The sequence below is a fragment of the Pseudomonas sp. NPDC087612 genome (genome assembly GCF_044743505.1).
Classification (GTDB): domain Bacteria; phylum Pseudomonadota; class Gammaproteobacteria; order Pseudomonadales; family Pseudomonadaceae; genus Aquipseudomonas.
In genome coordinates this window covers 51,504-104,714 of sequence record NZ_JBIUWO010000013.1, presented here as the reverse complement: position 1 = coordinate 104,714, position 53,211 = coordinate 51,504, and the positions used below count along the sequence as shown (strand labels likewise).

The following is a 53,211-nucleotide window of genomic DNA, read 5'->3' as shown; positions in this document are numbered from 1 at the left end:
AAGAACTCCGGGTACCAACGACCGTCTTCTGTTTCGGCTTTCTGCAGCGAGATGCAACCGACCGGGCAAGCCACGGCACACAGGTTGCACGCTACACAGCGCTCTTCGCCATCCGGGTCGCGGGTCAGGACGATGCGGCCACGGTAGCGTGGCGGCAGGTAGACCGGCTCTTCGGGGTACTGCAGGGTGTCACGTTTGCGAAAACCGTGAGAGAACACCATCACCAGGCTGCGCAGCTGGGTGCCAGTGCCCTTAACGATGTCGCCAATATATTTGAACATGGGTCAAATCCTCACTGGGCCGCAACAGCTGGCGTGTTGAGCAACACGAGCGCAGCGGTCACCAGCAAATTGATCAGGGTCAGCGGCAGGCAGAACTTCCAGCTGAAGTCCATCACCTGGTCATAGCGCGGGCGCGGAATAGAGGCGCGCAGCAGGATGAACAGCATGATGAAGAACGCGGTCTTCAGGGCGAACCAGACGAACGACAGTTGCGGCAGGATGCCGAACGGTCCGTGCCAGCCACCGAAGAACAGGGTTACCAGCAGCGCCGAGATCAGGATGATGCCGATGTACTCACCGACGAAGAACATGCCCCATTTCATGCCGGCATATTCAATGTGGTAACCGTCGGCCAGTTCCTGTTCCGCTTCCGGCTGGTCGAACGGGTGACGGTGAGTCACGGCGACGCCAGCGATGAAGAAGGTGCAGAAGCCGAAGAACTGCGGAATGATGAACCACAGGTTCTGGGCCTGGTAGTCAACGATATCGCGCATGTTGAACGAGCCGACCTGGGCAACGATGCCCATCAGCGCCAGGCCCATGAACACTTCGTACGACACGGTCTGGGCCGAGGCCCGCAGGCTGCCGAGCAGGGCGTACTTGTTGTTCGATGACCAGCCGGCGAACAGTACCGCGTATACCGAAAGGCCGGCCATGGCGAAGAAGAACAGCAGGCCGATGTTCAGGTCCGCAACACCCCAGGTCGGGGTGATCGGGATGATCGCGAAGGCGATAAGCAAGGCGCTCATGGCCACCACCGGCGCCAGGGTGAAGATCACCTTGTCGACGAAGGGCGGGTTCCAGTCTTCCTTGAAGAACATCTTGAGCATGTCGGCAGCGATCTGGAACATGCCGAACGGGCCGACGCGGTTCGGACCGTAGCGGTCCTGCCACCAGCCCAGCAGGCGCCGCTCGACGAAGCTGAGCAGCGCACCGCAGACCACCACGGCCAGCAAGACCACGATGGCCTTGATGACGGTGATGATCACATCGATCACTTCAGGGGTGAACCAGGTCATTGTGCTGCCTCCTGCAGGCCTTCGACGGATGCACCGAAGATGGCTGGCGGAATGCCGGCCAGGCCTTTCGGCAGGGCAACCAGGCCTGCGCCCAGTTCTTCATTGATGCGCAGCGGCAGACGCAGGGCAACGCCGGCGACGTTGAGGCTGAGCAGGGCGCCGTCGTTGACACCCAGGCGGTCGGCTTCGGACTTGGCCAGGGCCACGTAGGCTTCTGGGATGCGCTCTTGCACCGGGGCGGCGCGCGAGGAGTTCTCTTCGCTGCCGAACAGGTGGTAGAACGGCACCGCTTGCCAGGTGCCACGGGCCGGAGCGAAAGCTGCCGGAACGCTGGCGAACCAGTTGAGCTTGTCGCCCTGGGTTTCGATCAGGCGGGTGCCCGGGTCGCCTGCGCGCAGGTGACCACCGACCTCGTCCTGGAACTTGTTCCAGGCTTGCGGCGAGTTCCAGCCCGGCGACCAGGCGAACGGCACTTGCGAGCGCGGCTCGGCCGAACCCGAGTAACCTTCCATGGAGAAGGCGAACGCGGTGTCCTTGTCTTGCGGGGTACGCGGCTCGTGCACGCTGATGTTGGCGCGCATGGCGGTACGGCCGGAGTAGCGCAGCGGCTCACGCGCAAGCTTCATGCCCTTGATGCGGAACGACGCGGACGGTGCGGCGTTGACGATGCCGGACAGTTGCGGCGCGACCGCGGCGCAGGCGCTGGTGACGTGGTCCAGCTGGGTCCAGTCGACCGGCTTGTTGAGCAGGGTGGCACGCAGGGCGTGCATCCAGCGCCAGCCTTCGTGAACCAGGATGCTGCTGTCCAGGTAGGTTGGGTCGAACACCTGGAAGAAACGCTGGGCGCGGCCTTCCAGGCTGACCAGGGTGCCGTCGCCTTCGGCGAAGGTCGCCGCCGGCAGCACCAGGTGGGCGCGGTCGGTGGTGGCGGTCTTCTGGTGATCGGCAACGATGACCACCTTGGCGGCGGCCAGGGCAGCGTCGACCTTGGCCGCGGCAACGCGGCTGTACAGGTCATTTTCGAGCACGACAATGGCGTCGGCCTTGCCTTCGATCACCGCATCCAGCGCGGCATCGATCGACTCGCCACCGAGCATGGCCAGGCCCAGGCTGTTGGCCTCGGGCACCACCAGGCTCAGCGAGCCGTTCTTCTCGCGCAGCTTGAGGGCCTTGGCGATGTTGGCCGCGGCTTCGATCAGGGCGTTGGAGGCCAGCGAGGTACCGGCAACCACCAGCGGACGGTTGGCGGCCACCAGGGCGTCGGCGATGCGCTTGGCCAGGGCCAGGGCTTCGGCGTCCAGGCCGTCAACGGCTGGCGCGCTCGGGTCGATGGCGTGAGCCACGGCGAAACCGATGCGGGCGAGGTCGTCCGGCGCGGCGTGCACGCACTCTTCGGCGACGTCATCGAGCTTGGTTTCGGCCAGGCTTGCGATAAACAGCGGGTACATGGCGTGCTGGCCGATGTTCTTCACCGCGGCATCGAGCCACGGCTGAACGCGCATGGCATCGGCCATGGCTTCGGCCTTGCCCTTGACCGACTGGCGCAGGGCCAGGGCCACGCGGGCAGCGGTCTGGGTCAGGTCTTCGCCGAGGACGAACACCGCGTCATGGTCTTCCATGTCGCGCAGGGTCGGCACTGGCAGCGGGCTGTCGTTGAGCACTTGCAGGGCCAGGCGTACGCGGGCCAGCTCAGCGGCTTCCATACCCGAGTAGAAGTGCTCGGCGCCGACCAGCTCACGCAGGCCGTAGTTGCTTTCAAGGCTGGCACGCGGCGAACCGATACCGACGATATTGCGCCCACGCAGCATGTCCGCGGCCTTGTCCAGGGCGGCATCCAGGCTCAGCTTGGTGCCGTCGGCCAGCAGTGGCTGACGTGGACGGTCTTCACGGTTGACGTAGCCATAGCCGAAACGGCCACGGTCGCAGAGGAAGTACTGGTTGACCGAACCGTTGAAGCGGTTTTCGATCCGGCGCAGTTCGCCGTAGCGCTCACCCGGGCTGATGTTGCAACCGCTGGAGCAGCCATGGCAGATGCTCGGGGCGAACTGCATGTCCCATTTGCGGTTGTAGCGCTCGGAGTGGGTCTTGTCGGTGAACACACCGGTCGGGCAGACCTCGGTGAGGTTGCCGGAGAACTCGCTCTCGAGGGTGCCATCTTCAACGCGACCGAAGTAGACGTTGTCGTGGGCACCGAATACGCCCAGGTCGGTACCGCCGGCGTAGTCCTTGTAGTAACGCACGCAACGGTAGCAGGCGATGCAGCGGTTCATCTCGTGGGCGATGAACGGGCCGAGCTCCTGGTTCTGGTGGGTACGCTTGGTGAAACGGTAGCGGCGCTCGTTGTGGCCGGTCATTACCGTCATGTCTTGCAGGTGGCAGTGACCGCCTTCCTCACAGACCGGGCAGTCGTGCGGGTGGTTGGTCATCAGCCATTCGACGACGCTGGCACGGAATACCTTGGCTTCTTCGTCTTCGATGGAAATCCAGCTGCCATCGGTGGCAGGGGTCATGCAGGACATGACGATGCGACCACGGGTGTCGTTCTCGTCGGTGTACTGCTTGACCGCGCACTGGCGGCAGGCACCGACGCTACCGAGCGCCGGGTGCCAGCAGAAATAGGGGATGTCGAGGCCGAGCGACAGACACGCCTGTAACAGGTTGTCTGCGCCGTTGACTTCGAGCTCTTTGCCGTCTACGTGGATAGTGGCCATGGTTCAAAGTTCTTCGTTGGCCCGCGTCTGCGGGCGTGGCTAATGGAAATCTGTGTGCCTGCAGCCCGCGACAGGTGTCCCCGGGCGAGCTGGGCAGGCAGCGGGCGGCACGGACCGCCCGCGTTGTTATTCGTTATGCGCCGACGACGATCGGCTTCGCCAGGTCCGGGCGCAGGCCGGCAGCGGCAGCAGCCGGTGCCTGGGCGGCAATGCCAGCCTCGAACTCAGGGCGGAAGTACTTGATCGCGCTACCCAGCGGCTCAACGGCGCCCGGTGCGTGGGCACAGAAGGTCTTGCCTGGGCCGAGGAAACCGACCAGACCCAGCAGGGTCTCGATGTCGCCCTGCTGGCCCTGGCCTTTCTCGAGGGCGCGCAGGAGCTTGACGCTCCACGGCAGGCCGTCGCGGCACGGGGTGCAGAAGCCACAGGATTCACGGGCGAAGAACTCTTCCATGTTGCGCAGCAGCGAGACCATGTTGACGCTGTCGTCCACGGCCATGGCCAGGCCGGTACCCATGCGGGTGCCGACCTTGGCGATGCCACCGGCGTACATTTGCGCGTCCAGGTGCTCGGGCAGCAGGAAACCGGTACCGGCGCCGCCTGGCTGCCAGCACTTGAGCTTGAAGCCATCGCGCATGCCGCCGGCGTAGTCTTCGAACAGCTCGCGGGCCGGGACGCCGAACGGCAGCTCCCACAGGCCCGGGTTCTTGACCTTGCCGGAGAAGCCCATCAGCTTGGTGCCGTGGTCTTCGCTGCCTTCGCGGGCCAGCGACTTGTACCAGTCGATGCCGTTGCCGACGATGGCCGGCACGTTGCACAGGGTCTCGACGTTGTTCACGCAGGTCGGCTTGCCCCACACGCCAACGGCGGCAGGGAAGGGCGGCTTGGAGCGCGGGTTGGCGCGGCGGCCTTCGAGGGAGTTGATCAGAGCGGTTTCTTCACCGCAGATGTAGCGCCCGGCACCGGTGTGGACGAACAGCTCGAAGTCGAAGCCGCTGCCGAGGATGTTCTTGCCCAAAAGGCCGGCAGCCTTGGCTTCCTCGACCGCACGGGTGAGGTTGCGCGCTGCGGTGGTGTATTCGCCACGCAGGAAGATGTAGCCGCGGTAGGCCTTCAGCGCGCGGGCGCTGATCAGCATGCCTTCGATCAGCAGATGGGGCTGTTGCTCCATCAGCATGCGGTCTTTCCAGGTGTTGGGCTCCATTTCGTCCGCGTTGCACAGCAGGTAGCGGATGTTCATGGATTCGTCTTTGGGCATCAGGCCCCATTTGACGCCGGTGGGGAAGCCCGCACCGCCACGGCCCTTGAGGCCGGAATCTTTTACGGTCTGGACGATATCGTCCTGGGACATTTGCGCCAGGGCCTTGCGGGCGGCGGCGTAGCCGTCCTTGGCCTGGTACTCGTCGAGCCACAGCGGCTCGCCGTCGTCACGCAGGCGCCAGGTCAGCGGATGGGTTTCAGCCGAACGCGCAATGCGGTTGGCCGGGCCGAAGGAAGTGATGGTCATACGTAACCCTCCAGCAGTTTGGAGACGCCAGCAGGCTGCACGTCGCCAAAGGTGTCGTCGTCGATCATCAGCGCCGGGGCCTTGTCGCAGTTACCCAGGCAGCATACCGGCAGCAGGGTGAAGCGCCCGTCTGCGGTGGTCTGGCCGAGGCCAATGCCCAGCTCGCTCTGGATCTGGCTGACCACCGACTCGTGACCGCCGATGTAGCAGACCATGCTGTCGCAGACGCGGATGATGTGCCGGCCAACCGGTTGACGGAAGATCTGGCTATAGAAAGTAGCCACACCTTCGACGTCGCTGGCAGGAATGCCGAGCACTTCGCCGATGGCGTAGATGGCGCCGTCCGGCACCCAGCCGCGTTCCTTCTGGACGATCTTCAGGGCTTCGATGGACGCCGCGCGCGGGTCCTCGTAGTGATGCATCTCGTGCTCGATGGCCGAGCGCTCGGTTTCGCTCAGGGCGAAACGGTCGGTTTGGATAAGCGTGCTGTTCATGCTTAGCGGTCCACGTCAGCCATAACGAAGTCGATACTGCCCAGGTACGCAATGAGGTCCGCGACCATGCTGCCGCGGATCACCGAAGGGATCTGCTGCAGGTGCGGGTAGCTCGGGGTACGGATCCGGGTGCGGTAGCTCATGGTGCCGCCGTCGCTCGTCAGGTAGTAACTGTTGATGCCCTTGGTCGCCTCGATCATCTGGAAGGACTCGTTGGCCGGCATCACCGGGCCCCACGAAACCTGCAGGAAGTGAGTGATCAGGGTTTCGATGTGCTGCAGGGTGCGCTCTTTCGGTGGCGGCGTGGTCAGCGGGTGATCCGCCTTGTACGGGCCTTCCGGCATGTTGCGCAGGCACTGGTCGATGATGCGGATACTCTGGCGCATCTCCTCGACACGGACCATGCAGCGATCGTAGGCATCGCCGTTGTGGGCCAGCGGCACTTCGAACTCGAAGTTCTCATAGCCGGAGTAAGGGCGGGCCTTGCGCAGGTCGAAGTCCAGACCGGTGGAGCGCAGGCCGGCACCGGTGACGCCCCATTCCAGGGCCTCTTTGGTGTTGTACTGGGCAACGCCGATGGTCCGGCCCTTGAGGATGCTGTTCTGCAGGGCGGCCTTGGTGTATTCGTCGAGGCGCTTGGGCAGCCAGTCGACGAAGTCTTTCACCAGCTTTTCCCAGCCGCGCGGCAGGTCGTGGGCAACGCCGCCGATGCGGTACCAGGCCGGGTGCAGACGGAAGCCGGTGATGGCTTCGATCACGGTGTAGGCGCGCTGACGGTCGGTGAAGGTGAAGAACACCGGGGTCATGGCGCCGACGTCCTGGATGTAGGTACCCAGGAACAGCAGGTGGCTGGTGATGCGGAAGAACTCGGCGAGCATGATGCGGATCACGTCGACCTTCTGCGGCACCTGGATACCGGCCAGCTTCTCTACCGCCAGCACGTACGGCAGGTTGTTCATCACCCCGCCGAGGTAGTCGATACGGTCGGTGTAGGGGATGAAGCTGTGCCAGGACTGGCGCTCGGCCATCTTCTCGGCGCCACGGTGGTGGTAGCCGATGTCCGGGACGCAGTCGACGATCTCTTCGCCGTCCAGCTGCAGGACGATACGGAAGGCACCGTGGGCCGAAGGGTGGTTCGGGCCGAGGTTGAGGAACATGTAGTCCTCGTTGGCGCCGGAACGCTTCATGCCCCAGGCCTCAGGATTGAAGCGCGCGGCTTCTTCCTCAAGCTGCTGCTTGGCCAGGGTCAGGCTGTACGGATCGAACTCGGTGGCGCGCGCAGGGTAGTCCTTGCGCAGCGGGTGACCTTCCCAGGTCGGCGGCATCATGATCCGGGTCAGGTGCGGGTGGCCGGCAAAGTCGATGCCGAACATGTCCCAGACTTCACGCTCGTACCAGTTGGCGTTGGGCCAGATGCCGGTGACGGTGGGCAGGTTCAGGTCGCCTTCGCGCAAGGCCACCTTGATCATCACGTCGCTGTTCCGCTCCACCGACAGCAGGTGGTAGAACACACTGAAGTCGGCGCCCGGCAGGCCGCGGCGCTGGGTGCGCAGGCGCTCGTCGACGCCGTGCAGGTCGTAGAGCATGCTGTACGGCTTGGCGACGTGGCGCAGGAAACTCAGCACGTCCTTGAGTTTTTCGCGGGTAACCCAAAGCACCGGCATGCCGGTGCGGGTTTCCTGGGCGACGAACGCTTCGGGGCCGAATTTGTTGTTCAGTTCGACGACCACATCCTGGTCGTCAGCCTTGTAAGGCGGGATATAAATAGCGGTGTCCGCTGTCATGGTCTCGGTCGCTTTCGGTCAACGTAGAGAATGAAGCCAGGCTGCCTGTCGCGCATGCGCAGGCAACAGGTCGCTGGATCAGACTTCGTCGGGGCTGCGCAGGTTGGTGACCTGGATGCGCTGTTCACGGCGTTGCTCTTTCTGCGACGGCATCTCGGCACGGTAAATGCCTTGATCACCGACAACCCAGGAAAGAGGACGACGCTCCTGGCCAATCGACTCCTGCAACAGCATCAGGCCTTGCAGGAAGGCTTCAGGGCGAGGCGGGCAGCCAGGCACGTAGACATCCACGGGGAGGAACTTGTCGACCCCCTGAACGACCGAGTAAATGTCGTACATGCCACCGGAGTTGGCGCACGAACCCATGGAGATGACCCATTTGGGTTCGAGCATCTGCTCGTACAGGCGCTGAATGATCGGCGCCATCTTGATGAAGCAGGTGCCGGCGATGACCATGAAGTCGGCCTGACGCGGCGATGCCCGGATGACTTCGGCGCCGAAGCGGGCGATGTCGTGGGGCGCCGTGAAGGCCGTGGTCATTTCCACGTAGCAGCAGGAGAGGCCGAAGTTGTACGGCCACAGGGAGTTCTTACGCCCCCAGTTGACCGCGCCACTGAGCACATCTTCAAGTTTGCCCATGAAGATGTTCTTGTGGACCTGGTCCTCTAGCAGCGAATCGGAGACGGTTTCCCGCTCTCCGATTGGATATTGCTCGTTGGGAGCATCCGGGTCGATTCTGGTGAGATTGTATTGCATTGCCAAAGCCTCATTGTTTCAGCTTCGCTTGCCGCTTGCGACGACCTTCGGGAGCCCAATCAAGTGCCCCGACGCGCCATAGGTAGACAAGACCTGCCAACAGAATTGCTATGAAAACGAGTGCTTCGACGAATCCGGTCCAGCCGCTTTCGCGGACGGACACAGACCATGCAAAGAGAAAGAGGGCTTCGATATCGAAGATCACGAACAGCATCGCGACCAGATAGAATTTGGCTGACAGGCGCAAGCGGGCGCCGCCAGTGGGCAGCATGCCGGACTCGAAGGGTTCGTTCTTGCTGCGGCCCCAGGCCTTGCTGCCGAGCAGGGCGGACAGACCGAGCATGAAGGCACACAGGCCTACGACACCCAAAAGGAAAATGGCAAAGCCCCAGTTGTGGGCGATGAGTCCTGTCGAATCGGGCATGCTGAAAATCCTTATACAGAGACCAGTCTCTGCGGCTTGAAAAGAAGTAGAGCAGTGACGATATGTCGCAGCGGAATCTATCGCGCTGATTTTATGGGTAAACCCGGTGCAAGTAAAATTTCTGCAGCAAATTTATTCGTAAGATTAAGAACAAAAATCTTTCGTAACAGGCTGCAGGCCACGCAGGCCGGGCATTGCCCCGGGTTCTGTTAATTATGTTTCTTGCAAAACGTAATGAACCAGCAACTTCGTAATGATAATAAATATCATTTGAAGCGGTGCGATTAGTCCTACTGTTCGAGTCAACTACAAAGTTGTGCAACATGGTCGTCACCCGCAAGTTTCCACACCCTGTGTTTTAACCTGTTTTTTCTTGCCCCGCCGCGCTCTGGGTCAAGGCTTTTGCCGATTGCCTGGTGTAGGCCGAGGCGGCAATCGCCCATTGTCCCAGCCAGTAGGCAATGATGATCAGGTACTGGGCGGCGCCGAACGGGCTGACGAAGCTGTCGATACCGATCAGGCTGTCGGAAAACACGAAAGACACCGCGCCCAGCGCTGCCAGGCCGCCACAGGCCAGGGCGCGCCAGAGCATGGCGCTGATGGCCAGGGCGTACACGGTGACCGGTATCAGCAGTTCACCCAGGCCTGAGCTGATCAGCAGCCCCAGCAGTAACGCGCCGACAATCGCCGAACCGAGCAGGGCTGCGGGCGCCAGCTGGCGGTTCTCACCCAGGTAGCCGCGCAGGTAGGCCAGGTGCGCGCAGAGAAAGGCCGCCAGGCCAAACACAAACAGGTCGCCCGGTACGGCCAGAAGGATGTCGCCGAGCAAGGAAAAGCCCAGGCCGATGATGATCCAGCGCCGGTAGGGGGTGGGTTCTGCGGTGCTGAGCCAGTAGATCAGCGCCAGCACCGGGATCGGCTTGACCGCCAGCCCCAGCAGCGCATTGGCGCTGGCCAGTGCATATATATAGAAGGCTGCGCCGAGCAGGGCCAGGCAGAGCAGGGTGACAGGGCGGGACATGGCCGATCCTTGGTGTTGTTGTGCACCTAGCATAGCCTGTAGGAGCGGGCTTGACCCGCGATAGCGGTCAATCAGCAACATCGCTATCGCGGGGCAAGCCCGCTCCCACAAAAAACAAAACCCGGGGCCCCATCACAGGCCCCGGGTCTTGCGTGTTACCCGAATGTCAGCAACCGATCAGCGATCAGTGGAACTGCTCTTCTTCAGTCGAACCGGTCAGTGCGGTTACCGAAGACTTGCCACCCTGGATCACGGTGGTCATGTCGTCGAAGTAGCCGGTGCCGACTTCCTGCTGGTGGGCGACGAAGGTGTAGCCTTTCGAGGCGTCAGCGAACTCTTGCTCTTGCAGCTTGACGTAGGCGGTCATGTCGTTGCGGGCGTAGTCGTGCGCCAGGTTGAACATGCCGTGCCACATGTTGTGGATACCGGCCAGGGTGATGAACTGGTGCTTGTAGCCCATGGCCGACAGTTCGCGCTGGAACTTGGCGATGGTGGCGTCGTCCAGGTTCTTCTTCCAGTTGAAGGAAGGCGAGCAGTTGTACGACAGGATCTGGTCCGGGTATTCCTTCTTGATCGCTTCGGCGAAGCGGCGGGCTTCGTCCAGGTCCGGCTTGGCGGTTTCACACCAGATCAGGTCGGCGTATGGCGCGTAGGCCAGGCCGCGGGCGATGGCTTGATCGAGGCCGGCACGAACTTTGTAGAAGCCTTCCTGGGTACGCTCGCCAACCACGAACGGCTGGTCGTACGGGTCGCAGTCGCTGGTCAAGAGGTCAGCGGCGTTGGCGTCGGTACGGGCCAGGATGATGGTCGGTACGCCGGCAACGTCGGCCGCCAGACGGGCAGCGCTCAGCTTCTGTACGGCTTCCTGGGTAGGAACCAGTACCTTGCCGCCCATGTGGCCGCATTTTTTCACCGAGGCCAGCTGGTCTTCGAAGTGCACGCCGGCGGCGCCTGCTTCGATCATGTTCTTCATCAGCTCGTAGGCGTTCAGTACGCCACCGAAACCGGCTTCGGCGTCAGCCACGATCGGCGCGAAGTAGTCGATGTAGCCTTCGTCGCCCGGGTTCTTGCCGGCTTTCCACTGGATCTGGTCAGCGCGACGGAACGAGTTGTTGATGCGCTTGACCACGGTTGGCACCGAGTCCACCGGGTACAGCGACTGGTCCGGGTACATGGATTCGGCCGAGTTGTTGTCGGCAGCCACTTGCCAGCCGGACAGGTAGATGGCCTGGATACCGGCTTTGACCTGTTGTACCGCCTGGCCGCCGGTCAGGGCGCCCATGCAGTTGACGAAATCTTTTTCTGGACGGAAGGACGGGTGTGCGCCCTGGGTGACCAGCTTCCACAGCTTCTCGGCACCCAGACGGGCCAGGGTGTGCTCAGGCTGGATCGAGCCACGCAGACGAACGACATCAGCGGCGGTGTAGGTACGGGTCACGCCTTTCCAGCGCGGGTTCTCGGCCCAGTCTTTTTCGAGGGCTGCAATTTGCTGTTCGCGTGTCAGTGCCATGGAAATAAACCTCGTCGCATCGGTCTTGGGTAAAAATTCTCGCTCTCTACTGCGCAGATCAGAAGCCTGGCAAAGGTCAGTATGGGCGAAATATGCGACGGTCGAACGATGGGGCTCGAAGGGGGAAGTGAGCAGGTGGGCGAGGTTTTCGCTGCAGGGTGGCTCGTGGTTGCCGAACTGCAGTGAACAGTGCTGCCGGGTACCTTTTGATGCGCTTCCGTCCCTCGGGACAACTTCGTTCCAGTCGCAATCTCGTCAAACTGCCTTGTGGGCGGTACAGACACGAGTCGGCTCAGGTGGGTAGGTTAGAGCGCGGCTCGAAAGCCCTTGCCAGGGCCTCTGATTAGCGGGAGCGGGGCCATCATGCCTCGGCGGTTCGGGGTCGTCAAATGTTTTGTAGTGGTTTTTTATCACCACTACATCTTTCGTCTAATGCGACTCCTCAGTCAGTTTCGAGGCCTTTGGTCGAGGCCTTGATTTGTCTGGGTTCAGTCCAAAGCGTCGACTTTTACCCGCAATGTCATGTTTTCACCGCGCTGGGTGCTGTAACTGAGCGCTGAAGCACTGCGTTCGGACTGACTCTGCTGGTTGACCCCGGCCAAGGTGATCCACTCACCGAGCTTGCCGCTGACTTTTGTGTCGGTACTTTGCACCTTCACTACATCAGGACGTTCCTGGCTCATCCGGTCATTGTTGGTACTGATGTTCAGGTGCACGGTGTCGCCAGTAACGCTGGCGGTGACGTAGAAGCCCTGGGTGACGTTGCGGTATTCGGTGTCGCTCTGCACCCGGCCGTAGCCATCGGTACTGGTGCTGGTGATCGGGATGCTCTGGCCGACCTGGATCAGCGCCGGGCTGCCTTCGCTGGCTTGCACCTGTTGCAGGCCGCCTTCGCGGTTGGCGGTGCCGTAGCGGATGACCCGGGCATTGCCGCGGTTGTCCTGGAAGTTGCTGTCGTTGTTGTCGACGCTGATCAGAAGCCTGCGCGGCGCGGTGTCCAGTTGCTGCAGCAGGGTGCGCAGGTCGTCGATGCGTTCGGGTTCGGCGTTGACGATCAGTTTGTTTTCAAAGGCGCTGACGCTGCCGTCCTTGCCGATGAAGGCTTGCGCGGTGGGGAGGATTTCAGCGCTGGTGCGGTGACTCAGCGGCAGGACTTCGGTGGCGGCCAGCGCACTCAGGCTGAACGACAGAAGCAGGGAGGCGAGAAGGGGGCGTAGCGGCATGTCCATGATCTCCGCGGGTGGAACGGACATGATGGCAAATTTGTTGGGGTTTTGCCGCCCTCATCGCGGGTCAAGCCCGCTCCCACTGTGGGAGCGGGCTTGACCCGCGATGCTTTTAGGCCAGCTCGCGCGACTCGCGCACCATGTCCACGTGCGGAATGCCCGCCTCGAGGAACTCTTCGCTGACCACCTTGAAGCCAAGGCGCTCGTAGAACGGCGTGGCATGCACCTGGGCGCTGAGCATCTGCTGTTTGAGGTCGCGGTTCTGTGCTTCGACGATGACCGCCTGCATCAGCGCGTCACCGACCTTCAGCCCGCGCCAGTCCTTGAGCACCGAAACCCGGCCGATCTGGCCGTCAGGCAGCAGGCGCGCGGTGCCGATGGCGTAGTCACCTTCCATGGCGAGGAAATGCACGGCGGTGTTGTCGTCGGCATCCCACTCCAACTCCGGCGGCACGTTCTGTTCGGCGATGAACACGGCTTCACGAATACGGCGGATGTCAGCGTTGTCTTTTTGCCAGTCGGCGAGACGGACGCGAATCTTATTCATTGGCGAACCCCAGGCTTCCTTGTTTGACCAGTTCGCAGATCAAGGTAATGCCTTGATCGTTTTCAAGCCACTGCTCAAGGTTTTCAATGTGCAACGCGTCGGCGGCGCAGATCAGCTTCAGCAGCTCGCGCAGCTCGCCCGGCAGCAGGCGGCTCTGGCCGCTGGCGAACAGCAGCAGGTTGTCATCGACTTCCGACCAGGCCAGGCGCGCGCTCGGGTTGCGGATCAGGATCGCGCCTTCGGCCAGGCTCTCGATCAGGTCGGCTTCGTCCAGCGGCTCGCCGCTGACCAGCTCCGGATAACGCGGCTCGGTCATGAACTGGCCGAACCAGGTCAGCAGCAGGCGCTCGTCACCCATGTGTTCGGTGAGCAGCTTCTTCAGGCGGTCGAGGGCATCGTGCTGGATCTGGTGCGGGTCGCTGACCGGCTCGGCATCGGCGTCGGTGTAGCGCTCTTCGTCAGGCAGGAACTGGCTGAGGAAGTCGGTGAAGTGGGTCAGCACTTCAGCGGCGCCCGGGGCGCGGAAACCTACCGAGTAGGTCAGGCAGTCATCTTCGGCAATGCCGTAGTGGGCCAGGCGCGGTGGCAGGTAGAGCATGTCGCCGGGCTCCAGGGACCACTCCTCGCTCTGCTCGAATTCAGCCAGGATGCGCAGGTCGGCGTGCTCCAGCAGCGGGCTGTCGCTGTCGCACATCTGGCCGATCTTCCAGTTGCGCTTGCCCTGGCCTTGCAGCAGGAACACGTCGTAGTTGTCGAAGTGCGGGCCGACGCTGCCGCCGGGCGCGGCGTAGCTGATCATCACATCGTCGATGCGCCAGCTTGGCAGGAAGCGAAAGTGCTCGAGCAGCTCGCCGACTTCCGGCACGAACTGATCGACCGCTTGCACCAGCAGGGTCCAGTCGCGCTCGGGCAGGGTGCTGAAGGCGTCTTCTTCGAACGGGCCGCGGCGCAGCTCCCAAGGGCGCTCGCCATGCTCGATGACCAGGCGCGATTCGACTTCTTCTTCCAGGGCCAGGCCGGCCAGTTCGTCGGCATCGATCGGGCTTTCGAAGTCCGGGAAGGCCTGGCGCACCAGCAGGGGTTTCTTCTGCCAGTAGTCGCGCATGAATTCGCGGGCAGTGAGGCCGCCCAGAAGCTGCAGAGGAGTATCAGGATTCATGTGTAACCTATTGAAAAAAAGTAATTTTCTTTCGGTAATAAAAACGCCCGGCTGAGCCGGGCGTTTACGCGCAGGGCGCAGATCAGACGCGTTTGGCTTGAGCCGCGGCATTACCGATGTAGGAGGCTGGCGTCAGCTTCTTCAGCTCGCTGCGAGCCTCTGCAGGCATGTCCAGGCCATCGATGAAGGTCAGCAGCGCTTCGGGGCTGATGCCTTTGCCACGGGTCAGCTCCTTGAGCTTCTCGTAGGGGTTCTCGATGTTGTAGCGGCGCATGACGGTCTGGATCGGCTCGGCGAGCACTTCCCAGCAGGCGTCGAGGTCTTCGGCGATACGCGCTTGGTTGATTTCCAGCTTGCTGATGCCTTTGAGGCTGGCCTCGTAGGCGATCACGCTGTGGGCGAAACCGACGCCCAGGTTGCGCAGCACGGTGGAGTCGGTCAGGTCACGCTGCCAGCGCGACACCGGCAGCTTGCTGGCCAGGTGCTGGAACAGGGCGTTGGCGATACCCAGGTTGCCTTCGGAGTTTTCGAAGTCGATCGGGTTGACCTTGTGCGGCATGGTCGAGGAGCCGATTTCGCCAGCGATGGTGCGCTGCTTGAAGTAGCCCAGGGAGATGTAGCCCCAGACGTCGCGGTCGAAGTCGATCAGGATGGTGTTGAAGCGGGCGATCGCGTCGAACAGCTCGGCGATGTAGTCGTGCGGCTCGATCTGCGTGGTGTAGGGGTTGAACACCAGGCCCAGCTCGTCTTCGATGAAAGCGCGGGCGTTGGCTTCCCAGTCGATTTGCGGGTAGGCCGACAGGTGGGCGTTGTAGTTGCCCACGGCGCCGTTGATCTTGCCCAGCAGCGGCACGGCGGCAACCTGAGCGATCTGGCGCTCCAGACGGTAGACGACGTTGGCCAGCTCTTTACCCAGGGTGGTCGGCGAAGCCGGTTGGCCGTGGGTGCGCGACAGCATCGGCACGTCGGCGAAGCGGTGGGCCAGCTCGCGGATGGCCTGGGCGATCTGGCGCATCAGCGGCAGCAGCACGCTGTCGCGGCCTTCGCGCAGCATCAGGGCGTGGGACAGGTTGTTGATGTCCTCGCTGGTGCAGGCGAAGTGGATGAATTCACTGACCTTGGCCAGCTCCGGCAGCTTGGCAGCCTGCTCCTTGAGCAGGTACTCGATGGCCTTGACGTCGTGGTTGGTGGTGCGCTCGATCTCTTTGACGCGCTCGGCGTGCTCGAGGGCGAACTCATCGGCCAGGCCGTTGAGCAGGGCGTTGGCTTCGGCGGAAAAAGCCGGAACCTCGGCGATTTGCGGGTGGGCGGCCAGGCGCTGGAGCCAGCGAACCTCGACCAGGGCGCGGAAACGGATCAGGCCGTATTCGCTGAAAATAGGGCGCAGGGCCTGGGTTTTGCCGGCGTAGCGGCCGTCAACAGGGGAAACCGCAGTGAGCGAGGAAAGCTGCATGGGGTGTTCTCGGACAGTCAGGCTTTGAAAAGGGCGCATATCATACATGAAAAACGCGCCCGGGTCGGGTGGCTGACAAATGGTCTGCCGGTAATTCTTTGGCTTTTTCGCGGGTCAAGCCCGCTCCCACAGCAACCTTCGTTCAACTGTGGGAGCGGGCTTGACCCGCGATGGCTTTATCAGCCACGCAACATCGGATACAGCTCTTTGAGCAGTTTGCGCCGGCTGATCACCAGCTGCCAGCGATGCCCGCCGAGCTGCCGCCACAGGCGCGCGGCGCGGATGCCGGCAAGCAGCAGGGCGCGAATCTTCGAGGCGTTGCTGGGCTGCTGCAGGTGGCGCATGTCGCCGTGCACCTGGATGCGCTGGCGCAGGGTGCTCAGGGTGTCCTGGTACAGGGCGCCGCTGGAAGCGATGACATTTTCATGCACCAGGCCGAAATGCTCGGCCTGGGACTGGATTTGCGGCAGGCGGTTGCCAATCACGTCAAGCATGTCGCCGCGCTTGGCCAGCTGGCGCTCAAGGCCCAGCATCGACAGGGCATAGCGCAGCGGCTCGCGCTGCAGGCTGCCGGGGTCGCGCTCCAGGGCGCTGGCCAGGGCGCGGTAGCCGTCGCGCAGGTTCAGGTCGTCACCGCCGAACACCTCCAGGGTGTCCTTGGGGTCGCGTACCAGCAGGCTGCCCAGCATGCAGCCAAGGTTGGCCTCGCTGGCCTGGCCGGTGCGGGCGATACGGTCGACCAGTACCGCAGCCTGGAACACGCCGCCCAGGGCGATCAACTGCTCTTGCATGGCATTCATGCGCGCGCGCTCCACGGCTCGGCGGTTTCGATCACGCCGCCGCCGAGGCAGATTTCGCCGTCATAGAACACCACCGACTGGCCTGGGGTCACGGCCCGCTGCGGCTCGTCGAACACCGCGCGGTAGCCGCCCGGGGTTTGCTCCAGGGTGCAGTGCTGGTCGCTCTGGCGGTAGCGCACCTTGGCGGTCAGGCGCCGTGGGCTGGAAAGGTCAATCGGGTTGACCCAGAAAATTTCTGAAGCGAGCAGGGCGCGGGAGAACAGCCAGGGGTGTTCGTTGCCCTGGCCGACCACCAGCACGTTGCGGGTCAGGTCTTTTTCCAGTACGTACCACGGCTCGTCGCCGGCGTCTTTCAGGCCGCCGATGCCCAGGCCCTGGCGCTGGCCAATGGTGTGGTACATCAGGCCATGGTGACGACCGATGACTTCGCCGTCGGTGGTCTGGATCTCGCCCGGCTGCGCGGGTAGGTACTGCTTGAGGAAGTCGCTGAAGCGCCGCTCGCCGATAAAGCAGATGCCGGTGGAGTCTTTCTTCTTGGCCGTGGCCAGGCCGTGTTTCTCGGCGATGGCACGCACTTCGGGTTTTTCCAGCTCGCCGACCGGGAACAGCGTGCGGGCGATTTCCTTGCCGCCGACGGCGTGCAGGAAGTAGCTCTGGTCCTTGTTCGGGTCCAGGCCCTTGAGCAGTTCGGTACGGCCATCGGTGTCGCGGCGGCGCACGTAGTGACCGGTGGCGATCAGGTCGGCACCGAGCATCAGCGCGTAGTCGAGGAAGGCCTTGAACTTGATTTCGCGGTTGCAGAGGATGTCCGGGTTTGGCGTGCGTCCGGCCTTGTATTCGGCCAGGAAGTGCTCGAAGACGTTATCCCAGTATTCGGCGGCGAAGTTGGCGGTATGCAGCTTGATGCCGATGCGGTCGCACACGGCCTGGGCATCGGCCAGGTCTTCGCGGGCGGTGCAGTATTCGGTGCCGTCGTCCTCTTCCCAGTTCTTCATGAACAGGCCTTCCACCTGGTAGCCCTGCTCCATCAGCAGGAGGGCGGAGACGGAAGAGTCCACGCCGCCGGACATGCCGACGATAACGCGTGTCTTTTCGGGTTCGTAAAGTGCTGGACTGGTCATAGGTACCGGCTGTGTATCTGGAAAAAGACAACGATTCTATCAGGCTGCGGCCTTCAAGGCATCGTTGCTGTCAGTCGCGAATCAGCGCCAGGCTGTGCAGCGGGCCGGCCAGGTAATCGTCGATGCAACGGGGCACCAGTTCGCTGCGCCAGCGCTCGGGGTCGGCCAGCAGCTCCTCGCGGCTCAGCCACACGGCGCGCACGATGTCGCTGTCCAGGGCCCGCTCGGGGTGGTGCTTGAGCGCCCGGGCGGCGAAGCAGATGCGCTGGTAGGTCACGCCGTTGCTGGGGGCGGTGTACAGGTAGATGCCGACCACGCCGGTCAGCTCGACCTCCCAGGCGGTTTCTTCGAGGGTTTCGCGGCGGGCGGCGTCGAGCAGGCTCTCGTTGGCCTCCAGGTGGCCGGCGGGTTGGTTGAAGACGTGCTTGCCGGCCTTGAATTCCTCGACCATGAGGAAGCGGCCCTGGTCTTCGATAATGGTGGCGACGGTGATGTGGGGGCGCACGGTCGATTCTCTCCCTAAGTTGGAAGTTTCAAGCTGCAAGCTACAAGTAAAAGCCGAGCGCGCAAGGCACTTTCTTGTAGCTTGTAGCTTGATACTTAAAGCTAAAAAACCCCGGTGCGTGGCCGGGGTTTTTTCATTCCTTCAAGCTTACAGCGCGGCAATCGCGCTGTTGAAGGTCTGGCTCGGGCGCATCACCTTGCTGGTCAGCTCGGCATCCGGGTAGTAGTAACCACCGATGTCAGCCGGCTTGCCCTGGACGGCGTTGAGCTCGGCGACGATGGTCGCTTCGTTCTCGGCCAGGGCTTTTGCCAGTGGGGCGAAGCGCGCTTGCAGGGCGGCGTCGTCGCTCTGGGCGGCCAGGGCCTGGGCCCAGTACAGGGTCAGGTAGAAGTGGCTGCCGCGGTTGTCGATACCACCAACCTTGCGCGCCGGGGACTTGTTGGTGTCCAGGAACTGGCCGGTGGCCTGGTCCAGGGTCGCCGCCAGTACCTTGGCTTTCGGGTTGGCGTAGGCGTTGCCCAGGTGCTCCAGGGAGGCGGCCAGGGCCAGGAACTCACCCAGCGAATCCCAGCGCAGGAAGTTTTCTTCAACCAGTTGCTGTACGTGCTTTGGAGCCGAGCCGCCGGCGCCGGTTTCGAACAGGCCGCCGTTGTTCATCAGCGGTACGATCGACAGCATCTTGGCGCTGGTGCCCAGCTCCATGATCGGGAACAGGTCGGTCAGGTAGTCGCGCAGCACGTTGCCGGTGACCGAGATGGTGTCCTGGCCAGCACGGATGCGCTGCAGGGAAACCTTCATGGCCTCGACAGGCGACAGGACACGGATGTCCAGGCCTGCGGTGTCGTGGTCTTTCAGGTACTGCTGGACCTTCTCGATCAGCACGCCGTCGTGGGCACGCTGCGGGTCAAGCCAGAACAGCGCCGGGGTGTTGCTGGCGCGGGCACGGTTGACGGCCAGCTTGACCCAGTCCTGGATCGGCGCGTCTTTGGTCTGGCACATGCGGAAGATGTCGCCGGCTTCGACGTCCTGGGACAGCAGCAGGTTGCCCTTGCCGTCAACCACGCGGATCACGCCGTCGGCCTTGGCCTGGAAGGTCTTGTCGTGGGAGCCGTACTCTTCGGCTTTCTGCGCCATCAGGCCAACGTTCGGCACGCTGCCCATGGTGGTCGGATCGAAGGCGCCGTGTTGCTTGCAGTCTTCGATAACGGCCTGGTAGATGGTGGCGTAGCAACGGTCCGGAATCACCGCCTTGGTGTCTTGCAGCTGGCCTTCGGTGTTCCACATCTTGCCCGAGTCACGGATCATCGCCGGCATCGAGGCGTCGACGATAACGTCGCTCGGCACGTGCAGGTTGGTGATGCCCTTGTCGGAGTTGACCATGGCCAGGGCCGGGCGAACGTCGTAGACGGCTTTGACGTCAGCTTCGATCTGCGCCTGTTGCTCGGCTGGCAGGGCCTTGATACGGGCGTACAGGTCGCCGATACCGTTGTTCAGGTTGAAGCCGATCTGCGCCAGTACGTCGGCGTGCTTGTTCAGCGCGTCCTGGTAGTACTCGGCAACGATCTGGCCGAACATGATCGGGTCGGAGACCTTCATCATGGTCGCTTTCAGGTGGACCGACAGCAGGACGCCCTTGGCTTTGGCGTCTTCGATCTCGGCGGCGATGAATTTACGCAGCGCCTTGGTGCTCATGACCGCGCAGTCGACGATTTCGCCGGCCTTGACCGCGGTTTTTTCTTTCAGAACGGTGGTGTTGCCATTCTTGTCCAGCAGTTCGATGCGCAGGCTGTCATCGGCTTCGATCAGCGCGGCTTTCTCGCTGCCGTAGAAGTCGCCCTGGCTCATGTGCGCCACGTGGGACTTGGAGTCGGCTGCCCAGGCGCCCATCTTGTGCGGGTGCTTGCGTGCGTAGTTTTTGACCGACAGCGGTGCGCGGCGGTCGGAGTTGCCTTCACGCAGGACCGGGTTGACGGCACTGCCCTTGATGCGGTCGTAGCGCGCCTTGGCTTCTTTCTCGGCATCGCTGGCGGCGGCTTCAGGGTAATCAGGAATGTTGAAGCCCTTGGCTTGCAGTTCCTTGATCGCGGCCTTCAGTTGCGGAACCGAGGCGCTGATGTTCGGCAGCTTGATGATGTTGGCTTCTGGCGTGGTTGCCAGTTGGCCCAGTTCTGCCAGGTGGTCGGCCACTTGCTTGTCGGCGCCGAGCTGTTCAGGGAAGGCAGAAAGGATGCGGCCGGCCAGAGAGATGTCCCGGGTTTCTACGGCGATGTCGGCAGAAGCGGTGAAGGCTTCGATGACGGGGAGCAGTGAATAGGTGGCGAGGGCGGGGGCTTCGTCGGTGAAGGTGTAGATGATCTTGGATCGGGTGGGCATATTCGGGTTAACTCTCTGTTTTGCTGAGCGTGCGCAGAATCTCGAGGTGCGCAGGGTAGGCGCTTCGCTCAGACACATCCATGAGCAGAAGGTCGAAGATTCTGGGCGGTGATGGTGGATTGCATCAGTCGAGTGTCAAACGGCTGAACTGCGGTAACAGCCCAGTCTTGTCGGGGCCGCAGGTCTCGTTTCAGACGGTTCGCCCCCAGTGACCCTTTGGTCACCGGGCGAGTATACCAAAGCCTTGGTCGTATTGATCAAGATCAACCCGTCGCAGGGGCTTTTTTAGACCAAAGATGTAGGCGTTGCTGCCCCATTGCAGGGCATTTGCGCACGAGGTTCCCGTTGCCGTTCAACTGGGGTACGCTCAGGGGATCCAGATGACGAACCACACCAAAAAAAACGGAGTGCAGCATGGGATACCAGAAAATCAAGGTTCCGGCAGTCGGCGACAAAATCACCGTCAATGCGGACCATTCTCTCAATGTTCCTGATAATCCGATCATCCCGTTCATCGAAGGCGACGGCATTGGCGTAGATGTAAGCCCCGTCATGATCAAAGTGGTTGATGCTGCTGTAGAGAAAGCCTATGGGGGCAAGCGCAAGATTTCCTGGATGGAAGTCTACGCCGGTGAAAAAGCCACCCAGGTATACGACCAGGACACCTGGCTGCCCCAGGAAACCCTCGATGCGGTCAAGGACTACGTCGTCTCCATCAAGGGCCCGCTGACCACCCCGGTCGGTGGCGGTATCCGCTCCCTCAACGTGGCCCTGCGCCAGCAACTGGACCTGTATGTCTGCCTGCGCCCGGTGGTGTGGTTCCAGGGCGTGCCCAGCCCGGTGAAAAAGCCGGGTGACGTCGACATGGTGATCTTTCGCGAAAACTCCGAAGACATCTATGCCGGTATCGAATGGAAGGCCGGTTCGCCCGAGGCGACCAAGGTCATCAAGTTCCTCAAAGAAGAAATGGGCGTCACCAAGATCCGTTTCGACCAGGATTGCGGCATCGGCATCAAGCCGGTCTCCAAGGAAGGCACCCAGCGCCTGGTGCGCAAGGCCCTGCAATACGTGGTGGACAACGACCGCAAGTCGCTGACCATTGTGCACAAGGGCAACATCATGAAGTTCACCGAAGGTGCCTTCAAGGACTGGGGCTACGAAGTGGCCAAGAACGAATTCGGCGCCGAGCTGCTCGATGGTGGCCCGTGGATGAAGTTCAAAAACCCGAAAACCGGCCGTGAAGTCATCGTCAAGGACGCCATCGCCGACGCCATGCTCCAGCAGATCCTGCTGCGCCCGGCCGAATACGACGTGATCGCCACCCTCAACCTCAACGGTGACTACCTGTCCGACGCCCTGGCGGCGGAAGTCGGCGGCATCGGTATCGCTCCGGGCGCCAACCTGTCCGACACTGTGGCAATGTTCGAGGCTACCCACGGCACTGCGCCGAAATACGCCGGCAAGGACCAGGTCAACCCTGGTTCGGTGATTCTCTCGGCCGAGATGATGCTGCGCCACCTGGGCTGGACCGAGGCGGCCGACCTGATCATCAAGGGTACCAACGGCGCCATCGCCGCCAAGACCGTGACCTATGACTTCGAGCGCCTGATGGACGGCGCGACCCTGGTCAGCAGCTCCGGTTTTGGTGAGGCCTTGATCAAGCACATGTAAGCGGCACGAGAAAACCGGCCAGTCCTTGCGGGCTGGCCGGTTTTCTTTTGTCTGATCGCCGGCTCAGGCTTCAGTCGTTTGCGGGCTGGGGGTGGGGGAGGCAGTGGTTGGTGCGGTCGCACTCTCGATTTTGACCGCATGCAAGCCTTTGGGGCCCTGGGTGATCTCGAAGCTGACGGATTGTCCGGCTTTCAGGGTTTTATAACCTTCCATCTGAATAGCCGAGTAGTGTGCGAACAGATCCTCTGTTTTCCCGTCTTCATTGATGAAGCCATAGCCCTTGGCGTTGTTGAACCACTTGACTTTACCGCTTGCCATCCTCATATCCCTCTGCAAAGGACTCCATCACTGGAGTATCATCCACTCCATCCGCATATGAACCTGCGAAAATTCTGGTTGACTGCGCGGATCTTTATCGACCACGGTGGGTTCTTATTGGTTGTAACACCGTTTTGCCGATAGTCAAGGTGAGGTGACGGCTGTCCCGCGTCGCCTGTGCGGTCAACCCATAAACCAACCTGTCGAAATGATGAAATTCTTTCCATGCATGCACATAGCCAGATTCGACTAACATTCAATCAGGATCGCCCGCAATCGCATGAGGACGATGGTTCTGGCCTGGCGGTACAGGAGGCCAAACCGGCCCTGCAGGCGCCACCCATGTACAAGGTGGTTTTGTTTAACGATGACTACACACCGATGGATTTCGTCGTCGAAGTGCTCGAGGTGTTTTTTAACCTGAATCGCGAGCTGGCGACCAAGGTCATGCTGGCCGTCCACACAGAAGGACGGGCAGTGTGCGGATTGTTTACCCGTGACATCGCCGAGACCAAGGCCATGCAGGTCAACCAATACGCAAGGGAAAGCCAGCATCCGCTACTCTGTGAAATCGAGAAGGACGGTTAATCGCCGGCCACTTGGGTATGAGGTGAAGCTATGTTAAACCGCGAGCTCGAAGTCACCCTCAATCTGGCCTTCAAGGAGGCACGCTCGAAACGTCATGAGTTCATGACCGTCGAGCACCTGCTGCTGGCACTATTGGATAATGAGGCCGCCGCGACCGTTCTGCGCGCCTGCGGCGCAAACCTCGACAAACTCAAACACGACCTGCAGGAGTTCATCGACTCCACCACGCCGTTGATCCCCGTGCACGACGAGGACCGCGAGACCCAGCCAACCCTGGGCTTCCAGCGTGTATTGCAGCGCGCAGTCTTCCATGTCCAGAGCTCGGGCAAGCGTGAAGTCACCGGTGCCAACGTGCTGGTGGCAATTTTCAGCGAACAGGAAAGCCAGGCCGTGTTCCTGCTTAAACAGCAGAGCGTGGCCCGTATCGACGTGGTCAACTACATCGCCCACGGCATCTCCAAGGTGCCGGGCCATGGTGAACACTCCGAGGGCGAACAGGAAATGCAGGACGAGGACGGCGGCGAAACTTCATCGTCGGGCAATCCCCTGGATGCCTATGCCAGCAACCTCAACGAACAGGCCCGCCAAGGGCGCATCGACCCGCTGGTCGGCCGTGAGCTCGAAGTCGAGCGCGTCGCGCAGATCCTCGCCCGTCGGCGCAAGAACAACCCGCTGCTGGTTGGCGAGGCCGGTGTCGGTAAAACCGCCATCGCCGAAGGCCTGGCCAAGCGCATCGTCGATGGCCAGGTGCCGGACCTGCTGGCACAAAGCGTGGTCTACTCCCTGGACCTGGGCGCGTTGCTGGCCGGGACCAAGTACCGTGGCGACTTCGAGAAGCGCTTCAAGGCGCTGCTCAATGAGCTGCGCAAACGCCCGCAGGCGATCCTGTTCATCGACGAGATCCACACCATCATCGGTGCCGGTGCGGCCTCCGGTGGGGTAATGGACGCCTCCAACCTGCTCAAGCCGCTGCTGTCTTCGGGTGATATCCGTTGCATCGGCTCGACCACCTTCCAGGAATTTCGCGGCATCTTCGAAAAAGACCGGGCCCTGGCGCGGCGCTTCCAGAAGGTTGATGTGAGCGAGCCATCGGTGGAAGACACCGTGGGCATCCTGCGTGGGCTCAAGGGGCGGTTCGAGAGCCACCACAACATCGAGTACAGCGATGAGGCCCTGCGCGCCGCTGCCGAGCTTGCAGCGCGCTACATCAACGACCGGCACATGCCCGACAAGGCCATCGATGTGATCGACGAGGCCGGCGCCTACCAGCGCCTGCAGCCGGTGGAGATGCGCGTCAAGCGTATCGACGTGCCGCAAGTCGAAGACATCGTCGCCAAGATCGCGCGGATTCCGCCAAAACACGTCACCAGTTCCGACAAGGAGCTGCTGCGTAACCTGGAGCGCGACCTCAAGCTGACCGTGTTTGGCCAGGATGCGGCGATCGATTCGCTGGCCACCGCCATCAAGCTGTCCCGCGCCGGCCTCAAGGCGCCAGACAAGCCGGTCGGTTCGTTCCTGTTTGCCGGCCCTACCGGTGTCGGTAAAACCGAAGCGGCGCGCCAGTTGGCCAAGGCCCTGGGTGTCGAGCTGGTACGCTTTGACATGTCCGAGTACATGGAGCGTCATACCGTCTCGCGTCTGATCGGTGCGCCTCCGGGCTACGTCGGTTTCGACCAGGGCGGGCTGCTCACCGAAGCCATCACCAAGCAGCCGCACTGCGTGCTGCTGCTCGATGAGATCGAGAAGGCCCACCCGGAAGTCTTCAACCTGCTGCTGCAGGTGATGGACCACGGTACCCTGACCGACAACAACGGGCGCAAGGCGGACTTCCGTAACGTCATCGTCATCATGACCACCAACGCCGGTGCTGAAACTGCTGCGCGAGCCTCGATCGGCTTCACTCATCAAGATCACTCATCCGACGCCATGGAAGTGATCAAGAAGAGCTTCACGCCGGAGTTCCGCAACCGCCTGGACACCATCATCCAGTTTGGCCGCCTCAGCCATGAGACGATCAAGAGCGTGGTGGACAAGTTCCTCATCGAGCTGCAGGCGCAACTGGAAGACAAGCGCGTGTTGCTCGAGGTGAGCGATGCGGCGCGCGGCTGGCTGGCGGCCGGTGGCTACGATGCGCAGATGGGCGCGCGGCCAATGGCGCGGCTGATCCAGGACAAGATCAAACGGCCGCTGGCCGAAGAGATCCTGTTTGGCGAACTGGCCGAGCATGGCGGTGTGGTGCACATCGACATCCGCGATGGCGAACTGGTGTTCGACTTCGAGACCACGGCTGAGATGGCGTAAGGCAGGCTGGGGCTGCTATGCAGCCCATCGCTGGCAAGCCAGCTCCCACACAATCCCTGTGGGAGCTGCGGTGCGGCGACCCGACTTGCCAGCGACGCTTTTCCAGAGCCAACAAAAACGCCCGGCATTTAGCCGGGCGTTTTTGTTGGTGTCGCTTAGCGGGCGCGGTAGGTGATGCGCCCCTTGCTCAGGTCGTAAGGCGTCAGTTCGACGCGGACCTTGTCACCGGTCAGAATACGAATGTAGTTCTTGCGCATCTTTCCGGAGATGTGCGCGGTAACGACGTGCCCATTTTCCAACTCCACACGGAACATGGTGTTGGGCAGGGTGTCGACGACAGTGCCTTCCATTTCGAAGCTGTCTTCTTTCGACATGCAGTAAAGCCCTCGGTGTCCAGTTAATGGCCCGGTGCACAGCTGCGCCAGGCAAAAAAAGTGGCGTGCATTGTGCCCGAAAAATGGCCTTCAAGCCAATGATTTCAGTTCAGCGTCACCCAGCGTTGATTGATCAGCAGCTCGATGGGGCGGTACTGGGTCTTGTAGTTCATCTTTTTGCAGTTTTTGATCCAGTAACCGAGGTAGACCGCGTCCAGGCCCAGGCGCAGGGCTTCGGTGATCTGCCAGAGGATGGCAAAGCGCCCCAGGCTGCGCCGCTCTTCGTCCGGCTCGTAGAAGGTGTATACCGCCGACAGGCCGTTGGGCAGCAGGTCGGTGACCGCCACGGCCAGCAGGCGGCCGTCCAGGCGAAACTCGTAAAAGCGTGAAAACGGCAGATCGCGGACCAGAAAGGTGGAAAACTGGTCGCGGCTTGGCGGGTACATGTCGCCATCGGCGTGGCGCTGCTCGATGTAGCGCCGGTACAGCTCGAAGTATTCCTCCTTGAACGCCGGACGGGCGGGCGTCACGGTGATGTCGGCGTTGCGCTTGAGGATGCGTTTTTGCTGGCGGTTGGGCAAAAAGCGCGCAGCCGGTATCCGCGCCGGCACGCAGGCGTTGCAGTTCTGGCAATGCGGGCGATACAGGTGGTCGCCGCTGCGCCGGAAGCCCATTTCCGACAGGTCTGCGTAGACGTTGACATCCATCGGCTGGCTCGGGTCGAGGAACAGCGTGGTGGCTTGCTCGTCTGGCAGGTAGCTGCAGGAATGGGGTTGAGTGGCATAAAACTTCAACCGCGCCAGCTCTGTCATGATCAACCCCTCGGGAGGTGCTTTTGTTTTAAGTGTAAGCCAGCTGGAAAAACTCGCCTAGCAAACCCAGCTGGCGCTGTTGGGCTGGTCGAGATAGCGCTGCAGGTAGTCGGCAAACGTGGCCCGGGCGATGGCGCGGGCGCCGAGGCTGTGCAGGTGCTCGGTAGGCATCTGACAGTCAATCAGGACGAATCCTGCCTGTTGCAGGTGCTCGACCAGCGCCACGAAGCCGACTTTGGAGGCGTTGTCGGCGCGGCTGAACATCGATTCGCCGAAAAACAGCCGGCCCATGGCCAGGCCGTACAGGCCGCCCACCAGCTCGCCATTGCGGCGTACCTCGACCGAATGGGCAAAGCCCTGCCGGTGCAACTGCAGGTAGGCCGCCTGCATGCTGTCGGTGATCCAGGTGCCGTCGGCGTAGGCGCGCGGTGCGGCGCAGGCGTCGATTACCGCGGCAAAGTCCTGGTCGAAGCTGACCTGGTAGTGGCCCTGGCGGATGAACTTGCGCAGCGAGCGCGACACGTGCAATTCGTCGGGGAACAGCACGGTGCGCGGGTCGGGCGACCACCAGAGGATCGGCTGGCCGTCCTGGTACCAGGGGAAGCAACCATGGCGATAGGCCTGCACCAGGCGCTCGGCGCTGAGGTCGCCGCCGGCGGCGAGCAGGCCGTTAGGGTCGCGCAGGGCTTTGTCCAGCGGCGGGAAGGTCAGGGTGTCGCGGCTCAGCCAGGTCAGCATCGTGGTCCAATGATGGAGGAGGGGAGGGCGCCCAGCATGGCCTGAAAAAGCCTCGCGGGACAAGCCTGCTCCTGCAGCGGTGGTGCCGTCTGGCAACTTGCTTGGGCGTTTGTTGTCACACGTGCACAAAAACACCGCATAAGCCTTTGTCACAAAAGAAAATGCGTGCTCAAATTGCTGTATAGGAAATTGGCCCCCGTTTACGCGTGTTCTGGCGTGCCGCCATGGCGGTAGGCGGGCAGTAATGTTAAAAGTAGTGGTTTGTTGACTGTTCTGTTGGGTCAATCACTGTTGGACGCGCAATGAGCGCAGGAATAGACGCGTTTTGAAGAAATCCACCGCAACACCCAGTCCCTTGCCCGTGCCGCTCTGGCGCCAGCAGCTGCACTATCGGCTCAAGGAAGGTGCGCTGATCGCCGTGGGCGCGCTGTGCCTGTACCTGTGGATGGCCTTGCTGACCTACGACCAGGCCGACCCGGGCTTCAGCCACACCAGCAACGTCGAGCAGGTGCAGAACGCCGCCGGCCGTGCCGGTGCCTACTTCGCCGACATCCTGTTCATGGTCCTGGGCTATTTCGCCTACATCTTCCCCTTGCTGCTGGCGATCAAGACCTGGCAGATCTTCCGCGAACGCCACCAGCCGTGGCAGTGGAGCGGCTGGCTGTTCTCCTGGCGCCTGATCGGCCTGGTGTTCCTGGTGCTTTCGGGTGCGGCGCTGGCGCATATCCATTTCCATTCCGCCGCCAGCCTGCCGGCATCGGCCGGTGGCGCGCTGGGCGAAAGCCTTGGCGACCTGGCCAAGAACGCCCTGAACGTGCAGGGCAGCACGCTGATGTTCATTGCCCTGTTTCTGTTCGGCCTGACCGTGTTCACCGACCTGTCGTGGTTCAAGGTCATGGACATCACCGGCAAGATCACCCTCGACCTGTTCGAGCTGTTCCAGGGCGCCGCCAACCGCTGGTGGGAAGCGCGCAACGAGCGCAAGCGCCTGGTGGCGCAGCTGCGTGAGGTCGACGACCAGGTTCATGATGTGGTCGCCCCGGTAGCCCCTGACCGCCGCGAGCAGGCCAAGGCCAAGGAGCGCATCATCGAGCGCGACCAGGCCCTGAGCAAGCATGTTGCCGAGCGCGTGCAGCAACCGGCGCCGGTGATCATGCCGGCCCCGGCCAAGGCGCCGGAGCCGAGCAAGCGCGTGCAGAAAGAAAAGCAGGCGCCGCTGTTCGTCGACAGCGCCATCGAAGGCACCTTGCCGCCGATCTCGATCCTCGATCCTGCCGAGAAGAAGCAGGTCAACTACTCGCCAGAGTCCCTGGCCGGGGTTGGCCACCTGCTGGAAATCAAGCTCAAGGAATTCGGCGTCGAAGTCTCGGTAGACTCGATCCACCCAGGCCCGGTGATTACCCGGTACGAAATCCAGCCGGCCGCTGGCGTCAAGGTCAGCCGCATCGCCAACCTGGCCAAGGACCTGGCCCGTTCCCTGGCCGTGACCAGTGTGCGCGTGGTTGAAGTGATCCCTGGCAAGACCACCGTCGGTATCGAAATCCCTAACGAAGACCGGCAGATCGTGCGCTTCTCCGAAGTGCTGTCGTCGCCGCAATACGACGAAGCCAAGTCGCCGGTGACCATGGCGCTGGGCCACGACATCGGCGGCAAGCCGGTGATCACCGACCTTGCGAAGATGCCGCACCTGCTGGTGGCCGGTACCACCGGTTCCGGTAAGTCGGTGGGCGTCAACGCCATGATCCTGTCGATCCTGTTCAAGTCGGGCCCGGAAGACGCCAAACTGATCATGATCGACCCGAAAATGCTCGAGCTGTCGATCTACGAAGGCATTCCGCACCTGCTCTGCCCGGTGGTCACCGACATGAAGGACGCCGCCAACGCCCTGCGCTGGAGCGTCGCCGAAATGGAACGGCGCTACAAGCTGATGGCGGCCATGGGCGTGCGTAACCTGGCCGGCTTCAACCGCAAGGTCAAGGATGCCGAAGAGGCCGGCGAGCCGATCTACGACCCGATGTTCAAGCGCGAAAGCATGGACGACGTGCCGCCGCTGCTGAAAACCCTGCCGACCATCGTTGTAGTGGTCGACGAGTTTGCCGACATGATGATGATCGTCGGCAAGAAGGTTGAAGAGCTGATCGCGCGTATCGCCCAGAAGGCCCGTGCCGCCGGTATCCACCTGATTCTCGCCACCCAGCGGCCATCGGTGGACGTGATTACCGGCCTGATCAAGGCCAACATCCCGACGCGGATGGCCTTCCAGGTATCGAGCAAGATCGACTCGCGGACCATCATCGACCAGGGCGGCGCCGAGCAGTTGCTGGGCCACGGTGACATGCTCTACATGCCGCCGGGCACCAGCCTGCCGATTCGTGTGCATGGCGCCTTCGTCTCTGATGACGAGGTGCATCGCGTGGTCGAGGCCTGGAAGCTGCGAGGCGCCCCGGACTACAACGACGACATCCTCAGCGGCGTCGAAGAGGCCGGCAGCGGCTTCGACGGCGGCAGTGGCGGTGGTGACGGCGACGATGCCGAAACCGACGCGCTGTACGATGAAGCCGTGCAGTTCGTGCTGGAAAGCCGCCGGGCCTCCATCTCCGCCGTACAGCGCAAGCTGAAGATCGGCTACAACCGCGCCGCGCGGATGATCGAGGCGATGGAGATGGCCGGTGTGGTCACCGCCATGAACACCAACGGTTCGCGCGAAGTGATTGCCCCCGGGCCGTCCCGCGACTGATGATCCAACCTGCTGGCGGCCAGTGACGGCCGTCGGCCCCTTCATACTGCAACGAGGATTTCCATGCGCCTGATTCGCATGCTGTTGGTTTCCGCTATGGCCCTGTCCAGCGCTTCGGCAATTGCCGCCGAGGCCGATGCGGCGCGCCTGACCCAGTTGCTGGACAAGTCCAAAACCATTAGCGCCAATTTCTCCCAGCTGACCCTCGATGGCACCGGCACCCAGCTGCAGGAAACCACCGGGCAGATGGCCGTGCAGCGCCCGGGCCTGTTCTACTGGCACACCGACGCGCCACAGGAGCAGGTGGTAGTCTCGGACGGCAAGAACGTCACATTGTGGGACCCTGACCTGGAACAGGCTACCATCAAGAAACTTGACCAGCGTTTGACCGAAACCCCGGCACTGCTGCTGTCCGGTGACGTCTCGAAGATCAGCCAGAGCTTCGACATCACCTCCAAGGAGCAGGGCGAGGTCATGGATTTCGTACTCAAGCCGAAAACCAAGGACACCCTGTTCGACTCGCTGCGTCTGTCGTTCCGTCGTGGCCTGGTCAATGACATGCAACTGATCGACAGCGTCGGCCAGCGCACCAACATCCTGTTCACCGGGGTGAAGGCCAACGAGCAGATCCCGGCCAGCAAGTTCAAGTTCGACGTGCCCAAGGGCGCTGATGTGATCAAAGAGTAAGAGGTCAGCCGCCGTTCATGGACCTGTTTCGTAGCGACCCCGTAGCCCAGCCCCTGGCCGCGCGCCTGCGCCCGGCCAACCTGGACGAGTACGTTGGCCAGGAGCACCTGCTGGCCCGCGGCAAGCCGCTGCGCGAGGCACTGGAAGCGGGCGCGCTGCACTCGATGATCTTCTGGGGCCCGCCCGGGGTCGGCAAGACTACCCTGGCGCGGCTGCTGGCGCAGTTCTGCGACGCCCACTTCGAGACCGTTTCGGCGGTGTTGGCCGGGGTCAAGGAAATCCGCCACGCGGTGGACATCGCCAAGCAGCAGGCGGGGCAGTACGGGCGCCGGACGATTCTGTTCGTCGACGAAGTGCACCGCTTCAACAAGTCCCAGCAAGATGCCTTTCTGCCCTATGTGGAAGACGGCACGCTGATCTTCATCGGCGCCACCACCGAGAACCCCTCGTTCGAGCTCAACAACGCGCTGCTGTCGCGGGCGCGGGTGTATGTGCTGAAAAGCCTCGATGAAGCGGCGCTGCGCAAGCTGGTCAACCGCGCCCTGACTGAAGAGCGCGGCCTGGGCAAGCGCCAGTTGCGGGTCGGCGACGAAGCCTTCCAGATGCTCATGGCCGCCGCCGATGGCGATGGCCGGCGCATGCTCAACTTTCTTGAAAACGCCTCGGACCTGGCCGAAGACGGCGGCGAAATCGGCGTCGAGCTGCTGCAGAGCCTGCTCGGCGACAGCCGCCGGCGTTTCGACAAGGGCGGCGAAGCCTTCTATGACCAGATCTCGGCGCTGCACAAATCAGTGCGCGGCTCCAACCCCGACGGCGCCCTGTACTGGTTCGCGCGCATGCTCGATGGCGGCTGCGACCCGCTGTACATCGCCCGCCGCGTGGTGCGCATGGCCAGCGAAGACATCGGCAACGCCGACCCCCGCGCCCTGAGCCTGTGCCTGGCGGCCTGGGACGTGCAGGAGCGCCTGGGCAGCCCCGAAGGCGAGCTGGCGGTGGCCCAGGCCATTACCTACCTTGCCTGCGCACCGAAGAGCAACGCGGTGTACATGGGCTTCAAGACCGCCCTGCGCGAAGCCAGCGAGCACGGCTCGCTGGAAGTGCCGCTGCACCTGCGCAACGCGCCCACAAAACTGATGAAGCAACTGGGCTATGGCGATGAATACCGCTACGCCCACGACGAGCCGGATGCCTACGCTGCCGGTGAGGACTACTTCCCCGACAACCTCGCGCCGCGCCACTATTACCAACCGGTGCCGCGCGGCCTGGAACTGAAGATCGGCGAGAAGCTCAGGCACCTGGCCGAACTCGACCGCAACAGCCCGCGGCAGCGGAGAAAACCATGATTGCGCTGATCGCCGCGGTCAGCGCCGGCGGCATCGCCGGTACCTTGCTGCGCTTTGCCACGGCCAATTGGGTCAACGCACACTGGCCACGCCACTTCTATCTCGGTACGCTGGCGGTCAATCTGCTCGGCTGCCTGCTGATCGGCTTGCTCTACGGGCTGTTTTTGCATCGCCCGCTGGTGCCGGTCGAGCTGCGCGCGGGCCTGATCGTCGGCTTTCTCGGCGGTCTGACAACCTTTTCATCCTTTTCACTGGACACCGTGCGCCTGCTCGAAAGCGGGCAGGCGCCGCTGGCCTTCGGATATGCCGGAGCCAGCGTATTGGGCGGGCTGCTCGCAACCTGGGCTGGCCTGTCTTTGACCAAATTCTGAACCAACGAGAGAACGATATGCTCGATTCCAAACTGTTACGCGGCCAACTTCAGGAAGTGGCGGACCGCCTGGCCTCCCGTGGCTTCAGCCTGGATGTCGCGCGCATCGAGGCCCTGGAAGAACGCCGCAAGGTGGTGCAGACCCGTACCGAACAACTGCAGGCCGAGCGTAACGCCCGTTCCAAATCCATCGGCCAGGCCAAGGCCAAGGGCGAAGACATCGCCCCGCTGATGGCGGACGTCGAGCGCATGGCGGGTGAACTTGCCAGCGGCAAGGTCGAGCTGGACGGCATCCAGGCCGAACTGGATGGCATCCTGCTGGGCATTCCCAACCTGCCGGACGACAGCGTGCCGGTCGGCGCCGATGAAGACCACAACGTCGAAGTGCGTCGTTGGGGCACCCCGCGCGCCTTCGACTTCGAGATCAAGGACCATGTGGCGCTCGGCGAGCTGACCGGCGGCCTGGACTTCGAAACCGCGGCCAAGCTGTCGGGCGCCCGTTTTGCCCTGCTGCGCGGCCCGATCGCCCGCCTGCACCGCGCCCTGGCGCAGTTCATGATCAACCTGCACACCAGCGAGCACGGCTACGAAGAAGCCTACACCCCGTACCTGGTCCAGGCCCCGGCACTGCAAGGCACCGGCCAGTTGCCCAAGTTCGAGGAAGACCTGTTCAAGATCAGCCGCGACGGCGAAGCCGACTTCTACCTGATCCCGACTGCCGAGGTGTCGCTGACCAACATCGTGGCCGGCGAGATCCTCGACGCCAAGCAACTGCCGATCAAGTTCGTCGCCCACACCCCGTGCTTCCGTAGCGAAGCCGGTGCTTCGGGCCGCGACACCCGCGGTATGATCCGCCAGCACCAGTTCGACAAGGTCGAAATGGTACAGATCGTCGAGCCGGGCAAATCCATGGAAGCCCTCGAAGGCCTGACCGCCAACGCCGAACGCGTCCTGCAGGCCCTGGAGCTGCCATACCGGGTTCTGGCGCTGTGCACCGGCGACATGGGCTTCAGCGCGGTGAAAACCTACGACCTGGAAGTCTGGGTGCCAAGCCAGGACAAGTACCGCGAAATCTCCTCGTGCTCCAACTGTGGCGATTTCCAGGCCCGGCGCATGCAGGCGCGCTGGCGCAATCCGGAAACCGGCAAGCCGGAACTGGTGCACACCCTCAACGGTTCGGGCCTGGCAGTTGGTCGGACCCTGGTGGCGGTGCTCGAGAACTACCAGCAGGCCGACGGTTCGATCCGCGTGCCAGAAGTGCTCAAGCCGTACATGGGTGGCCTGGAGGTCATCGGTTAAATGGAATTCCTGCCGCTGTTCCACAAACTGCGCGGCAGCCGTGTGCTGATCGTCGGCGCAGGCGAGATTGCCCTGCGCAAATCGCGTCTGCTGGCCGACGCCGGGGCTGTACTGCGGGTCGTGGCGCCCGAGATCGAAGCGCAACTGGCCGAGCTTGCCCGGCACAGCGGTGGTGAAATCCTCAGCCGTGGTTACCAGCCTGGCGACCTCGACGGTTGCCAGCTGATCATTGCCGCCACCGACGACCAGGCGCTCAACGCCCAGGTCTCGGCCGATGCCCAGCAGCGCTGCGTACCGGTCAACGTGGTCGATGCACCGGCGCTGTGTTCGGTGATCTTCCCGGCTATTGTCGACCGCTCGCCATTGGTGGTTGCGGTGTCCAGCGGCGGCGATGCGCCGGTGCTGGCGCGGCTGATCCGGGCCAAGCTGGAAACCTGGATTCCCGCCGCCTATGGCGAGCTGGCCGGCCTTGGCGCGCGCTTTCGGCACAAGGTCAAGGCGCTGTACCCGGACGTCAATCAGCGTCGCGGTTTCTGGGAAGATGTCTTCCAGGGCCCGATCGCCGAGCGGCAACTGGCCGGGCAGGGCGCTGAAGCCGAGCGCCTGCTGCAAGCCAAGATCGACGGTGCCACTTACCAGGCGCCGGGTGAGGTGTACCTGGTCGGCGCTGGCCCCGGTGACCCGGACCTGCTGACCTTCCGCGCCTTGCGCCTGATGCAGCAAGCCGACGTGGTGCTCTACGATCGCCTGGTCGCTCCGGCGATCATCGAGCTGTGCCGCCGTGATGCCGAGCGTATCTACGTCGGCAAGCGCCGCGCCGACCACGCCGTGCCGCAAGCGCAGATCAACCAGCAACTGGTCGACCTGGCGCGTCAGGGCAAGCGGGTGCTGCGTCTGAAGGGCGGCGATCCGTTCATCTTCGGCCGTGGCGGCGAAGAGATCGAGGAGCTGGCGGCCCAGGGCATTCCGTTCCAGGTGGTGCCGGGGATTACCGCGGCCAGCGGCTGCTCGGCCTATGCCGGCATCCCGCTGACCCACCGCGACTATGCGCAGTCGGTGCGTTTCGTCACCGGTCACCTCAAGGACGGTACCAGCGACCTGCCCTGGCACGACCTGGTGGCACCGGCGCAGACCTTGGTGTTCTACATGGGCCTGGTGGGCCTGCCGACCATCTGTGCCGAGTTGATTCGTCACGGGCGTGCGGCCGATACCCCGGCGGCCCTGGTGCAGCAGGGCACCACGCCGAACCAGCGGGTGTTCACCGGCACCCTGGCCGACTTGCCCAAGCTTGTGGCCGAGCATGAAGTGCATGCACCGACCCTGGTGATCGTCGGCGAAGTCGTACAGCTGCGCGAGAAACTGGCCTGGTTCGAAGGCGCCCAGCCTTGACACTATCGCTGGCAAGCCAGCTCCCACAGGTACTCTATGCACTGCACCTGTGGGAGCTGGCTTGCCAGCGATGAGGCCGGTTTACCTGGCCTCACACTCCAGTCTTATTCCAGATCCCCCGCCCTAACAACCGCTCCCGGTCATGCCCCAGCTCAAAATCCTGCAACGGCCCCTTGGGCACAATCCCGTTCGGATTGATGGTCTTGTGGCTCATGTAGTAATGCTTCTGGATATGCTCGAAATTCACCGTCTCGGCGATCCCCGGCCACTGGTACAGCTCCCGTAGCCAGTTCGACAGGTTCGGGTAATCGGCAATGCACCGCAGGTTGCACTTGAAGTGCCCGTGGTACACCGCGTCAAAGCGAATCAGCGTGGTGAACAGCCGCCAGTCGGCCTCGGTCAGGTATTCCCCGGCCAGATAGCGCTGGGTGCCCAGCAGCCGCTCCAGATGATCCAGCTCGGCAAACACCTCGTCAAAGGCCTGCTCGTAGGCCGCCTGCGAAGTAGCGAAGCCTGCCCGGTATACGCCGTTGTTGATCGCCGGGTAAATCCGTTCGTTGAGTGCGCCGATCTGCTCGCGCAAGGGTTCGGGATACAGGTCCAGGCGATTGCCGGTCAGCTCGTCGAACGCCGAGTTGAAGATGCGGATGATCTCTGCCGATTCGTTGTTGACGATGCGCTGCTCGTGTTTGTCCCACAGCACCGGCACCGTGATCCGGCCGCTGTAGTGTGGGTCGTCGCGGGTGTAGCGCTGGTGCAGGAAATCCAGGTGCTCAAGCTTGTCGCCGGTCGAGCCCTTGTTCTGGTCAAAAGTCCAGCCATGCTCGGCCATCAGCCAACTGACCACCGATACATCGATCAGGCTCTCAAGGCCCTTGAGCTTGCGAAAGATCAGGGTGCGGTGGGCCCAGGGGCAAGCCAGCGACACGTACAGGTGATAACGCCCGGCTTCGGCGCCGGGCAGGGCGTTGCGCCGCTGCGCGCTTTCGCGCTGGAAGGCGCCGTCTTTGCTGCTTTCATACCACTGGTCGTGCCAGCGTCCGTCGATCAACAGGCCCATGCTGAGCTCCTTGGCGATTCGTTCTGATATAGAACCCAGTGTACGGAGCTGGGTTCGAACGAATAGCGCAAAGTCCGGGCCTGTTTGATCGGCTCAGTCGATCAGTTGCGCTGATCCCAATAGCGTTGGGCCTGGGCGAAGGCTTCCTCGCGGCAATGACCCAGGCCGCGCAAGGCCAGGGCCATGGTTGCGACCACGGCCAGTTCGCCATAGCTATTCTGCTCATCACCGCGCCACACGGCCAGCAACTGCTCGGGCTCCAGGCTCGCCGGTTTGACATGACGCTGGGCGGCCAGGGCCGGCCATTCCTCATCCCAGTCGATGCCATTGGCGGTGCCATACAGGTGGCTGCTGGTGTCCGGGTTGATCTCGATCTCGCCGCCATCGCCCTTGACCACGATTGCCGTATCGCCGAGCAGGCGGCTGGCTTCGCGGTGCACTGCCTGGTAGCCGGGGTGGAAGATGCTCTGCAGGCCGCAGCGGGCGTTCAACGGGTTGAGCACCCGGGCCAGGGAGTGAATCGGCGAACGCAGGCCCAGGGTGTTGCGCAGGTCAATCATCCGTTGCAGGCGCGGGGCCCAGTCTTGCAGCGGGATGAACGCAAGCTTGTGGCTGTCCAGCGCTTCAGACACTGCATTCCAGTCCCGGCACAGCGGAATCTGCAGCAGCGCCAGCACTTGCTCGGTGTACAGCCGCCCGGCGGTGTGCGCGCCGCCGCCGTGCAGGAGGATGCGCACGCCATTGGCCGCCAGGCACTTGGCAGCCAGCAGGTACCAGGGCAGGTGGCGTTTTTTGCCGGCGTAACTTGGCCAGTCGAGATCAACCTCAATCGGCGGCGCTTGCAGGCGCTGGCGCAGGGCCTCAGTGAAGCCAGCCAGCTCTTCGGGGCTTTCTTCCTTGTGGCGCAGCAGCATCAGAAAGGCGCCGAGCTGGGTTTCCTCGACCTTGCCATCGAGCAGCATGCCCATGGCCTCGCGGGCTTCCTCGCGGCTCAGGCCACGGGCGCCGCGCTTGCCCTTGCCAAGGATGCGCACGAACTGGGCAAACGGGTGTTCGGCCGGGGTTTCGGTGATCAACGGGCTGTGTTCGGTCATATGCAATTGGTCGGCTTCGGCAGGCCCGCAAGTTTCGCGGCGAGTTTGGCGGGGGTGCCCTTGAACAGGCGGTTCAGGTGCAGGCTGTTGCCTTTGTCCGCGCCCAGCTTGAGCGCGGTGTACTTGATCAGCGGGCGGGTGGCCGGCGACAGCTCGAACTCCTGGTAGAAGTCGCGCAACAGGTTCAGCACTTCCCAGTGTTCGGCGGTCAGCTCAAGCTCTTCATGGGCGGCGAGGGCGCTAGCGACCTCCTCGGACCAATCACCCAGCTCGAGCAGGTAGCCGTCTTTATCCAGGGCGATGCTGCGCTCGCCGACAGTCAGGGTACTCATAGCCAGCTGTTGACCTTGTCATAGTGCAGCGACAGCTCGACGAAGGCCGGGTAGTCGATGGCCTTGCCCAGCTCACTGAGGACGATGGCGCGGGCTTGCAGGTCTTCGTCCAGGGCGAACAGGCGCCCGTCCAGCTGGCTGGCCTGCAGGCTGCGCAGCGGCGCGCTGCCGGGTTGCAGGGCATACACCGCATCACCGCACAGCAACAGGCCGTCGGCGCTGCCGAGCAGGCGCAGGCAGCTGCTCAGGCGGTTATCGCCAAATGGCGAGTGGGAAATCACGTGCAAGGTGCTCATCAGAGGGTCACCACCTGGTCGAAACGGTCGATCAACGCCGCAAGCGCGGCGTCATCCAGCACCTGCACCGGCAGGCTCAGGGTGTCGGCCGCTAGGCCGCGCTCTTGCAGGCAGCTAGCGGCGGCAAACAGTTCCTCGACGCCAAACATCGGCAGGGCCTGCAGGTTGGCCGCCAGGTTCTTCTGCTGCAGCTGGGCCGGCTGCTGGCCGGGGGCGAGCTGGAACACGCCGTCATCAAGAAACAGCATGCCCAGCGGCAAATCGAAGGCGCCGCCGGCCAGGGCGATATCCAGCGCCTCACGGGCGGACGGCCCGGCCCAGGGTGCCTGGCGGCTGATAATCAGCAAGGACTTGGCCATTTCAATCGCCTCCAAAGCACATCAGCCGATCGGCGCCTTGCGCCGCTTCATGCAACTGGCCAAGCCCCGACAACTCCCACGGCGCCGGCAGGTTGACCGCCGGGCGCTGGTAGCGCTGGGCTTCCTCGGCGTTGAGCACGCCACGGCGCAGGGCGGCGGCGATACACACCACGGCATCGAGCTGCTGCGCGCTGACGAACGCGCGCCATTCGGCGGCAAGGTCCAGTTCATCCTGGGGCGCAACGACATTACCCGAGGCGCTGTGCACACCGTCTTGATAGAAAAACAGCCGGACAATCTCATGGCCGCCAGCAACCGCTGCCTGGGCAAAACGCAGGGCGCGGCGCGAGGAGGGCGCATGGGCCGGAGAAAAAACCGCAATGGCGAACTTCATGGAAGGCTCTTTCAGCAAATCTGCGGGAATGATAAAGCAAAAAGCCCGCTCCTGTTGGAGCGGGCTTGACCCGCGATGGGGGCAACCTCAACTTCAGGCCTTGTCTTTATGCTCCGGCAAGAACCAGTTCAGCACCAGGGCGCAAATCCCCCCGGTGGCCACCCCCGACTCCAGCACATTACGCAGCGCCGACGGCATGTGCGCGAGGAACTCCGGCACCTGCGCCACGCCCAGGCCCAGCGCCAGCGACACGGCAATGATCAGCAGCGCGCGACGATCCAGGCTGATGCTGGCAAGGATATTGATCCCCGAAGCCGCCACCGCGCCGAACATCACCATCGCCGCACCCCCGAGCACCGGCTCTGGCACCGCCTGGATCACTCCGGCCACGCTCGGGAACAGGCCAAGAATCACCAGCATCGCCGCAATCCACACACCAATATGACGGCTGGCAATGCCGGTCAGCTGAATCACGCCATTATTCTGGGCAAAGATCGAGCTCGGGAAGGTATTGAACACCCCGGCCAGCAGCGAGTTGGCGCCGTTGACCAGCACCCCGCCCTTGATCCGCTGCATCCACAGCGGGCCTTCCACCGGCTGGCGCGAGACCTTGCTGGTCGCGGTCACATCACCAATGGCTTCCAGCGATGTAACCAGGTAAATCACCAGCATCGGAATAAACAGCGCCCAAGAGAAGCCCAGGCCGAAATGCAGGGTTACCGGCACCTGGAACAGCGCGGCTTCGTGCATACCGGTGAAATTCAGGCGGCCCAGGTAGCCGGCCAGGGCATAGCCCACGGCCAGGGCGATAACGATGGCGCAGCTGCGCATCCACACCACCGGAATACGGTTGAGAATGACGATGATCGCCAGCACCACGCCCGACAGCAGCAGGTTCTCGCCATTGGCAAAGGTACCGTTGCTCATCGCCGCAAAGCCGCCACCCATGCTGATCAGGCCGACCTTGATCAGGGTCAGGCCGATCATCAGCACGACGATCCCGGTCACCAGCGGGGTGATCAGGCGTTTGACGAACGGCAGAATGCGCGAAATGCCCATCTCCACGAACGAACCGGCGATCACCACACCAAAAATCGCCGCCATCACGCCTTCGACCGGCGTGCCTTGCTTGACCATCAACGCGCCACCGGCGATCAACGGCCCGACAAAGTTGAAACTGGTGCCCTGCACAATCAACAGCCCGGCGCCAAACGGCCCGAAGCGGCGGCACTGCACGAAGGTAGCGATCCCCGAGATCACCAGCGACATCGACACAATCAGGTTGGTATCACGGGCCGAAACCCCCAGTGCCTGGCAGATCAGCAGGCCGGGGGTGACGATCGGCACAATGATCGCCAGCAGGTGCTGCAACGCCGCCAGCATCGCAATCAGCGGCCGCGGCCGGTCTTCAAGGCCGAGGACCAGTTCATTGGCCTGCGCGGGTGCGCCGGGTCCTTGCTCGATTGAACTCATGGGAGTGCTGCCCCGGAAGAAAAAAGGAGCGCATTCTACGGGGCCGCACTCGTTTACGGTAGTGCGGGAGCTGGCTTTGCCAGCGATGCAAGGCAAAGCCTTGGCAAACCCCGGCCACAAAAAAGCCCGCCGAAGCGGGCTTTCTCTTAAAACATCACACCAACAACCAATCAGTCATCGCGACCCATCAGGCCGAACAGCTGCAGCAGGCTGACGAACAGGTTGTAGATCGATACATACAGGCTGATGGTCGCCATGATGTAGTTACGCTCGCCACCGTGGATGATCGCGCTGGTCTGGAACAGGATGCACACCGACGAGAACAGCACGAAACCGGCGCTGATCGCCAGTTGCAGGCCGCTGATCTGGAAGAAGAAGCTGGCAACCACGGCGCCCAGCAGCACGAAGAAGCCTGCAGTGATGAAGCCGCTGAGGAAGCTCATGTCCTTGCGGGAGATCAGCACATAGGCCGACAGACCACCGAACACCAGGGCGGTCATGGCAAATGCCGAGCTGACCACCTCGGCGCCACCGGCCATGCCCAGGTAACGGTTGAGGATAGGGCCGAGCAAAAAGCCCATGAAACCGGTGAGGGCGAAGGTAGACACCAGGCCCCAGACCGAATCACGCAGCTTGTTGGTGAGGAAAAACAGGCCATAGAAGCCGATCAGCACCACGAAAATGTTCGGGTAGCCGACGCGCATCTGCTGCGCCACATAGGCCATGACGCCACTGAAGGCGAGGGTGATAGCCAGCAACCCGTATGTGTTACGCAGGACGCGGCTGACCTCCTGCTGCTCGACCTGCTGGCCGTGATTGACGGCGTAATCCTGTTCGCGCATGGCGACACTCCTGTGGGTTTGAAACGTTCAGATGCAAAGATCATAACAGAGCCGCGCAAAGCAGCCACATAGAGAGTTTGACAGCTTGTTTCATTTCGGTATTATGGCGCCCGCAATACGAGGAAGCGTGGCCGAGTGGTTTAAGGCAACGGTCTTGAAAACCGTCGATGGGCAACTATCCTAGAGTTCGAATCTCTACGCTTCCGCCACTTCTAAAGCCCTGATTATTCAGGGCTTTTTGCGTTTTTTGGGCCTAGAAAAGACCCTTTTCAGTTCGGGCGAATGCCTATGAGTTCCGATACTTTTCGGAATGAGTTCCGAAACTTTCCTTATTTTGACGGTTTTGCGATGGCACCAACCCGGCGATAAACCCGCTCGGTGATGTCGCCTTTGGTGTGCCCCAATAGCAGGCTGGCGTCCTCAATATCCTTGATTTCGGATGCTGCCTTCGGGCGGATATCGCGGAACTGGAACTGCGTAATCCGAGATGCGAGAAGGCTGTCGCCTTCCTCCAAGGCTGTCGATCTGGCCAGGGCCCGAGCTTCGTCCCAACGATTGCGCAGCATCGATGCAGACATGCGCTTGCCCCGCTCGCTGACAATCAAATAGCTGGAGCTGTGCACCTGGTTCCGCGCAGCCATTTGCTTGATCAGCTTGCCGAGGCTGTTATCTACGCCATCCACCGAGAGCATGATGCGCAGCTTCTTGTGTGTCTTGTTCTGCTGAACAACCAGATAACCCCCCTCGATATCGTCCCGCCTCATCACCAGTACGTCCGCAGGACGCTGGCCCGTCAAATACGCCAAATCCATGGCTTCCTTCAGCTCTGGTACTGCTTTTTTGTAGACCGCATCCCATACGGCGTCATTGGCGTAGAAGTCCCGCGGCGTTTCCTTATTTTTGCGCACACCCTGGCAGGGGTTCTCCTTTGCTGTGAGCCCCCATTCCCTGGCCATATTGAACACGTGGGAGAGGGTGGCGATTTCGCGATTCGCCCGCACCTTCGCCGACCGCGCATCCCGGTACTGCGCAATCATTGCTGGCGTGAGCGCATCAATTGGCGCGCTATCGAAGACAGGTCGAAGCTGGCGCAGCTCGGAGAGGTTGTCCTTCTGCGTGCGCGCCCCTTTCTTCGGGATGATGTCCCGCTCATACCTATCGAAGATCGCTTTCATCAGGCGCAAGTCCTGTGGCTTTTCCTTCGCCTCCAGCTCGGCCCACTTAAGGCGGGCCAAGTCCAAGTCAGTCCCGAGCGATATCTCTTTGCCCGTTGCGTCGCAGTAGTAGTACCCGACCCAGACCTTCCCGCTTTTGCGCTTGCGCTTGCGGCGGTAGACGTTTGGCGGGAGATCCCTGTTTTCTTTGCTCCGTGGTCGCATCTCAGTTCACTCGGGAAAAATCTGGTGTCCAGGTTGGTTCTGGTAGCGGGGGAGGTGTCGTGGCTATTACCTCCAAGGTCATGCCCAGCTTCATTCGGGCGTACTGCCGGCCAACCAGAGGGCGACCACCACGGCTTTCCACGAAGTGCCATTGGCGCTCTTCAAGCCAGCGGCGCTGGTAGCCCCTGGCCTTGTAGCCGGTCAGCTCGGCCAGTTCTTTCTCCGAGAGAATTTCGGTTTCCATGGGATAGGCTCCACGCCGCGCATGGCGGCAGAGGTGGGGAGGGGTTAGGCCTTAGCCGGGAACCACTCGGTGTCATATTCGAACTGGCTGACCAGCTCGACTGCGATGTGTGGGATTTCGCGCTCGAAGCGAAGGGTGCCGTAGTGGCGATCAATAAAAGCCTTTGCCTCTTCGGCGAAGTGCCCTTTGAAGATGCGCAGTAGGTGGTCTGCTGCCTTCTCGAAGTCCTCCTCACGGTAGTTACCCTCGGCGAGACCGCCACGGCACACGCGCCACACGCAGCGCTTGGGCTGGGCCTCGGCCGCCTTGATCTTCTCGGCCATCTTGTCGCGGGCGTAGCGCATCTGATCCAGGGTCAATGTCTCAACCCACTGGTCTGTGCTGACTCGCATGGTGTGGCCCTGGTGACAGGTTATTTCAGGCATGGCTCATCCTCGCCCGCCTACCGGCAGGCTTGAGTTGTTGTAGGGGGAGGGGTTACTCGCTGTACTGCTTGCGGATGCGGCGGGCGATGGCGCGGAGCTCGAAGTCCATCTCGAACATCTCGTTGTTGTCCTTGCGCGAGACGACTGGCGACCTTGTGACGTTCCGGCCACCCAGGATCCAAGCGGCCAGCAGGATGAGCGCAGATTCGAGTTGGCGCCGGAGAAAGCTATTGCGCGGGATCATGGCCTTGGCCCCTTCCAGATCATCCAGGCCATGTAGAGCGGGGCGGTGATGGGCAGGAGGATCATGGCGTCACCCCGCACTCGTCACATCGAAGAACTGTGTATGGCACCATGCGCCCAAAGAGCCAGAAGCGCGGGCGCATGAGCTCAACCTGCCACAATGCGCCCCATCCGGCGCAGCGTGGGCATGTTCCGAAAATGCTCACAGCGAATACCTCTCTTCATTCCAGCGCACTGGCGCCTTTGCAGGGGTAGGGGTGTCTTGTTCGTGCGGGGAGAGCTGGCGCTCAGTGTGGTGATCACCACCAGGTATCCCTTTTTGAGGATCGCAGCCCTTTCCGCAGTCTTCGCTCCAGGCCGTAGTGCCCGAGCAGTTCGTGAAGTACTTGTAGCCGCCGCCATCGAGGAAGCGGTAGACGGTGCAGCCGTCGACGGTGAAAAGCTTGTCGACCTTGTATGTACCGGCAACGACTGTGGCGGCGGGCTTATCAGGCTCCCGGCAGCCGGCCAGGGTGGCCAGCAGCAGGAGGCAGAGGGCGAGACGGGTCATGAGCGACTCCCAATTGCTGCAGCTGCTTCCACTATCGCTCGGCGAGTGGCGCTGAAAGCATCGGCGCCGTGGTAGATGTCAAACTCGCCGAAGCGCTCTGCATCCACGCAGGTGTAGGCCTCTGTGTCGCCGTCGAACGGTTCCACGATGTGGATCTGCACCCCAAGGCGATCTGCTCGCCCCATCAGCACCGCCAGGCGCAGCGCGTCACCGTCATTGATGAGTGGGTTCCAGTGGGCCCGAACTCCAGACTGCCCCCTTAGGCGAAAGGGCCATTTCGGATCGCCGCAGGTGCAGCGCTCGATCTCCAGTCGCCCGCCCTTGGCGGCCAGCTTCAGCAGTTCGTGGTCCAGGTTCTTTTCTTCGGGCACGATAGTTCCTTGGCCGCCATATCGCGGCTGTTCAATAGAGGGGAGAGGGGTTAAAGCGTGATGGAGTACAAATGTACTCCTTTCAGTATTTTCGCTACCGGACTGCGTTCGGCTGGAGAGCGAGACCCTTGACCGCCTCGCTGTAGATGAACTTGATTTGATCCCATGGAATGGTGTGGCGCTGCGCGTACTCACCTTCTCCATCGCAGACCTCGCAGCCCTCTAATGGCTCTTCGAGCTCCTGGCATTCAGGACATTCGCGTGTGACCTGCAATTTGAACTCACCAAGTAATAGGGCCTTGGCGCCGTTTTCGGCTGTGAGCTGCCTGGGCATGAGGCAGTATCCTTCCGGTACCGCCGGCTCGCCCTGGTGCTGGGCGGCTGGCTGGGTGAGAAGATCCTGCAAATGCAGCACGTGCTTGTCGCATGTGAAGCGCACCAGCCTTGCATCACGTAGGCATTTCTCCAGCGCACTCATCGGCACGCTGACCATCTGTTCGGTGTTGCTGGATCGGTTTTCTGTGGGCATGGGGATACCTTTACGTCGCCAAGAACGAACTATTATTGGAGGTCAGAATTTGCGTAGAGGGTATGACCATGAAAATGCTGGAGAGGCCCACATTCCAAGTCCGTCTCGATAAAGATGGCCAACCTTGGATAGCGATTGAGAAAGGCCCGCAAGAGGGACAGGTCACTAATGGGTTGTATGGCTTTCATTTAGCACCTGGCACAAGCCAGGAAGAGGCGGAGAAGATTGCGAGGTATCTCGGCGAAAAGCTGGAATACTTCGTCAAACTTTGAAGCCAGCTATCCCTCAGGCAGCCGTCAGCAGCGCCTCGATGACGCGCTGTCCAGCCAGCGGCGGTACTGCATTGCCAGCCATATGCATGGTCAGCCGGTGGTTGTCCGGACGCAGGGTGTCAGCTGGGAACGACATCGCGGCCATGGCCTCGTTGGCGCTGAGCATCCGCATGCGGTCGCCATCGACCAGCGCCCAGCGGTCCAGAGTGGTGATGGTGCCGATTGGCCGGTTGATGTCGCGGCCAGTGGTGCCTGAGCCTTTACCGTAGTAGGGCATGATGAACCGATCGCCGAAGCGCTCTCGGCCGTTGCGAACTCGGTCCAGGGTGGCCTGGGCCCGGCCTGGCTTCTCAATCGGCGACCAGCGCCCGGCGGCGAAGTCGAGAAAGCTGGCTGCCGGTACATGGCGCTCCTGCGGCAGCTGCAGCATCAGCGGCGCCTTGCTGCGCGTCAGCACCATGAACAGGCGCACCCGGTGCTGCGGCACGCCGAGGTCGGCGCAGTCCACAATGTGTGGCGCGGCCTGGTAGCCCAGCGCCTGTACCGCTGCGATCCAAGCGGGGTAGAGCACCCAGTCGGTGAACTCTGGCACGTTTTCGATCACTGCGGCCGGCGGCCGGTGAACCTCCAAAGCCGCCACTGGCGCCCAGGCTGTCGAGCGGGAGGCGTCGTGCTCAGGGTTGCCCGACTTCTTGCCCCGGGCCTTTGCGTGGCCTTGGCAGCAAGGGGAGGCGAGCAGGATGTCGTGAGAGGGCACCTGCTCCCAACGGGCTTGGTGCAGGTCTTGGCAGACGTGCTGCGTATCGGGGTGGTTGGCGCTGTGCCATTCAACGGCCACTGGCCAGTGGTTGGCCGCCCAGAGAACCTGGACGCCGGCGGCGCGCGCGCCAGTGCTCCATCCGCCGAGGCCGGCGAACAGGTCGATTGCTGTAGACACGAGGATGCCTCTTTGAGGTTGGACTAGTATCGAGGGGGGGCGATTAAATGGAGCGACGAGAATGGAGTGCTTTATTTGTGGCTGTGCATCGAAAGGCATCCCGCCTGCTTCCACCTTTGTTGAGGTCGACTGTCCTGAGTGCGGCTATTTTGGGCTGCCAAAGGATCTTGCCGAGAAAATTGAGAGCGGGAAATGCAGGCTCCATGTCGGGCGCACCCGTGACTACTTGGTGATGCGGAATGCGCAAAAGCAGGGACCTTGGATCACACCAGTAGACATCAATATTTACCGGCTGTTGCAACCGGGTGGAACCGGGGATGGTGGTGGTTGACGCCGTTCAAGCGGCATTTATCGCCAGGGGGAGATAATCGACCCATACGACTCTTGGCATCTTGGTTTTCTGATTGATAACCGGCTCGCCCTCGGCGTCGGTGATTTCGCACTTGGCCCTGATGCGCAGGTCGCGGCACTTGCCGGTCTTCCTCGCAAGTTCCATGAACTGCTGGGCGTACTGCGGTGCGTCGAACATCTGGCTCAGCTGTTTCACCTTCTCGCCGGCCATGATCTTGGCCGCCTGGTGCTCAACGGCCAGATTCCATTCAGCCTGGGTTAGCTCCAGGGGGGGGCAGCCAGCTTTAACGCTTGGCTTGGTGGTCTTGACGGTCTTCCTGGCCTCGGCCAGCGCTACGTCGGTGGTCATGCCGAAGACTGCAAATGTGCTCATGGTGAACTCCGTATCAGGTCATGCCGATCTGCAGCGCCTCGTGGCCACCAGTGGCCAGCCCCGGATTGAGTTCCACACGCTGACCGGCGAGTAGCCCGGCAATTTGGGCATCAAAGTCGAGTTCGATCTCCCGGGTTTTCCTGGCCTTGCTAATCTCTCTTCCCGACAGGTACTGCTCGATCAGGGCTTTGTCTTTAGCTTCGACCGCCACCAGTTCGCGGCCATTCGAGTGCTGGCCGATGGCGAGATCCTCTTCACCCCGGGGCACCAGTTCGTGAATCTTGTTGTGCACTGCCGACACCCAAGCCAGCGCAAAATGATCTCCAGCAGTTTCAGGTGAATAGGAACTGCGTTGCTTGCCAGCTCGCACTTGCGACACATACTCACGCCGGGCCTGGGTTAGTTTGGTCAGCAGTGCTTCGTAGGCATACATAGCGATCTGCGGGGCTGGGCGCACTCCAACGAACAATTCGCGGTCCATGACGCGGCTTGTCGATTTGCACCAACTACGCCTGGAGAACGACCGAACTCCGAATGCCTCTCCAACGATTGAGCCCAGATGCTGGTCCCAAGCTGGCCTGCGCTTGGCCCTGGCCTTCTCCGACTCGACTTCGCCCACATCGCTCAGGTGCACGTCCATTTCGGTCAGGCGGTATTCGCGCATCAGTGCCTGGGCTTGACGCATGGCTGTGACCGCCTCGTTCTCGTTCGAGCTCTTCGAAAGGGCAAGGCAGCGCTTGATCTTGCGGATGACTCGTTCGAGTTTGCTTTCGTCGTGTTGTCGCTCGGTCATTTCGTGGTCCTTGCGTGCAGGCGCCGCCCTCGCCGGGGTGGCGTGATTCGTTGAAGTGGGGTATCAAAGGTGACCGATATGGCTAAATGAGGAGAGGTGGTGCGAATGGATGTTCAGCTCTGGGATTTTGATATCGCCGACAAGATTTCTCTCGACTTCTACCAGAAGATTAGCCTCCAGAACGGTGATGGATCGAGGATTCCTCTTTGGGGGGAGTACAAGTCTGATGACGCCCAGGCAGACGACCTTGATGGGTGCGAACTCATTTTCGAATCCCGTCGGGTTCTCACCAAGGAAGAGGTCGAGGAGTTCCAAGAACAACTGTCACCCCGACTTAAAGGAGGCTGGTACCACGAGATCCATTAGGGCGCGATTGGGCTGATCAATTCGTCGCCTGGTTCCCGCCTCAGCTCGGCCCGGCTGGCCTGTTCAAACTGTCGCGCTAGCTTTGTCGATATCTCAAAAGCTGGCGCGTCAGGTCAAAGTCAGGCTCGCTCAGCAAGAAGCAGGATGCCTTTGTCGTCTGGGTCGCTGCCCAGCCAGATGTCAGGCGCTCGGACCTGGCGCTGCATTCGCCATTCGTCCAGGATGCGCGCCACAGAATTGCTGATTGCGAATTTGTGGCGCGGCGGCAAAGCGAATAGCGTGAGGGACTGAATCGGTCCGAGAGCATGCGCCCGCTCAATCAGAACGCGGATGATGAAGCTTCGGTCGGAAGCGTTGATCCATTCGCCCATTGAATCCAGCGCCTGGACAGTGCCGCGGCGCGCCATGAGCCGAATCTCGGTTCGATTTGCTGGCGCATGCTGGTCACTTTCGATTTCCAGGTGGGCGCCGGCGGCGAAGAATGGAAACTTCGACCTGCCGAGTGAGTGCGCGTTGTAGATCAGCAGGGTAAGCGCCTCGCTGCTCTCCTCAATCTCGGCCCAGGACATCAGGTCAGCAAGCTGGCTGGCGTGTGACACGCTAACCTTCAACCTCAGGTCCTGCTCGCCCAGCAGAGCAGCCTTCTTGCGGCGGCGCTCGTCGCGCTCCTGCGGCGTCATCGCCATACACCACCTCCTTCAATCCGCTAGGCGGCAAGTGAACCTGTGCCCGGCGCTGGTGGCGCTGCAGGGCCATTCGTTTGAGTTTCATGGGTGAGCTCCATATCGGCATCGTGCCAGCCTGCAAGCCACCACCCGCCATCTACGGTCATGTTTCCGTAGGGCTGTGAGAGTCGGCACTTTCCGTCTTTGCGGCAGGCCCGGCCCTGGTAGTAGGCCGCGGGGTACAGCAGGCGGAGCTGTCGGGCCTTCATGGCTACGCCCCAACCAAGTGATGCAGCGGGGCGAAAGGGATGTCGTCGTCGAAGCTGTCGTAGTCCGGGCCTGGGGCGCCTTGCTGGTTCTGCGGCTGGGCCTGCGGGCGGCTCTGCTGGCGCTGCTGCTGGGGCCGAGGCTGTTGCTGCTGGCTTCCTTGCTGCGCCTGCGGCGGCGGGCTGCCGGCGAACTTGATGATGATCACGCGGCCGGTGAGCTTCACTCCCTGGGAGTGATCGGCCTTGGTGTAGGTCTCGACGTGGGCGTCGTCGATGGTGAAGTGCAGTTGCTGGCCCTTGAGCAGGTAGGGCGCCATGGCTTCGGCCTGTTTGCCCCAGAGCGTGGCGTCGACCCACTGGGTGGGGCGATTACCACCTTGGCCTTTGCGGCCATATTCGCAGGCCAGGGCCAGGTTGCAGACGGCATTCCCTTCAGGCGTGTAGCGCAGTTCAGCGTCGCGGCCCAGGCGGCCGATATCGGTAAGAGTAGGCATCGTGATTCCTTGGTTATGCGGCCAGGCCGAGCACCTTGTTCATGCGCTCGTCGAGGATTTCGTAGAAGGTCTTCACCCGTTCGGTGAGCTTGCGGATCATGGCTTCGTCGCGGTATACGCGCTTGACGAAGAGCGGCATGCCGGGCCAGTAGCTGATGAAGTCGATCCACTCGCGCTCCGACACCCACAGGCCGCCCTGGCACTGGGCTACGTGCTCTTTTGGAACATCGCCAGCCAAGATCACGCCCACCTGAAACTTGGGCAGCTTGGTCTTGATCTCGGTGAGGCCGTCGTCACCGACCAGGGCGTCAGGCGAGTAGCCGATGCCGTGGTTCAGGATGATCCCGACTGAGCGAGTCTTGAGGCTCTCGCGGTCCTCATAGAGCCCGCGCGCGACACCCTCAAGCTCGTGGCCACGGATGGTTGCCTTGGTCTGGAAGGGGATTTCGGCGGCCTCTTCGGTAATTCGCTCGCCGATCAGCTGGTCCATGTAGGTGAAGGCGGCCACGCCGAATCCTGCTTCGCCTTTACCACTGACCAGCAGGCAATCTAGCTCCGAGCAGGTGATGATGCCCAGGCGCAGGGCCAGCCACTCCGGCGTGCCTTGCTCGATGTCAGTGACTATCCGCATTTGCAGCCTCCGAGGCCTTGATGGCCTTGTTCAACTGAGCTACCAGGCGATCATGTGTCCCCTTCGGCACAACCTCGGCAGAGCCGTACTCGCCGATGAACCAGTCGCGCGTTTTTTCCGTGCAGCGCTCCAATAGCGCATTGATTCCTGCCGCCTGGATGGTGGTCACATTGGCCGTTGGCACGGCCGCATGGCCGTCATCGTCCTCACCGCGAGTGGTGAGGTTGAGTAGAGCGCTCATGACATAGCGTTTGCCGTAGCTGACCGACGATCCGACCGCCTGGACTGCGTTCTTGCTGCCGCTGGTGTCGAGGGGCAGCAACATCGAAGTGCTCTCGCGATGCCCGGCCCGATGCATCAGAATCCCGGTGACGCTCATGCCGCCCGGCGTGTTCTCGACTTTGAAGGTGATGGCGAAGCCGTGGGTTTGCATGATCGGCTTGATCACGTCGTTGATGTCTTCGAAGGTGGCGTAGTCGCTGCGCTTCTGCCCGTTCACAACGATGGCGCCGCGCTCCGCAATGCTGGGGATGTCGCTTTGCATTGCCGCCATGGCCGCGTTGAACTGTGTTTCGGCGTCCCTGGCCTGCATGCGTTCATGCATCACCATCAGGCGCTCAAACTTGTCCATATCGCAGGACGGGTCGGACGCTACGCGGCTGATGACAGCCAGGATGCTGCTGTCGGCGGGCGCTGCAGCGGCAACCTGGCGGCGCTGCTCCGGCACGATGATTGGACTGGTCATAGTGGGGCCTCAGAAGTTGATGGTGATGTTCGGGACTTCGCCGCGGGCGATCTTGAGCACAATGGCCTTGGCCAGTTCCTCGGTGATGTTCATCGACATCAAGGCCTCTTTCGCGGCCCCCATGACCTTGGATTTGTGGGCTTTGTCGGCTTCCCGGGCCTGCTGCTGACGGAGGATCTCGGCGGCGGCTGCATCGGCGCGGCGGCGCTCGTCCAGGCGGGCTTGCTCGGCAGCCTCTTCGGCGCGGCGGGCTGCGGCCTGGCGTTCTTGCTCGGCGCGCTGCTCAACCGCGACCCGATCAGCTTCGGCCTGGGCCCTGGCGCGCTCGGCTTGTTCGGCCTGCAGCTTCAGCTCCAGCTCGCGGCGGTCGGCGGCGGCCTTGGCTTCAAGTTCGCGGCGCTGGGTGGCTTCGCTCTCGGCCTGGGCCTTCTGTTCGGCTTCGACCCGGGCGCGCTCGGCGGCTTCTCGGGCGATGCGCTCTTCGCGCTCTTTCTGCTCGCGGGCTTCAGCCTCGGCGCGCAGGCGGGCCAGTTCGGCCTGTTCCGCTTCGTACTGCTGGCGGGCGACGAGGGCGGCGCGCAGCACCTTCAGCGAATCGTCCTTGGCCCTGGCGGCTTCGGCTTCGAACTCTTGCCACTGCTCGCCCAGGGCGATGGCCTCAACCTTGGCGATGCGATCAGCCAGATCTTCGGCGGTAATGCCTTCCAGCGCTTCGGCGTGGAGCTTCAGGTGGGCAATGGCGTTGTTGTGTCTGTCTACCCGAGCATCCTCGGCTGCCTGCCACTCGTTCAGCGGCTGGCGTACATGGTCGCGGAGGTTGTCCATTGCCGTCACGAACTCGCGCAGCTCGGCTTCGACGACCTTCGGCATTTCCTTGAGGCGGCGCAGGTAGTCGCGGCCAGGCTTCTCGACGGCGGTCTTCGACTTGCTGACCTTGGCGGCCAGGCTGGCGATGCGCTCGCGGCCTTTGCGGGTGGTCAGGTCGGGCACTTCACCTTCGACCTCCGACTTTGCAATTTCGATGAACTGCTTCAGGCCGCCGGCGACGTAGATGGCCGGGGCGTTCTCTTCGCTGATGTCGTCGACGGTGATCAGTTGCTGGTGTGCGGACATACGAATCTCCCGCGCCATCCCTGCGGTGGGCGCTGATGAAAGGGTTACTGAGTGATCCGATCAGCGAGAGCGCTGAGCAGCATCAAGAAGGTGAAGAGGGCGATAGCTGGGAAAGCGCCGCGCCAAAGCAGGTAGCGGCGTTGGCGTTGGTGGCTGGTCATGGCCGAACCCTCACCGCAATCCGGCCACCTTTCATGGTTGCGCTCAAGCGGCGCGGCAGGCTGGCCACTGCACGTTCACGCGGCAGGCCGATCACCTCATTGAAGGGAAGCCCGAAGCCCAACATCACCAGCCTGGCTTCAATCTCGTCGCATTGCTCATCGATGAGCGATTTGACCGGTGCAGTGCTCATGCAACCTCCTTGCGCCGCTCGGCAACCCGGCGAACGCGCTCGCAGTAGTGTTTGAACTCGTCGGCGTTGATGCCGCCAGCAGTGAAGTGGCGGACGATCAGGGCTTCGGTGAGGGCTTCCTGCAGCCTTGACCCCGAACGCTCAAGGTCGTCCAGGGCGCGGTCTATGGCGATGTGTGGGCTCATAACTCAGCGTCCTCGGCCTGGGCGATCAGCGCGTCATCAGCCAGCGGCTCTAGGAACTCTGCGGCCAGGTCAATCAGGTGCTGATCCGGCTTGTCGTCGCCCAGCAGGCTCGCTGCTGTGGTCCTGCAAGGCTCACCAAAGGCCGCCTGAATGACGATCTCTGCCATCCAGTCGCATTTGTCCTCGCCATCCTCCCAGCGCTTCAGCAAGAGCAGCTGAATGTGGGTCTTGAACTCTGCGAAGGTGACGATGCGCGGCGCGCGCAGGCGGCGCTGTACCTTGATGTCGCTGCCCCGGGCCAGTCGCTCGCCGGTCTCTTCAAGCCATGCCTGACGGGCGACATCACGGGCATCAACCACTGGAGGCGCCTGCCGGTTGTCGTACTCAAACTGAGCTTTGCGAAGTGCGCCCATGGTCGTCTCCAGATTGGATTGTGCGGCCGCATTGGCCAGATGCCAGGCGCGGGCGACCAAACCCAGCCGTGAGACTGGCCTGGCACCTGCCAATGCGGTCGATTTGAAGGAAGGGGATGCGGGATGCATCGGACTGGGCTCGTGAAGACTGGGCAATCGACCGGTTATCCGCGTCGAGGTGGCCACCCCGCTGTTTGCTTGCAGCTCATCCGAGCCCAGTCCGATGAATCCTGCGATGGGGAGCAGGGCATCGGGCAGTTAACGTCAGGCTGACGTGGCGCTGGTTGTTCAGTCGATGATGATCGGGTCTGCAATGAAATCGTTGAGCGCTTGCTGTTGAGCG

General features: G+C 62.3%; 61 protein-coding genes and 1 tRNA gene (2 of these 62 running past the window's edge). 13 read left to right on the top strand and 49 right to left on the bottom strand.

Annotation, left to right across the window (positions count from 1 at the left end; genetic code table 11):
• The 18 genes from nuoI to ACIOVF_RS24415 all read right to left on the bottom strand — a co-directional run.
• A protein-coding gene (nuoI, locus tag ACIOVF_RS24500; RefSeq protein ID WP_009400993.1) for an NADH-quinone oxidoreductase subunit NuoI crosses the window boundary here: on the bottom strand, positions 1 to 281 show its 5' portion. The gene continues 268 nt to the left of window position 1, outside the view; 281 of the gene's 549 nt are visible here — the first part of the coding sequence; it begins with the start codon at positions 279 to 281; the stop codon falls past the left edge of the window.
• Positions 282 to 292: 11 nt separating this feature from the next.
• Positions 293 to 1,300: an NADH-quinone oxidoreductase subunit NuoH gene (gene nuoH / locus ACIOVF_RS24495; RefSeq protein ID WP_038996049.1), complete on the bottom strand. Its 1,008-nt coding sequence runs from the start codon at positions 1,298 to 1,300 to the stop codon at positions 293 to 295.
• The gene (gene nuoG, locus ACIOVF_RS24490; RefSeq protein ID WP_258716731.1) at positions 1,297 to 4,011 is read right to left on the bottom strand and encodes an NADH-quinone oxidoreductase subunit NuoG; all 2,715 of its coding nucleotides are present in this window, start codon (positions 4,009 to 4,011) and stop codon (positions 1,297 to 1,299) included. The genes nuoH and nuoG overlap by 4 nt, the downstream gene beginning before the upstream one ends.
• Before the next feature lie 133 nt (positions 4,012 to 4,144).
• Entirely contained in the window at positions 4,145 to 5,518 is a 1,374-nt protein-coding gene (gene nuoF / locus ACIOVF_RS24485; protein WP_045201391.1) for an NADH-quinone oxidoreductase subunit NuoF, read from the bottom strand.
• Positions 5,515 to 6,012: an NADH-quinone oxidoreductase subunit NuoE gene (gene nuoE / locus ACIOVF_RS24480; RefSeq protein ID WP_012313767.1), complete on the bottom strand. Its 498-nt coding sequence runs from the start codon at positions 6,010 to 6,012 to the stop codon at positions 5,515 to 5,517. The genes nuoF and nuoE overlap by 4 nt, the downstream gene beginning before the upstream one ends.
• 2 nt (positions 6,013 to 6,014) lie before the next feature.
• On the bottom strand, positions 6,015 to 7,796 hold the full coding sequence (gene nuoC / locus ACIOVF_RS24475; protein WP_093384915.1) for an NADH-quinone oxidoreductase subunit C/D: 1,782 nt from the start codon (positions 7,794 to 7,796) through the stop codon (positions 6,015 to 6,017).
• Positions 7,797 to 7,874: 78 nt separating this feature from the next.
• Positions 7,875 to 8,552 (bottom strand): NADH-quinone oxidoreductase subunit B, encoded by a 678-nt coding sequence (locus ACIOVF_RS24470; RefSeq protein ID WP_010220398.1) that lies wholly within the window; start codon positions 8,550 to 8,552, stop codon positions 7,875 to 7,877.
• Between the two features lie 10 nt (positions 8,553 to 8,562).
• Positions 8,563 to 8,976 carry an NADH-quinone oxidoreductase subunit A gene (locus tag ACIOVF_RS24465; RefSeq protein WP_010220397.1) on the bottom strand — a complete coding sequence of 138 codons (414 nt, stop codon included), beginning with the start codon at positions 8,974 to 8,976 and terminating at the stop codon, positions 8,563 to 8,565.
• A 358-nt stretch (positions 8,977 to 9,334) separates the two neighbouring features.
• Positions 9,335 to 9,997, bottom strand: coding sequence for a lysoplasmalogenase (locus ACIOVF_RS24460; protein WP_401293141.1), 663 nt, complete (start codon positions 9,995 to 9,997; stop codon positions 9,335 to 9,337).
• Between the two features lie 184 nt (positions 9,998 to 10,181).
• On the bottom strand, positions 10,182 to 11,507 hold the full coding sequence (aceA, locus tag ACIOVF_RS24455; protein WP_038996041.1) for an isocitrate lyase: 1,326 nt from the start codon (positions 11,505 to 11,507) through the stop codon (positions 10,182 to 10,184).
• Positions 11,508 to 11,995: 488 nt separating this feature from the next.
• The gene (locus tag ACIOVF_RS24450; protein WP_082075504.1) at positions 11,996 to 12,760 is read right to left on the bottom strand and encodes a secretin N-terminal domain-containing protein; all 765 of its coding nucleotides are present in this window, start codon (positions 12,758 to 12,760) and stop codon (positions 11,996 to 11,998) included.
• 85 nt (positions 12,761 to 12,845) lie between these two features.
• On the bottom strand, positions 12,846 to 13,280 hold the full coding sequence (locus ACIOVF_RS24445; protein WP_038996039.1) for a GNAT family N-acetyltransferase: 435 nt from the start codon (positions 13,278 to 13,280) through the stop codon (positions 12,846 to 12,848).
• The gene (locus ACIOVF_RS24440; RefSeq protein WP_045201394.1) at positions 13,273 to 14,439 is read right to left on the bottom strand and encodes a cupin domain-containing protein; all 1,167 of its coding nucleotides are present in this window, start codon (positions 14,437 to 14,439) and stop codon (positions 13,273 to 13,275) included. The genes ACIOVF_RS24445 and ACIOVF_RS24440 overlap by 8 nt, the downstream gene beginning before the upstream one ends.
• Before the next feature lie 82 nt (positions 14,440 to 14,521).
• Positions 14,522 to 15,892, bottom strand: a complete 1,371-nt coding sequence (gene purB / locus ACIOVF_RS24435) for an adenylosuccinate lyase (protein ID WP_010226761.1) — start codon at positions 15,890 to 15,892, stop codon at positions 14,522 to 14,524.
• Between the two features lie 179 nt (positions 15,893 to 16,071).
• Positions 16,072 to 16,692, bottom strand: coding sequence for a high frequency lysogenization protein HflD (gene hflD, locus ACIOVF_RS24430; RefSeq protein WP_045201395.1), 621 nt, complete (start codon positions 16,690 to 16,692; stop codon positions 16,072 to 16,074).
• Positions 16,689 to 17,813: a tRNA 2-thiouridine(34) synthase MnmA gene (gene mnmA / locus ACIOVF_RS24425; protein ID WP_045201396.1), complete on the bottom strand. Its 1,125-nt coding sequence runs from the start codon at positions 17,811 to 17,813 to the stop codon at positions 16,689 to 16,691. The genes hflD and mnmA overlap by 4 nt, the downstream gene beginning before the upstream one ends.
• Before the next feature lie 70 nt (positions 17,814 to 17,883).
• Complete coding sequence (locus ACIOVF_RS24420; RefSeq protein ID WP_082075505.1) at positions 17,884 to 18,318, bottom strand: NUDIX hydrolase; 435 nt, start codon at positions 18,316 to 18,318, stop codon at positions 17,884 to 17,886.
• Positions 18,319 to 18,465: 147 nt separating this feature from the next.
• The gene (locus tag ACIOVF_RS24415) at positions 18,466 to 20,691 is read right to left on the bottom strand and encodes an NADP-dependent isocitrate dehydrogenase (RefSeq protein ID WP_045201397.1); all 2,226 of its coding nucleotides are present in this window, start codon (positions 20,689 to 20,691) and stop codon (positions 18,466 to 18,468) included.
• A gap of 414 nt (positions 20,692 to 21,105) precedes the next feature.
• Between ACIOVF_RS24415 and icd the strand changes: the two genes are divergently transcribed.
• The gene (gene icd, locus ACIOVF_RS24410; RefSeq protein ID WP_045201398.1) at positions 21,106 to 22,362 is read left to right on the top strand and encodes an NADP-dependent isocitrate dehydrogenase; all 1,257 of its coding nucleotides are present in this window, start codon (positions 21,106 to 21,108) and stop codon (positions 22,360 to 22,362) included.
• Between the two features lie 63 nt (positions 22,363 to 22,425).
• Here icd and cspD read toward each other — a convergent pair whose 3' ends face one another.
• Positions 22,426 to 22,680, bottom strand: a complete 255-nt coding sequence (gene cspD / locus ACIOVF_RS24405) for a cold shock domain-containing protein CspD (protein WP_093384904.1) — start codon at positions 22,678 to 22,680, stop codon at positions 22,426 to 22,428.
• Between the two features lie 225 nt (positions 22,681 to 22,905).
• Here cspD and clpS point away from each other — a divergent pair, with 225 nt between their 5' ends.
• The gene (clpS, locus tag ACIOVF_RS24400; RefSeq protein ID WP_009400967.1) at positions 22,906 to 23,268 is read left to right on the top strand and encodes an ATP-dependent Clp protease adapter ClpS; all 363 of its coding nucleotides are present in this window, start codon (positions 22,906 to 22,908) and stop codon (positions 23,266 to 23,268) included.
• A gap of 30 nt (positions 23,269 to 23,298) precedes the next feature.
• Positions 23,299 to 25,569 (top strand): ATP-dependent Clp protease ATP-binding subunit ClpA, encoded by a 2,271-nt coding sequence (clpA, locus tag ACIOVF_RS24395; RefSeq protein ID WP_045201400.1) that lies wholly within the window; start codon positions 23,299 to 23,301, stop codon positions 25,567 to 25,569.
• A 155-nt stretch (positions 25,570 to 25,724) separates the two neighbouring features.
• Here clpA and infA read toward each other — a convergent pair whose 3' ends face one another.
• From infA to aat, 3 genes are all read right to left on the bottom strand, one after another.
• Positions 25,725 to 25,943, bottom strand: a complete 219-nt coding sequence (gene infA / locus ACIOVF_RS24390) for a translation initiation factor IF-1 (RefSeq protein ID WP_002553999.1) — start codon at positions 25,941 to 25,943, stop codon at positions 25,725 to 25,727.
• A 104-nt stretch (positions 25,944 to 26,047) separates the two neighbouring features.
• Positions 26,048 to 26,755 (bottom strand): arginyltransferase, encoded by a 708-nt coding sequence (locus tag ACIOVF_RS24385; protein ID WP_045201401.1) that lies wholly within the window; start codon positions 26,753 to 26,755, stop codon positions 26,048 to 26,050.
• Positions 26,756 to 26,812: 57 nt separating this feature from the next.
• Positions 26,813 to 27,493, bottom strand: a complete 681-nt coding sequence (aat, locus tag ACIOVF_RS24380; protein ID WP_401293129.1) for a leucyl/phenylalanyl-tRNA--protein transferase — start codon at positions 27,491 to 27,493, stop codon at positions 26,813 to 26,815.
• A gap of 325 nt (positions 27,494 to 27,818) precedes the next feature.
• On the opposite strand from aat, the gene ftsK reads away from it, so the two are divergent.
• The 6 genes from ftsK to cysG all read left to right on the top strand — a co-directional run bounded on the left by ftsK (position 27,819) and on the right by cysG (position 35,318).
• Positions 27,819 to 30,230 (top strand): DNA translocase FtsK, encoded by a 2,412-nt coding sequence (gene ftsK, locus ACIOVF_RS24375; protein ID WP_045201403.1) that lies wholly within the window; start codon positions 27,819 to 27,821, stop codon positions 30,228 to 30,230.
• Positions 30,231 to 30,293: 63 nt separating this feature from the next.
• Positions 30,294 to 30,917, top strand: coding sequence for an outer membrane lipoprotein chaperone LolA (lolA, locus tag ACIOVF_RS24370; protein WP_045201404.1), 624 nt, complete (start codon positions 30,294 to 30,296; stop codon positions 30,915 to 30,917).
• Positions 30,918 to 30,934: 17 nt separating this feature from the next.
• Positions 30,935 to 32,260 (top strand): replication-associated recombination protein A, encoded by a 1,326-nt coding sequence (locus ACIOVF_RS24365; RefSeq protein WP_401293126.1) that lies wholly within the window; start codon positions 30,935 to 30,937, stop codon positions 32,258 to 32,260.
• A complete protein-coding gene (gene crcB / locus ACIOVF_RS24360; protein ID WP_045201406.1) occupies positions 32,257 to 32,631 on the top strand; it encodes a fluoride efflux transporter CrcB in 375 nt (124 codons plus the stop codon). Before ACIOVF_RS24365 ends, crcB begins: the two co-directional genes overlap by 4 nt.
• 17 nt (positions 32,632 to 32,648) lie before the next feature.
• Positions 32,649 to 33,929, top strand: a complete 1,281-nt coding sequence (serS, locus tag ACIOVF_RS24355) for a serine--tRNA ligase (RefSeq protein ID WP_045201407.1) — start codon at positions 32,649 to 32,651, stop codon at positions 33,927 to 33,929.
• A complete protein-coding gene (gene cysG / locus ACIOVF_RS24350) occupies positions 33,930 to 35,318 on the top strand; it encodes a siroheme synthase CysG (protein WP_093384891.1) in 1,389 nt (462 codons plus the stop codon).
• A gap of 91 nt (positions 35,319 to 35,409) precedes the next feature.
• Here cysG and ACIOVF_RS24345 read toward each other — a convergent pair whose 3' ends face one another.
• The 8 genes from ACIOVF_RS24345 to ACIOVF_RS24310 form a co-directional block, all read right to left on the bottom strand.
• The gene (locus ACIOVF_RS24345; RefSeq protein WP_401293121.1) at positions 35,410 to 36,378 is read right to left on the bottom strand and encodes a glutathione S-transferase family protein; all 969 of its coding nucleotides are present in this window, start codon (positions 36,376 to 36,378) and stop codon (positions 35,410 to 35,412) included.
• 101 nt (positions 36,379 to 36,479) lie between these two features.
• Entirely contained in the window at positions 36,480 to 37,472 is a 993-nt protein-coding gene (locus ACIOVF_RS24340; RefSeq protein WP_195883512.1) for a glycosyl transferase family protein, read from the bottom strand.
• Positions 37,469 to 37,804 carry a TusE/DsrC/DsvC family sulfur relay protein gene (locus ACIOVF_RS24335; protein WP_401293117.1) on the bottom strand — a complete coding sequence of 112 codons (336 nt, stop codon included), beginning with the start codon at positions 37,802 to 37,804 and terminating at the stop codon, positions 37,469 to 37,471. Before ACIOVF_RS24335 ends, ACIOVF_RS24340 begins: the two co-directional genes overlap by 4 nt.
• Complete coding sequence (gene tusB / locus ACIOVF_RS24330; protein WP_258610252.1) at positions 37,801 to 38,100, bottom strand: sulfurtransferase complex subunit TusB; 300 nt, start codon at positions 38,098 to 38,100, stop codon at positions 37,801 to 37,803. Before tusB ends, ACIOVF_RS24335 begins: the two co-directional genes overlap by 4 nt.
• Entirely contained in the window at positions 38,100 to 38,459 is a 360-nt protein-coding gene (gene tusC, locus ACIOVF_RS24325) for a sulfurtransferase complex subunit TusC (RefSeq protein WP_258610253.1), read from the bottom strand. The genes tusB and tusC overlap by 1 nt, the downstream gene beginning before the upstream one ends.
• Position 38,460: 1 nt before the next feature.
• Complete coding sequence (gene tusD / locus ACIOVF_RS24320) at positions 38,461 to 38,853, bottom strand: sulfurtransferase complex subunit TusD (protein ID WP_045201414.1); 393 nt, start codon at positions 38,851 to 38,853, stop codon at positions 38,461 to 38,463.
• 93 nt (positions 38,854 to 38,946) lie between these two features.
• Entirely contained in the window at positions 38,947 to 40,326 is a 1,380-nt protein-coding gene (locus tag ACIOVF_RS24315) for a nucleobase:cation symporter-2 family protein (RefSeq protein ID WP_401293112.1), read from the bottom strand.
• Between the two features lie 170 nt (positions 40,327 to 40,496).
• A complete protein-coding gene (locus tag ACIOVF_RS24310) occupies positions 40,497 to 41,168 on the bottom strand; it encodes a Bax inhibitor-1/YccA family protein (protein WP_045201416.1) in 672 nt (223 codons plus the stop codon).
• Positions 41,169 to 41,289: 121 nt separating this feature from the next.
• Here ACIOVF_RS24310 and ACIOVF_RS24305 point away from each other — a divergent pair.
• Positions 41,290 to 41,377, top strand: a tRNA-Ser gene (locus tag ACIOVF_RS24305).
• Positions 41,378 to 41,497: 120 nt separating this feature from the next.
• On the opposite strand, the gene ACIOVF_RS24300 is transcribed toward ACIOVF_RS24305, so the two are convergent.
• From ACIOVF_RS24300 to ACIOVF_RS24270, 7 genes are all read right to left on the bottom strand, one after another.
• Positions 41,498 to 42,547: a tyrosine-type recombinase/integrase gene (locus ACIOVF_RS24300; protein WP_123567432.1), complete on the bottom strand. Its 1,050-nt coding sequence runs from the start codon at positions 42,545 to 42,547 to the stop codon at positions 41,498 to 41,500.
• A 1-nt stretch (position 42,548) separates the two neighbouring features.
• Positions 42,549 to 42,791, bottom strand: coding sequence for a DUF4224 domain-containing protein (locus tag ACIOVF_RS24295; RefSeq protein ID WP_123567433.1), 243 nt, complete (start codon positions 42,789 to 42,791; stop codon positions 42,549 to 42,551).
• A 44-nt stretch (positions 42,792 to 42,835) separates the two neighbouring features.
• On the bottom strand, positions 42,836 to 43,216 hold the full coding sequence (locus tag ACIOVF_RS24290) for a hypothetical protein (RefSeq protein WP_401293107.1): 381 nt from the start codon (positions 43,214 to 43,216) through the stop codon (positions 42,836 to 42,838).
• Positions 43,217 to 43,268: 52 nt separating this feature from the next.
• The gene (locus tag ACIOVF_RS24285; protein ID WP_401293105.1) at positions 43,269 to 43,460 is read right to left on the bottom strand and encodes a hypothetical protein; all 192 of its coding nucleotides are present in this window, start codon (positions 43,458 to 43,460) and stop codon (positions 43,269 to 43,271) included.
• Positions 43,461 to 43,661: 201 nt separating this feature from the next.
• Positions 43,662 to 44,009 (bottom strand): hypothetical protein, encoded by a 348-nt coding sequence (locus ACIOVF_RS24280; RefSeq protein ID WP_401293102.1) that lies wholly within the window; start codon positions 44,007 to 44,009, stop codon positions 43,662 to 43,664.
• On the bottom strand, positions 44,006 to 44,380 hold the full coding sequence (locus ACIOVF_RS24275) for a hypothetical protein (protein ID WP_401293099.1): 375 nt from the start codon (positions 44,378 to 44,380) through the stop codon (positions 44,006 to 44,008). Before ACIOVF_RS24275 ends, ACIOVF_RS24280 begins: the two co-directional genes overlap by 4 nt.
• A gap of 94 nt (positions 44,381 to 44,474) precedes the next feature.
• The gene (locus ACIOVF_RS24270) at positions 44,475 to 44,909 is read right to left on the bottom strand and encodes a hypothetical protein (protein ID WP_401293097.1); all 435 of its coding nucleotides are present in this window, start codon (positions 44,907 to 44,909) and stop codon (positions 44,475 to 44,477) included.
• A gap of 68 nt (positions 44,910 to 44,977) precedes the next feature.
• Between ACIOVF_RS24270 and ACIOVF_RS24265 the strand changes: the two genes are divergently transcribed.
• Positions 44,978 to 45,181, top strand: coding sequence for a hypothetical protein (locus ACIOVF_RS24265; protein WP_401293094.1), 204 nt, complete (start codon positions 44,978 to 44,980; stop codon positions 45,179 to 45,181).
• A gap of 13 nt (positions 45,182 to 45,194) precedes the next feature.
• Here ACIOVF_RS24265 and ACIOVF_RS24260 read toward each other — a convergent pair whose 3' ends face one another.
• Positions 45,195 to 46,118, bottom strand: a complete 924-nt coding sequence (locus tag ACIOVF_RS24260; RefSeq protein ID WP_401293091.1) for a DNA cytosine methyltransferase — start codon at positions 46,116 to 46,118, stop codon at positions 45,195 to 45,197.
• Positions 46,119 to 46,179: 61 nt separating this feature from the next.
• On the opposite strand from ACIOVF_RS24260, the gene ACIOVF_RS24255 reads away from it, so the two are divergent.
• The gene (locus ACIOVF_RS24255; protein ID WP_401293088.1) at positions 46,180 to 46,449 is read left to right on the top strand and encodes a hypothetical protein; all 270 of its coding nucleotides are present in this window, start codon (positions 46,180 to 46,182) and stop codon (positions 46,447 to 46,449) included.
• 6 nt (positions 46,450 to 46,455) lie between these two features.
• Here ACIOVF_RS24255 and ACIOVF_RS24250 read toward each other — a convergent pair whose 3' ends face one another.
• Positions 46,456 to 46,842, bottom strand: a complete 387-nt coding sequence (locus ACIOVF_RS24250) for a hypothetical protein (protein ID WP_401293085.1) — start codon at positions 46,840 to 46,842, stop codon at positions 46,456 to 46,458.
• 13 nt (positions 46,843 to 46,855) lie between these two features.
• A complete protein-coding gene (locus ACIOVF_RS24245; protein ID WP_401293082.1) occupies positions 46,856 to 47,635 on the bottom strand; it encodes a DUF2786 domain-containing protein in 780 nt (259 codons plus the stop codon).
• Positions 47,636 to 47,740: 105 nt separating this feature from the next.
• Between ACIOVF_RS24245 and ACIOVF_RS24240 the strand changes: the two genes are divergently transcribed.
• Positions 47,741 to 48,001 carry a hypothetical protein gene (locus ACIOVF_RS24240; protein WP_401293079.1) on the top strand — a complete coding sequence of 87 codons (261 nt, stop codon included), beginning with the start codon at positions 47,741 to 47,743 and terminating at the stop codon, positions 47,999 to 48,001.
• A gap of 119 nt (positions 48,002 to 48,120) precedes the next feature.
• Here the strand turns inward: ACIOVF_RS24240 and ACIOVF_RS24235 are convergent, their stop codons facing one another.
• The 9 genes from ACIOVF_RS24235 to ACIOVF_RS24195 all read right to left on the bottom strand — a co-directional run.
• Positions 48,121 to 48,687 (bottom strand): hypothetical protein, encoded by a 567-nt coding sequence (locus tag ACIOVF_RS24235; protein ID WP_401293076.1) that lies wholly within the window; start codon positions 48,685 to 48,687, stop codon positions 48,121 to 48,123.
• A gap of 250 nt (positions 48,688 to 48,937) precedes the next feature.
• Positions 48,938 to 49,429 (bottom strand): single-stranded DNA-binding protein, encoded by a 492-nt coding sequence (gene ssb / locus ACIOVF_RS24230; RefSeq protein ID WP_401293073.1) that lies wholly within the window; start codon positions 49,427 to 49,429, stop codon positions 48,938 to 48,940.
• A 13-nt stretch (positions 49,430 to 49,442) separates the two neighbouring features.
• Positions 49,443 to 50,060: a lambda exonuclease family protein gene (locus ACIOVF_RS24225; protein WP_401293070.1), complete on the bottom strand. Its 618-nt coding sequence runs from the start codon at positions 50,058 to 50,060 to the stop codon at positions 49,443 to 49,445.
• Entirely contained in the window at positions 50,044 to 50,805 is a 762-nt protein-coding gene (locus ACIOVF_RS24220; protein ID WP_401293067.1) for an ERF family protein, read from the bottom strand. Before ACIOVF_RS24220 ends, ACIOVF_RS24225 begins: the two co-directional genes overlap by 17 nt.
• A gap of 9 nt (positions 50,806 to 50,814) precedes the next feature.
• Positions 50,815 to 51,918 (bottom strand): hypothetical protein, encoded by a 1,104-nt coding sequence (locus ACIOVF_RS24215; protein ID WP_401293064.1) that lies wholly within the window; start codon positions 51,916 to 51,918, stop codon positions 50,815 to 50,817.
• A 157-nt stretch (positions 51,919 to 52,075) separates the two neighbouring features.
• A complete protein-coding gene (locus ACIOVF_RS24210; RefSeq protein WP_159388558.1) occupies positions 52,076 to 52,270 on the bottom strand; it encodes a hypothetical protein in 195 nt (64 codons plus the stop codon).
• Positions 52,267 to 52,455, bottom strand: coding sequence for a hypothetical protein (locus ACIOVF_RS24205; RefSeq protein ID WP_401293061.1), 189 nt, complete (start codon positions 52,453 to 52,455; stop codon positions 52,267 to 52,269). Before ACIOVF_RS24205 ends, ACIOVF_RS24210 begins: the two co-directional genes overlap by 4 nt.
• Positions 52,452 to 52,997 carry a hypothetical protein gene (locus tag ACIOVF_RS24200; RefSeq protein ID WP_401293059.1) on the bottom strand — a complete coding sequence of 182 codons (546 nt, stop codon included), beginning with the start codon at positions 52,995 to 52,997 and terminating at the stop codon, positions 52,452 to 52,454. Before ACIOVF_RS24200 ends, ACIOVF_RS24205 begins: the two co-directional genes overlap by 4 nt.
• 159 nt (positions 52,998 to 53,156) lie before the next feature.
• Positions 53,157 to 53,211, bottom strand: partial view of a hypothetical protein gene (locus ACIOVF_RS24195; protein ID WP_401293056.1) — the final stretch only. 203 nt of this gene lie beyond the right edge of the window; the window shows 55 of its 258 coding nt (coding positions 204-258); its start codon lies beyond the right edge, outside the window — the gene reads right to left on this strand; its stop codon occupies positions 53,157 to 53,159.

What these genes read in the sequence shown, in the direction of transcription:
- ACIOVF_RS24220 (WP_401293067.1), bottom strand. Translation starts at nt 50,805, where the DNA reads ATGACCAGTCCAATCATCGTGCCGGAGCAGCGCCGCCAGGTTGCCGCT.
- aceA (WP_038996041.1), bottom strand. Translation starts at nt 11,507, where the DNA reads ATGGCACTGACACGCGAACAGCAAATTGCAGCCCTCGAAAAAGACTGG.
- purB (WP_010226761.1), bottom strand. Translation starts at nt 15,892, where the DNA reads ATGCAGCTTTCCTCGCTCACTGCGGTTTCCCCTGTTGACGGCCGCTAC.
- cysG (WP_093384891.1), top strand. Translation starts at nt 33,930, where the DNA reads ATGGAATTCCTGCCGCTGTTCCACAAACTGCGCGGCAGCCGTGTGCTG.
- ACIOVF_RS24450 (WP_082075504.1), bottom strand. Translation starts at nt 12,760, where the DNA reads ATGTCCGTTCCACCCGCGGAGATCATGGACATGCCGCTACGCCCCCTT.
- ACIOVF_RS24460 (WP_401293141.1), bottom strand. Translation starts at nt 9,997, where the DNA reads ATGTCCCGCCCTGTCACCCTGCTCTGCCTGGCCCTGCTCGGCGCAGCC.
- aat (WP_401293129.1), bottom strand. Translation starts at nt 27,493, where the DNA reads ATGCTGACCTGGCTGAGCCGCGACACCCTGACCTTCCCGCCGCTGGAC.
- ACIOVF_RS24245 (WP_401293082.1), bottom strand. Translation starts at nt 47,635, where the DNA reads ATGACCGAGCGACAACACGACGAAAGCAAACTCGAACGAGTCATCCGC.
- ACIOVF_RS24205 (WP_401293061.1), bottom strand. Translation starts at nt 52,455, where the DNA reads ATGAGCCCACACATCGCCATAGACCGCGCCCTGGACGACCTTGAGCGT.
- nuoE (WP_012313767.1), bottom strand. Translation starts at nt 6,012, where the DNA reads ATGAACAGCACGCTTATCCAAACCGACCGTTTCGCCCTGAGCGAAACC.
- ACIOVF_RS24255 (WP_401293088.1), top strand. Translation starts at nt 46,180, where the DNA reads ATGGAGTGCTTTATTTGTGGCTGTGCATCGAAAGGCATCCCGCCTGCT.
- ACIOVF_RS24335 (WP_401293117.1), bottom strand. Translation starts at nt 37,804, where the DNA reads ATGAGTACCCTGACTGTCGGCGAGCGCAGCATCGCCCTGGATAAAGAC.
- ACIOVF_RS24310 (WP_045201416.1), bottom strand. Translation starts at nt 41,168, where the DNA reads ATGCGCGAACAGGATTACGCCGTCAATCACGGCCAGCAGGTCGAGCAG.
- ACIOVF_RS24215 (WP_401293064.1), bottom strand. Translation starts at nt 51,918, where the DNA reads ATGTCCGCACACCAGCAACTGATCACCGTCGACGACATCAGCGAAGAG.
- ssb (WP_401293073.1), bottom strand. Translation starts at nt 49,429, where the DNA reads ATGCCTACTCTTACCGATATCGGCCGCCTGGGCCGCGACGCTGAACTG.
- ACIOVF_RS24290 (WP_401293107.1), bottom strand. Translation starts at nt 43,216, where the DNA reads ATGCCTGAAATAACCTGTCACCAGGGCCACACCATGCGAGTCAGCACA.
- ACIOVF_RS24210 (WP_159388558.1), bottom strand. Translation starts at nt 52,270, where the DNA reads ATGAGCACTGCACCGGTCAAATCGCTCATCGATGAGCAATGCGACGAG.
- nuoF (WP_045201391.1), bottom strand. Translation starts at nt 5,518, where the DNA reads ATGACCATCACTTCCTTCGGCCCGGCCAACCGCATTGCGCGTTCGGCT.
- ACIOVF_RS24465 (WP_010220397.1), bottom strand. Translation starts at nt 8,976, where the DNA reads ATGCCCGATTCGACAGGACTCATCGCCCACAACTGGGGCTTTGCCATT.
- tusC (WP_258610253.1), bottom strand. Translation starts at nt 38,459, where the DNA reads ATGGCCAAGTCCTTGCTGATTATCAGCCGCCAGGCACCCTGGGCCGGG.
- ACIOVF_RS24295 (WP_123567433.1), bottom strand. Translation starts at nt 42,791, where the DNA reads ATGGAAACCGAAATTCTCTCGGAGAAAGAACTGGCCGAGCTGACCGGC.
- ACIOVF_RS24200 (WP_401293059.1), bottom strand. Translation starts at nt 52,997, where the DNA reads ATGCATCCCGCATCCCCTTCCTTCAAATCGACCGCATTGGCAGGTGCC.
- nuoC (WP_093384915.1), bottom strand. Translation starts at nt 7,796, where the DNA reads ATGACAGCGGACACCGCTATTTATATCCCGCCTTACAAGGCTGACGAC.
- infA (WP_002553999.1), bottom strand. Translation starts at nt 25,943, where the DNA reads ATGTCGAAAGAAGACAGCTTCGAAATGGAAGGCACTGTCGTCGACACC.
- ACIOVF_RS24345 (WP_401293121.1), bottom strand. Translation starts at nt 36,378, where the DNA reads ATGGGCCTGTTGATCGACGGACGCTGGCACGACCAGTGGTATGAAAGC.
- ACIOVF_RS24250 (WP_401293085.1), bottom strand. Translation starts at nt 46,842, where the DNA reads ATGAGCACATTTGCAGTCTTCGGCATGACCACCGACGTAGCGCTGGCC.
- ACIOVF_RS24265 (WP_401293094.1), top strand. Translation starts at nt 44,978, where the DNA reads ATGAAAATGCTGGAGAGGCCCACATTCCAAGTCCGTCTCGATAAAGAT.
- nuoG (WP_258716731.1), bottom strand. Translation starts at nt 4,011, where the DNA reads ATGGCCACTATCCACGTAGACGGCAAAGAGCTCGAAGTCAACGGCGCA.
- nuoH (WP_038996049.1), bottom strand. Translation starts at nt 1,300, where the DNA reads ATGACCTGGTTCACCCCTGAAGTGATCGATGTGATCATCACCGTCATC.
- clpS (WP_009400967.1), top strand. Translation starts at nt 22,906, where the DNA reads ATGCATGCACATAGCCAGATTCGACTAACATTCAATCAGGATCGCCCG.
- ACIOVF_RS24415 (WP_045201397.1), bottom strand. Translation starts at nt 20,691, where the DNA reads ATGCCCACCCGATCCAAGATCATCTACACCTTCACCGACGAAGCCCCC.
- tusB (WP_258610252.1), bottom strand. Translation starts at nt 38,100, where the DNA reads ATGAGCACCTTGCACGTGATTTCCCACTCGCCATTTGGCGATAACCGC.
- ACIOVF_RS24270 (WP_401293097.1), bottom strand. Translation starts at nt 44,909, where the DNA reads ATGCCCACAGAAAACCGATCCAGCAACACCGAACAGATGGTCAGCGTG.
- hflD (WP_045201395.1), bottom strand. Translation starts at nt 16,692, where the DNA reads ATGAATGCCATGCAAGAGCAGTTGATCGCCCTGGGCGGCGTGTTCCAG.
- clpA (WP_045201400.1), top strand. Translation starts at nt 23,299, where the DNA reads ATGTTAAACCGCGAGCTCGAAGTCACCCTCAATCTGGCCTTCAAGGAG.
- lolA (WP_045201404.1), top strand. Translation starts at nt 30,294, where the DNA reads ATGCGCCTGATTCGCATGCTGTTGGTTTCCGCTATGGCCCTGTCCAGC.
- mnmA (WP_045201396.1), bottom strand. Translation starts at nt 17,813, where the DNA reads ATGACCAGTCCAGCACTTTACGAACCCGAAAAGACACGCGTTATCGTC.
- ACIOVF_RS24225 (WP_401293070.1), bottom strand. Translation starts at nt 50,060, where the DNA reads ATGCGGATAGTCACTGACATCGAGCAAGGCACGCCGGAGTGGCTGGCC.
- ACIOVF_RS24445 (WP_038996039.1), bottom strand. Translation starts at nt 13,280, where the DNA reads ATGAATAAGATTCGCGTCCGTCTCGCCGACTGGCAAAAAGACAACGCT.
- ACIOVF_RS24365 (WP_401293126.1), top strand. Translation starts at nt 30,935, where the DNA reads ATGGACCTGTTTCGTAGCGACCCCGTAGCCCAGCCCCTGGCCGCGCGC.
- ACIOVF_RS24315 (WP_401293112.1), bottom strand. Translation starts at nt 40,326, where the DNA reads ATGAGTTCAATCGAGCAAGGACCCGGCGCACCCGCGCAGGCCAATGAA.
- tusD (WP_045201414.1), bottom strand. Translation starts at nt 38,853, where the DNA reads ATGAAGTTCGCCATTGCGGTTTTTTCTCCGGCCCATGCGCCCTCCTCG.
- icd (WP_045201398.1), top strand. Translation starts at nt 21,106, where the DNA reads ATGGGATACCAGAAAATCAAGGTTCCGGCAGTCGGCGACAAAATCACC.
- cspD (WP_093384904.1), bottom strand. Translation starts at nt 22,680, where the DNA reads ATGGCAAGCGGTAAAGTCAAGTGGTTCAACAACGCCAAGGGCTATGGC.
- ACIOVF_RS24235 (WP_401293076.1), bottom strand. Translation starts at nt 48,687, where the DNA reads ATGGCGATGACGCCGCAGGAGCGCGACGAGCGCCGCCGCAAGAAGGCT.
- ACIOVF_RS24240 (WP_401293079.1), top strand. Translation starts at nt 47,741, where the DNA reads ATGGATGTTCAGCTCTGGGATTTTGATATCGCCGACAAGATTTCTCTC.
- ACIOVF_RS24280 (WP_401293102.1), bottom strand. Translation starts at nt 44,009, where the DNA reads ATGACCCGTCTCGCCCTCTGCCTCCTGCTGCTGGCCACCCTGGCCGGC.
- ACIOVF_RS24470 (WP_010220398.1), bottom strand. Translation starts at nt 8,552, where the DNA reads ATGCAATACAATCTCACCAGAATCGACCCGGATGCTCCCAACGAGCAA.
- ACIOVF_RS24340 (WP_195883512.1), bottom strand. Translation starts at nt 37,472, where the DNA reads ATGACCGAACACAGCCCGTTGATCACCGAAACCCCGGCCGAACACCCG.
- ACIOVF_RS24385 (WP_045201401.1), bottom strand. Translation starts at nt 26,755, where the DNA reads ATGACAGAGCTGGCGCGGTTGAAGTTTTATGCCACTCAACCCCATTCC.
- ACIOVF_RS24300 (WP_123567432.1), bottom strand. Translation starts at nt 42,547, where the DNA reads ATGCGACCACGGAGCAAAGAAAACAGGGATCTCCCGCCAAACGTCTAC.
- ACIOVF_RS24285 (WP_401293105.1), bottom strand. Translation starts at nt 43,460, where the DNA reads ATGATCCCGCGCAATAGCTTTCTCCGGCGCCAACTCGAATCTGCGCTC.
- serS (WP_045201407.1), top strand. Translation starts at nt 32,649, where the DNA reads ATGCTCGATTCCAAACTGTTACGCGGCCAACTTCAGGAAGTGGCGGAC.
- ACIOVF_RS24440 (WP_045201394.1), bottom strand. Translation starts at nt 14,439, where the DNA reads ATGAATCCTGATACTCCTCTGCAGCTTCTGGGCGGCCTCACTGCCCGC.
- crcB (WP_045201406.1), top strand. Translation starts at nt 32,257, where the DNA reads ATGATTGCGCTGATCGCCGCGGTCAGCGCCGGCGGCATCGCCGGTACC.